The following is a 57,671-nucleotide window of genomic DNA, read 5'->3' on the forward strand; positions in this document are numbered from 1 at the left end:
AAGATTTAAACCGATGCTACGCGTTTCCGAGTTAGTTATCAACTACCCAGAAAGGTTTCCATAACTCAACACCGGGCAACGCCCGGTGGTTAAACCAAAACCAAAAAATGTCTAAATATCAATATCTTAAAGAACTGGTCTATGAGGCCAATATGGAGATACCAAAGGAAGAGCTTGCAATTGTTACTTTTGGAAATGTAAGTGGGATAGACCGTAATGCCGGTATAATAGCTATAAAGCCAAGCGGAGTTCCTTATCACAGGCTTCGTGTTGAGGATATTGTTATTGTTGATATGGATAACGTTCTGGTTGAAGGAAACATGCGGCCATCTTCTGATACCAAAACACATACGTTACTGTATAAAAACTTTCCTTTCATTGGTGGAGTTTGCCACACACATTCCACTTATGCAGTTGCCTGGGCACAAGCTATCCGGCCTATTCCCAATTTCGGTACCACACATGCTGATCATTTAACATCTTCAATACCCGTTACAGACGTCATGTCGGATGCTATGATTGAAGGGGACTATGAACTGGAAACGGGGAATCAGATATTGGATATTTTCAAGAAAAATTCTTTGAGTCCCGAAGAAGTAGAGATGGTTCTGGTTGCTTGCCATGGCCCTTTCACCTGGGGTTGTGATCCGGCTAAGGCAGTATATAATTCGGTAGTGTTAGAAGAAATTGCCAGAATGGCTTTCCTCACGTTACAAATCAACCCTGAAACCTCACCTATTAAGAACAGCCTTATAGCCAAGCACTACTTTCGTAAGCACGGAAAAGATGCATATTACGGACAGGGCTGCTAATCAGCTGTTTTTGACGCGTTTACTGGCGATGTTTCTCATTTGTTGTAAAGCCTCCTGACGTGACATTCGCGTCTCGTTAGACTTTGCTTCGCTGATAGCATCTTTGGAAAAACGTCCTTTCAAAAAACTAAATATTGCTAATATCATAATCTGATCAGGACAACGGTTTGTTATAATGAAGTCCTTTAAAAAACGAATGCTTTACTGAATTATTAGAGATCAGTAAAGCATCCGGTAAAAATTAAACTTGTTCACTTCGTTTTAACTTGGATCCGGGAATAAACTCATCCTTGATCCATCTCACAAAATTGTGGGAATTTGTCTTATAAATTTCGGCGGATAAAGGTTTAATGCCGCTGTCATCTACTTCTTTGACGTACTCAGCGTGCAATTTGAGAATTTCAGATAGGGTCCTGTTGTCAGTTTTCATTGGGCGTTGAGATATGGGTAGTTGGGATCGTACGTTTACATAATGTGTGCCTGATTAGTGTAATTAATAAACTAAGCTAAAAAAGTTATATTACTAATGCAAATTATTACAATAAATTCGAAAAAATTGTAAAAAATTTAAAAAAAATAATGTATGGCTAAATCGTAGTTATTGTAATTTGCCCCAAATTGGGAATCGCACTAGTTTTAGTATAGATACAAATTTGTCAGAGTACCAGCTTTTGTTTTAAAACATCAACTTCAAGTGGTTTTGGAAGCAGGTCTATAATATGCAGACTTGCTCTTGCTTTCTCAATATCTCTGGTATCAATGGTTGAGGAAAGCATAAAAATTTTGATCTTGTCTTTAATCTTTTCAGAGATATCGGCAAACTCATCAATAAATTCAAACCCGTTCATATCGGGCATTTGCAGGTCAAGCAAAATTACCGTTTCCGGCAGTGCATTGCCTTCACTGATAATATATTTTAATGCTTTCTGAGCAGAATTAAATGTTATGACGGTATTTGCTATCCCGCTTTTGATAAGTAGCTTTTCATATATAAATAAATCAAATGCGCTGTCATCAATTAAAATGATATCAATAAGTATCATAATTTTTTATTTATCGATAGAAGGAATGCTAATTTCAAAAATACTTCCTTCTCCGAATCGGGAAGATATTTTTATTTCTCCACCAAGCTTGGTAATGGCTTCATGCACAATATACAGGCCTATTCCCGAACCACTGTTTGTTGCTCCGGCACGATAGAACATTCTGAATATTTTATCCTGATCTATTTCCCTTATTCCCGTGCCATTATCTTCCACGGTGATGATGGCCCCGGTAGAAGATGCATCTACTTTTAAATTTATAAATGGATTTTCTTTCGATGTATCCTGAAACTTTACAGCATTGTTAATAAGATTGTTAAAAATGATTCTCAGTTTCATGGCATCAGATTGAAAAAATCCTGTCTGATTTATCTCAGTCGTGATTTTTAAATTACCATATTCTGGTAAATACTGTATTGTTGCCTGCACTTCGGTTATCAGTTCTTCAAAATCAATGTTGGATACGACTGAAACACCTCTTGCATTTTTATAATAATCAATAATATTAATTATAAATGTATCCAGTTTTTTTACAGATTTCCGTATCAGTTCAAGATATTCATTTTGAGATAGAATATCATCTTCCAGCAAGGCCAGGTTTACGATTCCAAGGATAGACATTAAGGGTGCCCGGAGATCATGTGACGCACTGTATACAAATTTATCCAGTTCTTCATTCGCCTTTTGAAGGTCGATATTACGCTGCTTTAAATCTTCTCTTGTCTGGTATATTTCATAAGCATGTGTAATTGCATTTTCCACATATTCGTAATCCCAGGGCTTATCAATAAACCTAAACACCTCCCCTTTGTTAATAGCATCGATAGCAGCACTGATATCTGTGTGTCCGGTTATTAATATTCTGATGACGTCAGGATATTGGTCTCTGATCTTCTCGAAAAACTGTACCCCGTCATCACGGGCATACGCTGATCTGCCAGCACAATATTGAAATCTTTGTTGTTCATAAGCTCCTCAGCTTCTGTTACCGAAGTAGTTGTTGTAATATCGTACTGCCTGCGGAAAGTTGCTTTGAAAGACTGAAGGTTATGATCTTCATCGTCTATGTAAAGGATACGTATCGGTTTATCACTCATGGAAAGTTAGATTCTTTTTTTAATATAGGAAGAGTAATTTCAAATTCTGTTCCTTCTCCCACTTCAGAATTTACTGCAATATGGCCATTGTGGGCTTCAATAATCTTAAAAACGATTGATAAACCTAAACCGGTCCCATCGCCAACCTGCTTTGTGGTGAAAAAAGGTTCGAAGATTTTAGCTTTGACCTCTGGTGTCATTCCCGAACCGTTGTCCTTAATAGAGATACAAATGTGGTCAGGATCTTTAAGCCAGGTCTTGACCCAGATAAAGGGTGGTTTACCTTCTTCGTTTTTTTGAGTAATGTATATAGAATTGGTAAGAATATTCATAAAAACCTGATTCAATTTACCACCAAAGCCTTCAATATTCGGAATATTCCCCAAATCCTTAAATAATTGGATTGAAGTACCCATCTGATAGTTCAAAATGACCAGGGTAGATTCAATTCCTTCATTAATATTGACCATGTTCAGGTCAGAATCGTCTACTCTGGCAAACATTTTTAATCCTTTTACTATTTCAACCGTCCGGTGTGCGCCATCTTCCATACCATTCAACAGCACGCCCAGCTCAGTTTTAATATAATCCAGATCCAGGTCATTTTTTAATTCTTCAATTTCCTTTAATTTGTTATCCAGCACTTCTCCCTGGTCAGTACTGTGCAGGTCACTGTACGAATCAAGGATTTGTATAAGGTCTGCAATATCCCTTCTTAAAGGACGGATATTAGAGCTCACAAAATTGATAGGATTATTGATTTCGTGTGCAATCCCGGCAGTTAGCTGTCCGAGTGAAGCCATTTTTTCGGCATCAATTAATTGTGTTTGCGTATCTTTTAGCTGGGTAAGAGTATCTGTCAGTTCAGTATTGGTCTGCCGTAATTCGCGTGTCCTTTCCAGCACATTCCTTTCCAAAACTACATTTTGTTCGGTTATTATTTTTTCATTTTCAAGAGATACACGAAGCGCCTGTTCCTGAGATATTTCTTTTTCCTTTTTAAGGACATTTATTTTATCAGCCAGGGCAAAAGACAGTAGTATCACCTCTATTGCAGTACCTGCCTGCATGGTATAATTGGTAAAAAAATTATAGGGCAATATGTCCAGATTCCGGAGTACAAACATGGCAAGCCCAACAAAGAATATTGACCAGGCAATCAGGAAGAATTTAGCAGGACGGTAATTCTGATAAGATAGTACAGCCGATACCGAAATGGCCATTACAATAGAGCCAACACCGGACAGGTTTGTGAGTGTATAACTTAATGATGCATTACCGTTCAGCTGAAAAACTAAGGCGAGCACATAAGTAACCAGGATCACATAAAGCCCTTTGTTAAATAGCGGCATTCTCTCTCTGGTATTGAGAAAGTTCATAAAGAAAACTATACCAAAAATACCCGAAAGGGTAGAGAACAGCGAAGTGGCTATGGAATTGAAATAGGGTTGGTTAGGCCATAATATTTTAAAGGAATAACCTGTTAGTGTAGTTTGTGCCAATCCGATAAAAAGGATGTACATCACGTAATATAAATAACTGTTTTCCCTGATAGAAAAGTAGAGAAACAGATTATATAAAAACATAACGGCAAGGATCCCTATATAAATGCCGATCAGTATTTCACCTGTGAGCGCCGATTTAAAAAAGCTATCCTGGTTTCTTATGATGAGAGGCAGTACTATTTGCGTGTTTTCCCTGATCCTGAGGAAGTAAGTCTTACTTTCACCTTTGGGTATAGTCAATTTAAAAACTACATTCTGGTGCTCGGTTTTTCTTTTGTAGAAAGAGTCATTTTCCAGGATTTTCTGATGTGTTACACCGGAAGGTTCCATAGTAAACAATTCGCCTGAATGAATCATCGGATAGCCAAGTTCAAGAAAAAGGTCTTTATCCGAAGTATAATTTTTGACTGTAAATTTAATCCACCATGACGAATTGCTTAGTCCGAAATTGGGAGTTTCATCCTTACTTCTTGTGAAATTTACATACTTTAACTTATCAATACTGTATGAACTGCTGGTATCTTCTGCAATTTCAATATACTTTCCAATGATGAGGTCTTTACCTTTAAATGGTATTTCTTCACCTTTTGAGTGAAAAGGAATGATAAGAAATAAAAACAGGATTACATTTCGGGTAAACGAGTCCGGCCACTTAAATTTTAGTATCATATATAATTTCAAGTTCGCCTTTTGGGCCCCTTTCAACTGCCATTTGATTGGGATTATGTCGTAAATTCAATATTCGTTCTCTTTCTTCCTGTGTTGCGTTGGGCAAATTTACAACGTCTGTGATAATTAATGCTGTTGCAATCAAACCTTCTTTGGGATAATAAAAAGTTCCGTTATTTCCCAGGTCCCTCAGAATTTCAAATCCTACTCTCAGGCTGTTTCTCAAAGTGGCCGGAGAACACAGTCCGAGCAGGTTCGTTACGCCTACATTGGCGGCGATGGCTATAGCTGATCCGTCCCAGAAAAATACTGCCGATACCATATCCTGCCACCTCTTTTGAATTAAATAAACCGCAAAATTCTGCTATCTGATGATCTCCGATAGCATCCATGTAGGAATAAATGTTTTTATCGATTTTTGCAATTGCATCTTCCATTGGCATTTTCAGATTTGCAGAGCGTATCTGGACTCTTGTGCCGCCAAAGATCCTGTCTCCGTCTTCGGATTCCACAATAACCACATAGGTGTTCTCGTCATGTAGCCAGTTGTGGTTCGCTGATGTAACTCTTTTGACGCCATAAGACTCTAGTACTTTTAAATGTCCATCAATGTATCGCAAACTTGTTTCAATATCATCGGGGGACTTATAAGCTCTGATTTTCGCTACCATTATATTTCGTTATTTACCATCAACAAAATTTCATTTAATGGCAGGCGTTTGGTTTGAATGGCAGTTTTTTCAGCTTTTGAAATTTTAAATAAAAAAGTTTTAGATAAATTTTCATCGAAGGTAGTAATACTTCTAAATTTTTCCTCCAAACCAATAAGTTTCTCTACTTCGTCTTCTTCCAGTCCTGTTGCTGAGTTCAGACGTGAAAATAAAAATATTGGAGAAAGTAATGGTTGCAAGCTCAGGCCTAATTGTTCTGCACGAAGCCATAGCCGCTGTATGGACCTTCCTGATAGAAAAAAGTTTTCCGGTGTTGACCCAGGCAAGGTTAAAATGCCAAGGCATGAAGCGCTGCCAACTGAGTGACCTGTGCTTTCTACCAGCATATTTCCACCTCCAATTTTCCGGAGTGCATCTGCAACTTTTTTATCCTTGATGAGAGATAATGCAGTAAGTTGAACGGGGACGTTACCGAGTGACTGAATACTAATTCCGTCATTAGAGTTTGCAATGTGTTCCGGTGTCCACCTTGTATTTCTTTCAAAGAAATCATGATGCCCCTGCGTATTCAGCATCATCATCAGGTCGCATTCGCCAATTATTCGTCCGGATTCAAGTATTTGATCCCGGTCTGTCATATAATGCAGTTTTGCCCCGTCAATACTTTCGGCAGCACTTTGTAATAAAGTATAATCTGAATCTTTAAGTAAAGTAGGCGGAGCTGTTGTGCGGTTGGTGGATCGGGAATTAATGAAGCCAGCCAGTTCCGGCGCAAATACGGTTTCGGCATCGCCGTTTTTTTCTTCTGTAAACTCGGTTACCACTAAAAGCCCAGATTCCAAACCTAACGGAAAAAACCGGCTATTAAGGCTAAATCCAAGTTCTTTACTTTTTAATACAACATTTTCATAAGCGGCACCTAGTGCAAGGTAAGCTGCCATATTGTTATAATTTGCAAAAGAGCGGGATCGGAAAGTATCGTGAAATAAATGAAGCCGGCCATTTTTGAAAAGCCACTTCCAGGGTTGGTCGTTTCCTGACGAAGGTGCACGGCTGCCGGCCTCTACAATTTGCCTGATGTATTCTTCCGATGGAGTAAAGGAAATTTTATGTGCAGGTAGTAACGAATTTGCTAATTGGATTGCCTCATTAAAATTGAAGGCTAAATCTATTGAAGAATCCGTTGATCCGTTTATGTCGGCGGGCTTGTTTTTTATAATTTCTTCCAGATCAACGTAATACCGGCCTGAGTCTGTAAACTGCTTAAGAAGTATCCTGCGGCAAACATCTGTAACCACACCTCCGCCCAATGTAACTGCACTTGCAAGTTGTGGCCATGTGCTTATTGTTTGTCCCACTTCGAGTAGTGATGTCCTGCCTCGCAACGAACCGTTCATAGCATCCACAATTTTCAGCGTAAGGGGAAGTCGATCCTGTGGTTGAATGTTTTTTAGCCTTTCTTGTGGAATACCATTTAAAAATCCGTGTAAAATGGGTCGATTGTTATCCAGATCAAACCTTTCAACATCCAGCATTCCGCGATCACTGGTTTCCATTACAACCGGAATGTGTAATTTTTTGGCCATTTCCCTACACGAAATCTTGACTTCCAGATCATCACATTCGTCAATAAGAATGTCCAGTTTACCACCTTCTGTCAGAAAACTTTCAATATTACTATCATTTATACCTTCCTGGAAGCACTCGATTTCCAGAAAAGGATCAATTTCAGCAATTTCTCTCGCTGTCACGATGGATTTATTTAAGCCTATCTGGTGCAAACCTGTTTTGAGGCGGTTCAGGTTACTAAGTTCAATGGTATCAAAATCAGCGAGTTTGAGTTTTCCGCAAATGCGCTCGGTTGCGATGCTGACGGCAACTGCATGCCCTACTGAAAGCCCGATAATTCCTATCGTTTTGCCTGATAAATTCTGTTGCTCCTGAGGGGAAATTTTATAATGATTTCTGCTGGTTCTGAGTTTGACAAATTCATTTTTGTCCAGTATATGCAGGAGCCGGTTTGACCACGGGTAATAAATCCAGGTTCCTTCTGTTTCCGGATCATGGTCTTTTCTCCAGTCATCAAATAATTGATCAAGATGTTCTGCGGAAAGCCGTGCTCTTGGGTTTTGAATTTTTAAATAATTCTTTTTTTGTGATGAAAACAAATCCAAAACAATAACATCCGGGTGATCGCTTATTATGTTTTTAAAATTTTGATTTTCAGCATTCTGCACTTTTTTTAATATGACTGGCAGAAATATGTTATCGGTCTTTTGGTTTTGGTACATTTTTAAGAATTTGTTGTGGGTATCTCATGTCCAATTAGTGCTATGATTAAAAAAATTTATCTTGTAACTTTACGTTTAACTAATTCCCTAAGGTAATAACATATTTTTCAGGGAAGGGAAGAAAGTAAGATAAATTTTGGATATAATTAGTATTTTATAAAGAAATCATAACTGATGTCCCATGAATTATCTGAAAATTATTACCGGATTTATCATAAATATTTTTTTATTCATTATCATTGAATTTTGTAGTCAATATTATTGTCTAAAAATAGATTCTAAATGAATGTCCGTGAATATATAGAATTATTTCTATACATTCTAAAAATAAATTGCCGTATTTTTATTAAAAGATTTATCTTAGAGCCCAAGCAAATACTAAATGGAACGCCTCGAAAAAATCAGTATATTATATGTGGATGACGAAATTAATAACCTGAACTCGTTTAAAGCAGCCTTTCGAAGAGATTTTAATGTTCTGCTGGCTACTTCCGGCAGAGAGGGACTTGAAATATTGGAAAACAACGTTATACACGTTATTATCACAGATCAGAGGATGCCTGAGATGACTGGTGTGGACTTTCTGATTGAAGTTTTAAAAAAATACACAGATCCGATACGGATTTTGTTAACCGGCTATACCGACATTAATGCAGTTATAGATGCTGTAAATAAAGGACATATCTATTACTACCTCAACAAGCCCTGGGATGAGCAGCAACTGAAGATCATTATTAAAAATGCTTTCGAAATTTTTACACTTCGGGAAGAGAATAAAATATTGCTGGAAAAACTGATAGATGCCAACGGACAGCTTGAATTTCTACTCAGGCAAAAACTTATTTCTTAATAATAAGGGAACAATTGTGATTTATTTTTAGGATAATTCCCTGTTTCGCCTTACCCTGCGAAACAACATTTCTTTTTGTGCAATAACACCGGTGTCAGACCTTTCATGACATAAAAAAACAGGGTAAATGTGGACGTAATGACGATGGCAAGCATTAGTATTGCTGCAAATAACAGATTTCCAATTGCCTTAAAGAAAATAATCAAGTCCATAATTCCCGTGTTTAACTAACCGTCATGTGTGATAGAACTTATTATATCTAAAATCATACCGGAGCTGGCTGAATTGTGGATTTTTTATATAACATGATCATTATTAATAAAATAACCACCTGAATATAATTCTAACTGGCACTGTAAAATTTTGGTTTAAATTGTATTCCACCAAAGATCAACCAAGGATATTTCGTATAGAGGGATTTTGATAGTTAAAATCTTGAAAAAATTATATTGTTACAGTTAATTTAAAGATAATAATTTTCATTCCTGTTTTGTAGTAACTTTAAAATCAGATAATTGAAAATATAAATCACATTTTCATTTCTGTTAATTTCTAAATTCAGTTGGGGATATTTGCCTCTTTCTCCTGTAACCTCATTCCCCACAATTCAACTTTCTTCCAACAATTTACAGGAAATGTTTTCCCGTTTTTTTTAGCCCGTTTCCGATGTACGTGAACGCTTTATAAGTATACTTGTTAAAGGATTTATTGATACTCTGATTCAAACCTTTGAGTACCAGGCAAGCTGCAATACCTAACAAATCGTTCAGCCTGACATTTAAAAGCTGAATTATTGTAATCAGCAGTGATATTATAAGTAAACAAGGCCTGGTACCGTATTTTAAAAATTATTGTAACATGGTTGTTCCGTTTGGTGTGACCCTAAAGCAGAAATCTCATTGGTATGGAAGAACTGATTGTGAAAAATGAAATTATAATAGATGCCCCGATCGCCAAGGTGTGGGAAGTATTAATTGCACCGAAATTTATCAGACAATGGGATTCTTTGCCCCAGGATTTTCCTGATTATTATTTGGAAACCGGGATGGAGATCAATTGGTCGGGTAATTCCAAAATAACGGTGGCCGAAATGCTGCCACATGAATATCTGAAGTTATCATTATTTGTGTATAATTGGGAACTTGGGCCATCGTCGTACAACATTGCTTATCATTACAGGTTAGTTTCTCACGATAATCACATCTTACTTTCAATTGAAATAGGGGATTTTGGGCAGCTTCCTGACGGTCAGGAATATTATGATGCATCGGTGGAATTTGCAGACAAAGCACTAAACAAAATAAAATTGCTGGCAGAAAACAGGTGGTGAATCTGGTCCTGATTTACCAATTACTGACTACATTTGTTTGTATAAGTTTAAAAATATGGAATCTAGCTCAAAGGCATATTACGACACCAATGAAGTGGCAGAAATTGTAGGTTGTGAAGCATCAGCTTTGCGGTTTTGGGAAAAAAAATTTCCACAATTAAGTCCTAAGAGAGACGCACGGAACCGAAGGCGTTACACGGAAAGGGATATTGAAATTATCCGGAAGATCATGCACCAAAAGGACAAACAAGGCCGGACTATTAAAGGAGCCAGGGAGCAACTTCGCAAAAAGGAAGAATCCCAGTTGCTAATACAACGATTGCTCCGCGTAAGGAAATTTTTGGAGGAAATCCACGAAAAACTGTAAAAGGCGTATTATCCTGAAATTTCCACGCGTAAAGTCTCAACTAACCTCCCCATGAAAAAAACACTGTTTTTATTTACTCTTTTTATATATTCTTTTTTCTTCTTTTTCTCAGGTTTTTAAAGCAGCTGAAATTAGAAAACACATTGAATTCCTTGCCTCCGATAATCTGGAAGGAAGAGGCACAGGTACGCAGGGAGAAATAAAAGCAGCAGATTATCTGGCAGATTTATTCAGGAAAACAGGGCTAAAACCGGCAGGAACAGACAGTACTTTCTTTCAGTCTTTTAAAGTAACCATTTCTTATGGTGGCAGCGTTCATCCGATGTCAACACGCAATGTAGCCGGTTTTCTTGATAATGGAGCAGAAAAAACGATTGTAATAGGCGGGCATTATGACCATCTGGGAAAGGGATTTCAAAGCGGGTCTCTGACTCCCGACAGCCAGAACCAGATACATAACGGAGCCGATGACAATGCCTCTGGTACTGCGGGTGTCATTGAGCTTGCCAGATACTTTGCGGCTAATAATATAAAAGAAAAACATAACTTTTTGTTTATCGCATTCTCGGGAGAGGAACTTGGGTTGTTGGGTTCTAAATATTTTATTGAAAATCCTGCTGTTCCGCTCAAATCTATTTCCTGTATGATTAATATGGATATGATCGGCAGGCTGGACGAAACAAAAGGGATCATAATTTCGGGTTGGGGAACCAGTCCTGTTTGGGGAAAAGTTATTCCGGATCTGGCCAAAACCCGGAAAATGAGATATACAATAGACTCTTCGGGCGTTGGTGCATCCGATCATACATCGTTTTATTTAAAAGATATTCCGGTTGTCCAGTTCTTTACGGGATCCCATGGCGATTACCATAAATTAACTGATGATACAGATAAGATTAACTTTGATGGTGAAGCTAAAATATTAAGCCTGATAGCACAAGTAGTAGAAGGAGTTGATAAAGAGGCCAATGAACCCGAATTTACTACTGCCGGCGACCCGCATGCAGGAAGAACGACTTCTAATTTTAAAGTTACCCTGGGTGTTATGCCCGATTATAGTTTTTCAGGAAAAGGCCTTAGAATTGATGCAGTTTCCAAAGCCCGGCCTGCCGCCAATGCGGGTATTGAGGCAGGAGACGTGATTATTAAACTGGCCGGAAAAGAAATCGGATCTATATACGATTATATGGACATACTCGGTGAACACGAAAAAGGCCAGACCGTCGAAGCAGAATTTTTAAGAAATAATGAGAAAAAAGTAGTGAAGGTTACTTTTTGAAGAGCTTATGAGTTTAGAGTTTATGAGTTTAAAGTTCATGAGTTAAGAGTTCATGAGTTCAGAGTTTATCGATTCAAAGTGGTCGTTCCATACTCTGTACTCCTAAACTTTAAACTTCCAAACTCCTAAACTTTAAACTCCTAAACTTTAAACTCCTTAACTCCTAATCTCCCTTTCAAACTTCAATGGCGCCGCGTTTTCCCAATTCTACTACTTCCATCTGGCTGATTACCCCGTCATGCAAATTGAAGCGTAACAGCGTACGCATCTTGTGGAAGCCTTCTTTGCCCGCTGCGCCTGGATTAATATAAAGCATATTAGATAAATCTTTGTCCCGGATCACACGCAAAATATGTGAATGTCCGCAAATGAAAATATCCGGCGTTTCAGATTTTAAGCGGGGTGTCACCATCGGATTATACCTCGGTGGTGCTCCTCCAATATGTGTCATCCAGATACGAAAACCTTCCAGTTCAAAAAAAAGATCTGCTTTTGTACGAAGCTGAATTTCCTTACTATCAATATTCCCATAAACAATCCGGACAGGCTTAAATGCTTCCAGCTGATCTACGATTTTTAACGAACCCAGATCTCCGGCATGCCATACCTCGTCGCAGTTTGAAAAATGATCAAACACGCGGGGATCAAGAAAGCCATGTGTATCCGATAGTAAACCTATTTTCTTCATTCGTGTGAAATTCGTAAATCTTGTCGCAATGTCCTGAATTGTATTTTAAGCTGGTAAGAAACAGGAATATATTTTTTTAATAATTAAAGTAAATTATATATAATGATTATTTATATTTAAGGAAAAATTTCCCTTAAAAAAAGTTAAATAGTTCTGATTTAAGTAATAATTTGATTTCAAACTAATTAATTAGTTGTAATTGTGTATTTGATTTTATATCATTGCATATAAGTAGTCTTTAGTTACAACCTTCTACTCATCTAACACCTTTCAGCCTTGAAAAAACGTTTAATGTTACTATTACTTCTGTCTGTAACGGCAGTTGCACAAGCTCAAACCGGAGGACGGTTTACAATGAAAGGTGTCATTGCTGATACCGCCGGCGTCGGTTTATCGGAAGCAACTGTAATGCTTCTGCTTCCGAAAGACTCTTCACTCGTTAATTTTGGAAGAACCAGTAAACAAGGGGCATTTGAATTTAAAAACCTCAAACGGATTCCGTATCTATTGAAAGTCTCTTACGTTGGATATCTCCCTTATCAGCAGCATGTTATTCCAAACGACGGAGATGTTACTGATGTAGGTAAGCTGGATATGAAATACCTGAACCATGAGCTTTACGAAGTAGTGATCAAAACGGCAAGAGCACCATTAAGTATCCACGGTGATACGGTTGAATACGATCCGCGAGCGTTTAAAGTGCCGCCCGGTGCAACAGTGGAGGACCTTTTACGACGGCTCCCGGGTATGCAGGTGGAGCAGGATGGAAGTATAAAAGCCCAGGGCGAAACGGTAAAACGCGTTACGGTGGATGGGAAAAGGTTTTTCGGGGATGATACCAAAGCAGCAACCAAAAATCTGCCTGCCGATGCAATCTCGAAAGTCCAGGTATTTAATGATAAAACCGAACAATCCAGGATTACGGGCGTGGACGACGGAAAGCATGAAAAAACATTAAATCTTGAATTAAAAGACAGTCATAAAAAAGGAGGATTTGGGAAAGCAACGGCCGGAGTGGGCACGGATAAGCGGCTCGAAGGGAAATTTAATTACAACCGTTTCAACGAAAAAAACCAGTTTTCAGTCATTGGGTTGGGCAATAATACCAATCAGGGCGGCATGTCATGGGACGATTACCAGGATTTTAAAGGAAGCCAGTCGTTTAACTGGGGCGACGATGGTGACTTTGGATTTGGAGGCGGCAGATACATTTCCTTTGGTGGAGACGATGATAATGAAAGCCTGACAATACAGGCTGGGAGTGGTTCACAAAACCGGGGGTTTAATAAAAACTGGGCAGGAGGCGCCAATTATAATTTTGATGAGAAAAAGACAAAATTTAACACCAGTTATTATTACAACCAAACAAGCCAGGATCTGGATGGAACTTCAAGGCAAACGAATTATCTTACCAATTCAGCTTTTACTAAACTGGATACGAACAGCCGTTTGAACTTCAATGCAAATCACAGGGGAAGCCTGCGGTTTGAGAAAACGCTGGATTCGTTAAATACGCTGATTGTGCTGACGAATATGCGAATTGGGAATGGAACATCCGATTATATCAGCCACCAGGAATTTTATCAGGGTGCACAGGCTGAGAACGGGCTTTCCAATATCAGTGATTTCAGTAATTATTCAGATTTTAACTCTTTTGCACTGGCCAATACGGCCATATTCCGGCATAAATTCAGGAAAAAAGGCCGGAATTTTGCTGTGAGTGCTGCTTATAATGTGAATAACTCAAATGGAAATAATATTCAAAAGTCTACGAACCAGTTTTTTAAATCTTCACAAACTACACCAGACAGTGTTTTGAACATCAATCAAACCAATGATACGAAGAGTTTACGAAACCAGGTAAAAGGAAGTTTACTTTATATTGAACCGCTTTCTAAAAAGTTTTTCTTAGAGACATTTTATAATTTCAGTCTTAAAAAGGACGATGTAGACCGTGACGTATTTGATATTGCGGAAGGGACATCCGAAAGAAATACTAACCTTAGCAGGTATTATACGAATAAATCGACTTACAATCGGGTTGGAACAACATTACGTTATACTAACAACGGTCTTAATCTGTCGGCAGGACTTGGTGCACAGGAAATTCATCTGAATGGTAATTTTGCCGTAAATCAGGATGATGTCACCAGAACCCGTATTAACCGTAAGTTTTTCAACTGGACGCCCAATATGTCCCTGAATTTTGATTTGAAAAACAACCGTTATTTGTATGGAGGATATAATGTTTCGGTTCAGGAACCTTCCATTCGCGATCTTCAGCCAATTGTCGACAACAGCAATCCTTTGTATATCCGTGTTGGAAATCCTAATCTGATCCCTTCCACTACCCATTCTGCTAATCTGGGTTACAATTATTTTAATCCGGGAAATTTCATCCAAATGTTTTTTGGCGCTTATTATAGTTACTTTGATGATCAGGTCATCTACAATCAAACCGTAGACGAAAACCTTGTGACTACTACCAGGGCCGACAATATCAGTGGAGGAAACAGCCTGAATTTTTATGGTAATTATGGCTTTCCGCTTGTCAAAACGAAAAGTAACCTAAGCGTGAATGTATCTTACGATGTTAGTAATAACCTGACAAATATTAATGGTGCGCTTAATAAAACCAAGTCTAATGGTTACAATGCCGGATTGAGGCTTGATTATACGCCAGGTGATAAGTTTACCATTTACACCAATGCAAACTGGAACATCCGTGATACGAAATATTCAATCAGTTCGGGCCAGAACCAGAAAATTGTAAATGGGACTTACAATGCCGAAATGAACATAAAACTGCCAAAGGAAATATATTTTAACACACGTTTTTCTTATAATACGTATGTGAACAAGCGCTTTGGTTTTGATCAGAATATGCCGATCATGAATCTCTCGGTTTATAAAACCATGCTTAAAAGCAAAAAGGGCGAAATACGTTTATCATCATTTGATTTGTTTAATAAGAACAGGGGCATTTCGCAATCAGCTTACCAGAATGTAGTTTCACAGGAACAAGTGCGTACATTAGCCAGGTATTTTATGTTGAGTTTTACTTATAATATGCGTGGCGTTTCACATTCAGTTCGTCGCAAAGGTTATGGGTTTTAAAATGATATATTTCAGTAAAATTTTAAATTATAAAATCTTAACATTCTATAAATGAAACAATTGATAATCATTATTATAATACTTACCAATTTCTGCCATGCAAGAGCGCAGGCAGTAGAGGGAGTTGTAACTTACGAAAGGGCACAATACTGGACCAAGATCATGGCACATTTAACTTTCCTGAGCCAGGAGGAAAAAGACAGGGCAAGACTTACCTGGGGTGTTCATGATGGCTGGAAACAAAAAATGAATCTCTATTTCAACGGTAAGGAAAGTAAATATGAAACGCTAAAAGAGCAATCGGAAGATGGATGGAGCGGGCGTGATGAAGATTTTATTATTTACCGGAATTTTGAAAAAGAACGTAAAATTGATTTTGAAACAATGGCTGGCAGAACCTATCTGGTAGATGACAGCCTGGTTGCACCGCAATGGAAAGTGATGAACAAGATCAAGGAAATAAAGGGTTATTTATGCATGATGGCAGTAAGTAAGGATACGATCAGGAACCAGACTATTACTGCCTGGTTTGCCAATGATATAGCGGTACCAGCCGGGCCGGAAAAATATTTTGGCCTGCCCGGACTGATCCTGGAACTGGACATTAATGATGGGGATGTGTTGATAACTGCCGACAAAATTGAATTGAAGCCGGTTGACAAGGAGTTGGTTTTACCAAAAAAAATGAAAGGGAAAAAAATTACAGAAGTTCAGTATAATGATATGCTGTCGGAACATATCCGGACCAGCATGAAAGGGCAACGAAACCCCTATTGGTCTGTACGTTATTGAAAAACCAGAAATTGATTTAAATAAAATTGAAGAATGAGATTGTCATTGGCAATCTTATTTTTTTATACCTTTGCGGTTCGAAAAGACTAACATAATAGGATCGTCTGGCTTGATTTTAGTGAAAGCTAAAATAATAATATCGTATTAACCAATTTTAACTTATACCCAATAACCCTTTTGTAATTATGAAAAATACGCTTATAGCTGTGGCTATGCTATTTGTACTCGGATCATGTGCAAGTAAAAAGAAGATGATGGCGGTGCAAACCAAGGCAAACGAAATTCAGATCCAGCTTGACAAAGCTAGAGCTGACCTAAACGATTGCGACAGCAGAACAGCAGGTTTGAACAATGACCTGAAAGCTAAAAATGACGAACTATCCAGTAAAACAGCTAAAATGAAAGAGCTGGAAGATCAGATTGAATTCCTTAAGAAAAATAATAATAACCTGCTGGATCGTATGTCCGATCTGTCGGTGATCAGTAAAGAAGGTTCAGAAAGCATCAAAAAATCACTTGCGATGATGGATGCACAGGGAAGCCAGATCCGTGATTTGAATTCAAGCATTCAGCGTAAGGATTCATTAAACATGGCGCTTGTATTAAACCTGAAACGTTCATTGGCAGATGTTAGCGATGAAGATGTGCAGATTGAAGTGAAAAAAGGCGTTGTATATGTGTCTCTTTCCGACAAAATGCTTTTCAAATCAGGAAGTTCTGTAATCAATACACAAGCTGAAACTGTATTAGGCAAAGTTGCTAAAATCCTGAATGACTACAAAGAAATCGAAATCCTGATTGAAGGACACACAGATAATGTACCTATCGCAACGGATAAAGTGGCTGACAACTGGGATTTAAGCGCATTGCGTGCTACCTCTGTTGCGCGTACTTTACAGAAAAAAATACGGTGTTGAACCACTTCGTATGATTGCTGGCGGCCGTGGAGAATATCTTCCGAAAGTTTCGAACGATACGCCTGCAAACCGCAGCATGAACCGTCGTACGGAAATTATCATTACACCAAAAATGGATCAGTTCTTTAACCTGTATACTCCAAACGCAGGTAAATAATTGCTAAAATATAATTGGAAAAAAGCCTGTCAGATTTCTGACAGGCTTTTTTGTTGAATCAGTTTTATGCTTTTTTAAGTATTTTGCGTTACAATGAACAGAACGGTTAAAATTGTATTTTAATTATAAAGTGTTTATCTTCAAAAACTCAGTAAATGATCGAAACTGCCCCAAATAAGGAAAAAATTCAGCAGGCGCATGAGCTTATTACTCCTTATATCCATCGCACGCCCATATTGACTTCTCTATTTCTGGATGACCTGGCGGGAGGCAAGCTGTATTTTAAATGTGAGAATTTTCAGAAGATCGGTGCGTTCAAGGCACGGGGAGGATTGAATGCAGTACTGTCACTTTCGGCAGAAGAACGCAGTTATGGCGTGGCAACGCATTCTTCGGGCAATCATGCACAGGCCATTGCTTATTCGGCCGCTATGCTAGGTATAAAGGCATATATTGTAATGCCTGATAATTCTCCACAGGTGAAGATCAAGGCAGTAGAAGGTTACGGCGCACAAATTACTTTCTGTAAAAATACACCGGAAGAAAGAGAAAGTACCGTTCAGAAAATCGTGGAAAAAACAGGTGCTACTTTCATCCATCCGTTTAATAATTACAATGTTATCACCGGTCAGGCAACAGCCGCAAAAGAACTGATTGAGGATGCTGATAGAAAACTGGATGTAATTATAGCACCCGTTGGAGGCGGAGGATTATTAAGTGGAACTGCTCTTTCTGCTCATTATTTTTCACCCGAAACCAAAGTGTATGCAGGAGAACCGGAGGGTGCAGCGGATGCTGTTCTTTCTTTCCGAAGCGGGAAAATTGAGCGTGCACCTTATATAAAAACGATTGCTGATGGGTTGCTTACCTATTTAGGAGATAAAACATTTCCAATCATCAGAGAATATGTAACAGATATCCTGACTGTATCCGACGAAGAAATCATTGGAGCAATGCAATATTTATGGGAAAGAATGAAAATCGTTGTAGAGCCGTCGGGTGCGGTTTCTTTGGCGGCTGTACTGAAAAATAAAGAACTTTTCAGAAGGGAAAAAATTGGGATCATCATTTCAGGCGGGAATGTTGATCTGGGTAAATTGCCTTTTTAAAATGGAAACCCGAACTTTTTTTTACGTATAATAATAAGAATTTTCTAATAATAATATAAACATATTGGCGTTATTTGCCACTGAAAAGAGAAATTTTTAACGTGAGTTCAATTATGGATTTTAAAACGATGTACATGAAAAGTAATCATACGAAAAAGCTTATTTTTTGCTTTCTTATTGTGTTAATGGGCGCTTGCAAAAAAGACGATGATAAAGTAGTACCGGAAGTGGATTTTACATCTGAATTTATTGGTAACTACAAAACTCAGACTGCCGATGCTGTTTACTCAGCTGATCACCTTTGGGAAGTTACGGCTGTGTCTAAAAACAAGCTTGGAATTGTGTATACCAGAAATGTTACTGCTACAATTTCCGGAATTCCTGTTAAAGTTTATCAAAAGTATGCTTTGGCAAATGTTACAACAACGGCAAAAGATTCTTTTACAATCAATGAAGAAGTAGACGTAGAGCAGACTGGTGGTGCGGCTTTGAAACAAAAAGTAACAGGGGTAGGAACCAAGGTTACGAATGCTTCGGGTGTGCAGCAAATTAACATTACTTTGAAAACTACCAATTCTTCTACCGGTGTTGCCGCAGAAGAATATCTGGAATTTAAGAAAAACTAGGAGCCTGAAATTATATTTGATGCAAGCCGCCGGAACTCAGCAATCCGGCGGCTTTTTTGTGTCAAAAATTAAAATTTTACTTTTTGAAAAAATAATTCCTTTAAGACTAAGGGTGCCGTCCTGAAAAAAGACTCGGTACATATAGAAAGGGAAATTTTTTATTTCCGGGGTTAACTGACCAGCCGATCGATCATATGGAAATGACCAAAGAATTAGTTCTTCTTTATTTTCGAAATAAAAGCACCTTTCAGGAAGACAGGATTGTAGAGGAATGGCTTAAAAGTTCTCCGGCCAACACGCAGCAGGCCATGAAATGGATGGACGAATTATCGGACGAGGAAGAGAAGCTTTTTTTAAAAGTTGTGTTGGATGGAGACGATGTATGGAAAAAAACCATTGAGGAAATAAACCTGCAATCTCCGGAAAACCAGGACCGTCAGCAAGATAGAACGAAGTCCTGGATTTGGACTACTTACCGGCACACCCACCGTTATGCAGCTGTACTGGTCAGTATCCTGATGCTTGCCTTCGCAATCTATGTTTACAGGATACATTCAACGGTAGAAGTAAGAACGGATTTTGGAAAAGTCACAGAAGTGATATTACCGGACGGATCAAGTGTGATACTGAACGGGAACAGCAGTTTGAAATATGCCTATTCCTGGAAAGAAGCACCAAGGGAAGTCTGGCTGGAAGGAGAAGCCTTTTTCCATGTAAAGCGAAAAGCAGACCGATCCAGGTTTAAAGTTTATTTGTCTGACAATAAAACGATAGAAGTGCTTGGAACTGAGTTCAATGTGTCTGAAAGAGCGCTTAAAAGTACTATTTTTCTAAAATCGGGTAAAATTATGCTTCATCTGGCTGACCAGACGCACCAGGAAAACATTGCTTTAAAACCGGGTGAACTGGTAGAACTGGAAGGAGATGATGTGAAATTAGTTGTTCCGAAAAAAGTTGTTAATCCGGAAAAATACTATGGCTGGACAAAAAATAAATGGATTCTTGACGGAACATCGCTGAGAGAAATGCTGGTAAAGCTTGAAGAAAATTATGATGTCCATGTTGACACAGAAAACGAAAATATGTTAGACAAACGGGTCTCCGGTTCTATTCCATTATCGTTGAACAATGCTGACACCCTTATAGCTGATATTGCAAATCTGTTTGAATTAAAGATTATCAGGGAAAACAGGAAAATTACGCTGGTTACAACAGAGTAACCGGATTTTATACATACATGGGATAAGCCTTTTTTCTGAGCCGCAAACAGAAACAGCTTACAAAAATCCCGATTTAATATTTACATCTGAATATCATTTTGGCGCAACCAAAAATGCGCTGCTGTGCAAGGCGTGTACTGTCAGCAGTACGCATATAATACGTATATATAACAACGTTCATACTTCTATTACCCACAAACTCCTATGAGAAAGTCTTTAAAAATTCTTTACTATCCTATGTTTTCAGTGCTCTGTTGCTCCATTCCCGCTCATGCGCAAATGGTAGCTTCCATTGAAAAACCGGGCAATGCAATGCAGGCCAGGCAAAGCCAGCCAACTCAGGTTTCTCTGAAAAATGTATTGAAAGAGCTCGAAACCAAATACAATGTTTCGATCGCTTATCAGACAGACCTGATCGAAAATGTAATGATAGACAGCCGGTTGGCGACGGCAGCCCAGGGCGATGTGAAAGTTGAAAACCGCTTAAACAAGGTTTTGAAAAACCTAAATATTGAATATAAAAAATCAAGAGAAGGATTTTATTTACTTTATAAAGAAGCGGCTAATGAAAAACCGCAGTCTGGCAACATAAAAGATCCTTCCGTTCAGATCCTTAAAGCAGACCTTGAAAATACTTATCAGAATAAAGCTTTCGGACTAAAAGGAAAAGTTACGGATAAAGTAAACGGAGCAGGAATTCCGGGTGTAAATATCCTATTAAAAGGAACTAATATTGGTACTTCCAGCCAGGCAGACGGATCTTACAGTCTTGAAATTCCATCAGCTGAAGGAACACTTGTATTTTCTTATATTGGTTTTAACACGCAGGAAATTGAGATTGCCAACCGCTCTTCCATTGATATTGTACTGGCTGAAAATGCACAGGATCTGAGTGAAGTAGTCGTTACTGCCCTGGGTTTTAAGGAAGTAGCGGATCGGCTGGGTTCTACAAGCAGTAAAGTTGATGGAGCAGCTATTACAAAATCAGGTGAAACCAGCATCATAAACGGATTAGCCGGAAAAGCCGCCGGTGTTCAGATATCACGTGCTGCCGGTGATCCGGGAGCAGCGGCATTTATCCAGATACGCGGACAAAATACATTGACCGGAAATACACAGCCATTGATCGTGGTGGATGGTATTCCTATCAGTAATACAACAGAAGGAGGTACGTCGGGTGGTGTTGTTCCGCAATCCCGTTTGAATGATATCAATCCGAATGACATTGCATCCATGCAAATCCTGAAAGGAGCATCGGCAGCAGCACTTTGGGGTTCAAGAGCAGCGAACGGAGTAATTTTGATAACAACTAAAAGAGGGTCAGAAGGTAATAAGATCAATATTTCTTTTAACTCAACTTTTTCTACGGATCATGTAAACAGCTTTCACCCATTCCAGAGCAAATTTGGCCAGGGATCGGCAGGAGTTTATAACCCGAACGGAGCAAATGCTTGGGGTGATAAAATCGAATCACGCTCTGGCGGTGCCGACGATGTCAACACTACCGGGGCATTTTTTGAAGCACAGGATGGTACCAAATATTACCCGATCATCAAGAAAAACTCTAAAGATGTTTATAATAAATCCAACTACGACCAGGTTTTCCGCAATGGTAGTTTTTGGGACAATTCTTTGAGTTTAAGCGGAGGCGATGCTAAAACAACTTTCTTTTTCAGTGTGGGAGATGTTCGTCAGAAAGGTGTGCAGCGTGGTAACAGTACATATAACCGGACTACATTGCGGTTCAACGCTGAAAGGAAATTTAATGATATTGTTCGTTTGTCTGTCAATGCAGCTTATACGAAAAGTTTTTCAGACAGAATTCAGAGAGGAAATAACCTTTCGGGTGCCATGGTAGGTTTGTTAAGAAACCCTGCCGATTTTGACATTTCTGATTATAAAGGAAGTTATTATTCAAGCCCGACTGCTTCCCCGATCCTGAACAGACAAAGAGGATACCGCAGTTATTTGGGTGCTGTGATTAATCCTGCCAATAATAACTCAGTTTGGGCATTGCATGAACAACAAAATTCCACCGACGTTGATCGTTTCATGAATAGTGCGGAACTCGGAATTAAGCCGGTTTCATGGCTTGACATTATTGCACGTGGAGGAATTGACACCTATACCGATGAGCAGATTAACTATTTTCCTATAAATGATATTACAGGTGCAGGAACTGGCCAGTATCAGGACCAGACTACGAAAGAAACACAGGTAAATGCCGATCTTCTTGCAAGAGCAACCAAAGATTTCGGTGCTAATTTTACTTCTTCTTACGTACTCGGTTTTAATATCAACGACCGGAAATATTACAATATGGGTGTTACCATTAACAATTTCCTGGTTGCCAATGCACCTATGAATTTTGCGAATGCAACTTCCTTAAATCGAACTCCGGTAAATTCCCGCAATGAAGTACGTACAACGCGCACTTACGCAACTGCCAATTTTGCTGCTTACGATGCCGTTTTCCTGAATCTTTCGGGTGCTGCTGAGTCTGCGTCATCTTTCGGTAGCTTGTCAGATAAAACGTTCTTTTATCCTTCTGCTGACGTAGCGTGGTTATTTACCAAGCTGAACTTCCTGCAAAATAACCCTGCACTTAGCTTTGGTAAATTAAGGGCATCTTATGGAGTTGTGGGTGTGCAGCCTCTTCCATACCGTTCAAACACGATATTTTCTTCTACTACTTATTCTGCCAATCCATGGGGAGATAACCTGGTTGGATCGCAGTTTGGAAATGGTGCATATACACAGGGAAGTTCAATGGGTGATCAGTATCTGAGGCCTGAACGCAAAACTGAGTATGAAATCGGGCTTGACCTTAGATTTATCCAGAACCGTTTACGCACCAGCCTGACCTATTATCAAAACAAAATTAAGGATGTACTGGTACCTGTAACCCTTGCACCAAGTACGGGTTTTGCAACAAAATATACCAACGCAGCTGAGCTTCAGAATAAAGGTTTTGAAATGGACCTGACTTTTGACGTGATCAAAAAAGGTGATCTGTTATGGACATTACGCGGAAACCTGACGCGTAACAGAAGTAAAGTGCTTGACCTTGCCGGAACACAATCTCTTTATCTGGTTGGTGGTATTGAAAATTTCCTTGATGCCCGTGCCGTGGTTGGACAGCCAATTGGTGTGTTCTGGAGTAGCCGTTATCTTTTGGATGATCAGGGTGGCCGTGTTTTCGATGCAAACGGTTTCCCTGTTGCCGATCCGACAACAGGCGTGGTTGGAAATCCTAATCCTGATTTTATTTCCGGATTCGGTACAAGTTTTTCATACAAGAAATTCTCTCTGGATGTATTATTTGAAACTTCGCAGGGCGGTGATTATTTCAGCGGAACAAGAGGTATTATGTACAATTTCGGAACGCATGCCGATACCGGTAACGAAGTGACACTGGCGGCTGATACTAAAAATTATGCGGGCAAAACCCTTGCAGCGGGTTCACTGGTGCGTGGTAATATGCATGACTTTGGTGCAGGGCCGGTATTGCTGGATGAAAGCTGGTACACTACATTGGGAAGTGGGTTTGGTTCTCTGAAACAACAATTCGTAGAGGACGGAAGCTGGACGCGCCTTCGTCAGGTATCACTGGGTTACCGTTTGGATGGTGAAAAATTCAGAAGTGCCACCAAATTGCAATCAGTTGATTTCTCGGTATCCGGACGTAATCTTTTACTATGGACGAAAGTGGTTGGAATTGATCCGGACACCAATATGTCTGGCGGGCCATCTGGGCGTAACATGGATTATTTCAATACTCCCGGAACAAGATCATTCCTTTTCAGCATCAAAATAAATTATTGATAATCACCGCAACTGACTGAATTTTTAAAAGATATAAAAATGAAAAAAGTTAAACTAATAAAATTATCAGCGTTAATTCTGCTGACTGGCCTGATCTCCTGTGAATCGCTGGTAGACGACATGAACACGGATTTGAATAACCCGACTGATGCCTCGGCAACACTGATATTGACAGGTGCAGAACTGGGAAATATTTCTGTTCAGGAAGGCCATTTGGCTCGTGTAGCTTCAATGTGGTCAGGTTATTTTACCGGAACTGACCGTCAGTATAAGGACATTTACAGCTACAACGTAACGGGTGCTTCGTTTAATGATGTATGGCAATTTGTTTATCAGGGTGTTGTGGAGCAAACCAAACTGGTAATCTCTAAATCTGAGGTGACCAACAATCGTCTGGTGCAGGGAATTGCAAAAATCATCAGGGCAAATGCATTGGCTACGGCTGCTGCAAGCTGGGGAGATATTCCTTATTCTGAAGCTGCCAATATTACTGCTTTCCCAAATCCGGCTTTTGAGCCGCAATTACAGGTTTACGGTAAATTACAAATCTTGCTGGACGAAGCTATAGCTGATCTGGAATCCGGGATCGGAACTTCACCGGGCGTTGCGGATATTCATTTTGCTGGTGATGCCACAAAATGGAAAGCTGCTGCTTATACTTTGAAATCGCGTTTGTACATGGAAACCAAAGAGTACGCTCTTGCTTATGCCGCAACTGCAAAAGGAATTGCAACGCCGGCAACATCATGGGTTGTAACACATGGTACAACACTGAATGTGAATGAAAATCTGATGTATGCTTTCATTGCAAGGAGCCGCGTAGGGGATATCAATTCTTCATTAGCATTGGCTCCCAAGTTGCTGAATCCGGCTGATGCCATGTACCACGGAAATGCAAAAACAGATGAAACTGCCCGGTTTAACCATCATTTTATTACTGTAAGTACTACAGGAACAGTTATCCCTGTTTCGCCAAATACGAATAGTATAGCTACGTCAAGAGGTTTGTTCGGTCAATCGGCTCCTTATTCGTTGGTAACTTATTCAGAAAATATGCTGACAGCCGCAGAATCGGCAGCAAGAACGCTTGGTTTTACAACAGGACTGGAAAAACTGAATGCATATCGTGCTTATCTGAATACAGGTGGTGATCTGGACGCAACGTATAAAACCGGAACTTATAGCTATAAATACGAACCTTATATTGCGGCTGACTTTGCTGCCGGTGGTATTGTCAATAAAGACGGATTATCCGCTGATCAGGCATTGTTAAAGGAAATCCTGATGGAGCGTTACCTTACTTTCAACGGCCAGATTCTGGGTTTCAATGATTTGAGAAGGACCAGAAATGAAACTTTTGGTGTAAAACTAACACCAAGTGCGGGTTCGGTACTTCCTGAACGGATGGTTTACAGTGAAGCGGAAGTCAATTCAAATACCAGTGCACCTAATCCGGTTCCGGGTGTATTTGTCCCGACACCTGTGAATATGAAATAATCCGAATTCAGGCAGTCCCGTCAAAAGCGGGGCTGCTTTTTCTTAACCCACAACGTTTCATAATAAAAATGATCATTCCTGAACCAGCTAAAATCCGTCCGACGGCTGAAAAAGCCGTCGGACCGGTAAATAAAAACAAGCACAAAAATTATTTATCAACAGGCTTAACCTCCCTATTTTTAGCCCTAAGCCTGACAGCAATCGCTTCGCCGCACAAAGCGGCAGAGGATTCGGTAAAAGTAATACTTACAGAAGGTACCAACATTGCCATTGCATTATCACCTGACAAGAATACGATTGTCATGGATTTGCAGGGAACGATTTATAAAATTCCGGCAAGCGGAGGAAAAGCCGTTGCGCTGACTGACGCGCTGGGAGATTGCCGACAGCCGGTCTGGTCTCCTGATGGTTCCAAAGTTGCTTTCCAGGCATTTTGGGATGGCAACTTTCATATCTGGACAGTGGGTAAAAACGGTGGAATTCCGGTACAAATCACATTCGGAACATTCGATGACCGCGAACCCGCCTATTCTCCTGATGGCAAAAGCATTGTATTCTCATCTGACCGGAGCGGGAATTATGATGTCTGGTCCATGGATCTGGCAACGGGTACAATGAAGCAGCTTACCACAGATCCGAACAACGATTATTTCCCTTCCTACTCGGCTGATGGTTCCAAAATCGCTTATGTTTCCGAACGCACTTCCGGCCCTGGTATTTACATCAAAGACCTGGCTGGTGAAGAAAAATTATTTTTAACCAGTAAAGGAAAACTTTCTTCTCCTGTCTGGCATCCGGCTCAGCCTAAAATCATTTTTAACAGTTTTATTGATGGCAAAAGCTTGCTGGATATGGCTCAGGTTGGAGGCGGTGAATGGCAAACTTTATCTGACGAAAAAGAAGATGTTTTCCCATTCAAAGTATCCTGGATTTCTGATACAGAATATTTGTATTCTGCTGATGGCCAGATAAAACGCGGCAAAATAGGTGATAAAAAAACAACTGCAATTCCTTTTCAGGTACAGATAAGCCTGGGACGCGGAAAATATCCGCAGAAGATTCATGATTTTAATAATATCAAAGAAGTTGCAGCAAAAGGAATCAGAGGCCCGGTGGTTTCTCCTGATGGAAATACCATTGCCTTTACGGCTTTGAGTGATTTGTATCTATTAAAAAAAGGAAGTGCAAAACCGGAAGCTTTAACCAATGACTCATTTATTGAAATTGATCCGGCATGGTCGGCTGATGGAAAACGGCTTGCGTATGTGACTGACCGTAAAGGTAATATGGATCTTTATGTGCGGGATATTGCAACGGGTAAAGAAACGCTGATACTGGACGCAGCCGATAATATTACTTATCCCGCATGGTCAGCCGACGGTACCAAAATCGCTTACTACCAGAAAGATCCTGCTGTATTTGGCCGTTACGCATTAAAAATGATCGAACTTTCTTCGTCGAAATCAACTACTTTGTACGAACCCTTATTTGACGGATCGCAGCCAAGCTGGTCTCCCGACGGAAAATATGTGGTGATTTCTGCCCTGGTTCCATATTCAAGCCGTTACCGGGAAGGGGTCAGTAAATTTCTGGTCATTTCAACAGAAGATAAAAGCAGCCGTTTTATCACACCGATTAATGAAAAAACACTTTCAACTCGTGGTAAAAATGGCCCATATTGGTCACCGGACGGAACAAAATTTGCATTCTCTATGGACGGGCTTTTGTGGACCGTTGCCGTAGACGCACAGGGCACATTGCTCAATGCGCCAAGAAGGCTGACTAACGAACTGGCTGAATATCCCAGCTGGACCGGTGATTCCAAAAGTATTGTTTACACTGCAACGGATGTTTTAAAAAAGGTATCAATCGTTGACGGAACCACAGAAACAATTCCCCTGCAATTAAACTATAAACCTGCAATGCCGACCGGGCAAATTGTAGTACATGCAGGTAAACTTTTCAATGGCCTTACCAAAGAATACCAGACAAATGTTGATGTCCTGATAGAAGGAAACCGTATCAAAAGTATTGAACCGCACAAAGCAGGACGAGCAGGAAAACTGATCGACGCTTCCAAAAAAGTAATTATTCCTGGTTTAATAGAGATGCATACGCACCAGACTGCGGCTGCCGGAGAGCAGCTGGGCAGGTTATGGCTGGGTTATGGAATTACAACAATCCGGGAACCGGGAGGCGATCCATATGATGTACTGGAAAGGAAAGAATCCTGGTTAAGCGGAAAAAGAAAAGGCCCGCGTAATTTTTATACAGGCGGGATTATGGATGGAAGCCGTATTTATTATGGCATGAATATCGGAAATGTAGCAGGAGCACAGCTTGATCTGGAACTTGAAAAGGCAAAAAGACTGGGTTTTGATATGATTAAAACTTACGTCAGAATGACGGATGCAATGCAGCAGCGGGTAACCAGTTTTGCACATGTTATGGGTGTGCCGGTTTCTTCTCATGAAATTTTTCCAGCCATGAAATATGGCGTTGATGCGGTGGAACACATGGGTGCAACAAGCCGCCGGGGTTATTCTCCCAAACTGACTTCACTTAATAATTCTTATCAGGACGTAACTGAACTGCTGATTAAATCAGGAATGAATATTACGCCAACTGCTTCCCTGCAAGGCGGATTGCCTATGCTGGTTCAAAAAGATCCTACATTTTTTGATAACAAACAGTTTAAAGCCTTTTACTCAGAAGAAGCCAAAACAGCCATACAGGTTTTGACCGCATCACGGATTAAAAATAATCCTTCATTTCTCACCTCGTTCGGGAATATCCAACGGACAGTTAAAACAATGGTTGAAGGAGGAGGCCACGTAACGCCCGGAACAGATTCACCAATTATCGCACCTGGGTTCAGTTATCACGCAGAACTCCAAAGCTGGGTTGATGGCGGTATCTCTAATTTCGAAACGTTGAGAGCGGCAACATTATGGTCAGCGGAATCACTGGGAGTGAGCAAGGATCTGGGAACACTGGAAAAAGGAAAACTGGCCGATCTGGTTATTCTGGACGGTGATCCGATGGTGAATATCAAAGACCTGTTAAATGTAGAAACCGTTATCAGAAACGGAGAAATATTTCTGATCGACGATTTATTAAAAAAATAATTACCCGTCGGGGCGGCCCTTGTGGCCGCCCTACTCTTGTTTAAATGGGCCGCCACGAGGGCCGCCCCGACGGGTTGTTCCAACGATTCAATGAAATTTATTTGATTTAAAATAATAAAAATGATTAAAAAATTCAGAACCAACCGAATTTCAAAATTAAGCGTGGCCTGTCTGGCTGGAATGTTATTTACTGCCAATGTGGTTGAGGCTACGATTTTTAAGGCCACAACCGTCGGATCATCAATTAATAAAGCCAGTGTTCTCGCAGCAGACTCCATAAAGGTTTCTTTAACCGAAGGAACCAACATGGCAATCGATTTATCTCCTGATAAAAAATCAATTGCACTGGATATTCAGGGTACAATATGGAGTATTCCTGTTGCCGGCGGAACAGCAAAAGCGCTTACTGACGGAATGGGAGATTGCCGCCAGCCGAAATGGTCACCTGATGGAAACAAGGTTGCTTTCTTTTCTTTCCGTGATGGTTACTACCACATCTGGTCTGTCAATAAAGACGGTTCCGGTTTAAAGCAAATCACTTTTGGCGTTTTTGATGAACGCGAACCGGATTGGTCACCTGACGGCAAATCCATTATTTTTTCCTCTGATCGTAAAGGGAATTATGATATCTGGAAAATGGATCTCGCCACAAAAGCTTTAACGCAGCTAACCAAAGATCCTGCGAATGATTATTTCCCAAAATATTCTGCTGACGGAAGTAAAATTGCCTTTGTATCCGAACGTACAAGCGCACCGGGTATTTATGTATTGAGCGGAGAAAGCAATGAAAGCCTGGCCGTAAAACATACAGCCAAGTTAACAGGGCCAACCTGGAACATGGATGCAACAGCTATTTATTTCAGTGCATTTTCAGGCGCCGCAAGTACTTTGGAAATGACGGACCTGAAAGGTGCAGAAAGCAAAACTGTTTCGGAAAAAGGAGAAGATGTATTTCCATTCCGTATCAGCTGGTTATCGGCTGACGAATATTTGTATAGTGCCAATGGAAAAATCAACCGTAAAAAAGTAGGTGGCACAAGTGCTTATCCCATTTCATTCAAAGCAGAAGTAACGGTTGTAAAGCCTTCGTATACCAGAAAGAAATACAATTTTGATAACAGCAGCAAGCCACATCCTGTAAAAGGAATCAAAGGCTTGAATGTTTCACCCGATGGAAAAAGTTTCGTCTTTTCGGCTCTTGGTGATATATGGTTGTTGCAAAAAGGAAATCCAAAACCCAAAGCACTTACGAATGACAATTTCATGGATTCCAATCCTGTCTGGTCTCCTGATGGTAATACAATTGCTTTTTTAACAGATCGTAGTGGCGCTATGAATCTTTGGATCCATGACGTAAAAACGGGCAAACAGGAAATTCTTGTAAAACTTGACTATGATCTTAATTATCCGGCATGGTCACCAGACGGAACCAAAATTGCTTATTATCAGGCCGATGGTAAAAACTCATGGGGGAGAGGAACATTACAAATTCTGGATGTAAAAACAGGAAAAACTGAAAAAGCGCATGAATCCGTTTTTGTGCCAAGTCAGCCAAGCTGGTCACCAGACGGTAAAACGATTGCATTATCTTCACTGGAAGTAAGTTCTTCAAGATTCCGTGAAGGAATTAATAAGATATTACTTGTATCACTGGACAAAAAACCAGACCGTTATGTCTCACCCGTTCCGGACAGGTCACTTGGAATGCGTGCGAAAAACGGTCCGAGCTGGTCACCGGATGGTAAAATAATGGCTTATGTGCAGGACGGATTATTGTGGACAATCGCAGTGGACGAAACCGGAAACCTGATCGGGCCGCCAAAACGCCTGACCAATGAATTATCCGAAGTGTTGAGCTGGACACAGAATTCGTCGGGAATCGCATACATGGCAACGGACACCATCAAACAAATCCGTATTGCTGACGGTGCAACCGAAGTAATTCCAATCGACTTTAATTGGGAATACAAACAGCCAAAAGAAACCGTAGTGATCCATGCAGGAAAACTTTTTGACGGCAGAAATAACAAATACCTTACCAATGTTGACGTCGTTGTAGTTGGAAACAGGATCAAGGAAATTGTACCTCACAAAGCGGGACGTACAGGTAAATTAATTGATGCTTCTACTCAAACAGTTATTCCGGGTTTGTTCGAAATGCATACGCACCAGCATGCTATGGCGGGTGAAAAATTGGGCCGTTTGTGGCTTTCTTATGGAATAACTTCTTTGCGTGAAACCGGTTCAGATCCTTACGACGCACTGGAAAGAAAGGAAGCCTGGGATGCTGGAAATCTGACAGGGCCACGTGAATTTTTTACAGGCGGACTTACCGACGGAACACGCATTTATTACGGGCTTGCTAACAGCGTTCAGTCTACAGCGCACCTCGATCTTGAGTTGGAACGTGCTTCGAGGCTTGGTTACGATATGATCAAAACCTACGTAAGAATGCCTGATATTCTTCAGGAAAAAATTACAAATTATGCGCATAAAATTGGCGTTCCGGTTTCGTCACACGAGATTTTTCCTGCTATGCATTATGGCGTTGATGCGGTAGAACATATTGGTGGCACGAGCCGTCGCGGTTACTCTCCCAAGATTTCGTTGATGAACCATACGTATCAGGATGTGATGGAACTTTTGGTAAAATCGCAAATGAATATCACGCCAACAGCATCATTGCAGGGTGGATTTTACGCTATGGCTGGAAAAGATCCTAATTTCTTTCAAAACAAACAGCTGAATGCATTTTATTCTGCACCGGCAATTAAGGAAATGCAGGACGCTGTGCCTATGATTGAAAAAATGCTTCCGGGATATATAGCGAATTTTGGTACGATCCAGAAAACAGTGAAAGATTTACTGGCCGCTGGTGCACGTGTCACAGCCGGAACCGACAGTCCGTTTATTCCTTATGCTATGAGCCTTCACACAGAACTGCAATGCTGGGTGGATGGCGGAATCACGCCTTTTGAAACTTTACGGTCGGCAACACTCTGGTCGGCAGAGGCAGTAGGTGTAAGTAAGGACCTGGGAACTTTGGAAGCGGGTAAACTGGCTGATCTGGTTATTGTGGACGGCGATCCGCTGGTTAAAATCCAGGATGCATGGAATGTGAAGCAGGTAATGAAAAACGGTATTCTGCATGATATTGATTCACTTTTGAAAAAACCATGATGATGAAGAAAATATTATTTATGCTGTTGCTGGCTGTTTCCGGTATTTCAGCAGAGGCCATTGCCCAGAACAAAACAAATAAAACGGATGTGCTGGTTGACAAGCAAATGCTTCCTGCACTGGAAGAATTAAAGGATTATGTAGCGATTCCAAACGATGCGCTGGTTGCCACGGATATAGATAAAAATATTACCTGGGCAGAAAAAGCATTTGCAAAACGTGGTTTTAAAACAACCGTTCTCCCAACAGATCGCCTGCCTTTGTTCCTGGCCGAGAAAACGTATCCGGGTGTTACAAAAACGGTATTGTACTACTTTCATTTGGATGGACAGGCTGTTCGCCCCAATGAGTGGTTCCAAAAAGATCCGTATATGACGGTTTTAAAAGAAAAATCGGGTGACGGTTCTTTCAAGGAAATTGAGTGGAATGTATTACAAAAAGCACCGGTCAATGATGAATTGCGGATTTTTGCACGTTCAACTTCCGATGATAAAGGCCCTATTGTGATGTTTTTGCACGCCATGGATATTTTGAAAGCTGAAAACAAAAATGCGCCTTACAATGTAAAAGTGATATTGGATGGCGAGGAGGAAAAAGGTTCGATGGGATTGAAAGGCGCTTTGGTTAAATACAAAGCAGAACTGAAAGCCGATTTCCTGATCGTGATGGACGGGCCGATGCATTCTTCCAATATTCCTACTTTAACTTTTGGATGCAGAGGCGGTACAGGTTTTTCGCTGACAACCTATGGTGCGATTACGCAGCAGCATAGCGGCCATTTTGGAAATTATTCTCCTGACCCGACTTTCATTTTATCAAAAATTATATCGTCCATGAAAGACGATGATGGAAGAGTTTTGATTGATGGTTTTTACGACGGGATTAAATTTGATGCCGAAGCAGTGAAAATGATGGCGGCCGTTCCGGATGTTACTAAGGATATTAACGAACGCCTGCAAATTGCCGAAGAGGAAAAAGTTGGTAAAAATTACCAGGAGTCAATGCAATACCCTTCTCTTAATGTTCGTGGATTAAAAGCCGCAGTGGTAGGGAAAGGCGGCGGTTCTATAATTCCGGAAATGGCAATAGCTGAATTCGGTATTCGTTTGGTTCCTGAAACCGAAGGAGGCAGAATGACAGACCTCGTGAAAAAACATATTCAGAAACTGGGCTATGAAGTGCTGGATCATGTTCCAACCAAAGAAGAAAGGCTGAAATACAAAAAGTTGGTTTTCTTTGACGGTGGCGGGGCCGGTTCTCCAGCATTCCGAACCGAAGTAAACTCACCTATCGGAAGCTGGCTGAAAAAATCAATAACAGGCAATTTTAACCAGGATCCGATTATCATCAGGATTATGGGCGGTTCGGTTCCGGTTGCTCCGTTTATTCAGACAATGGCCATTCCGGCGGTGATCGTTCCATTGGTGAATATGGACAATAATCAACACAGCCCGAACGAAAATTTACGACTTGGAAATCTAAGAACGGGCATCAAAACCTGCTATTCGCTTTTGACATCGTCGATATAATTTCATTTCAATTGCCAATCTTTTGATTCTATTTCAATTGCCGGGGGTTTATACCTCCGGCAATTTTATTTATACAATAAGTTCTACCTATAATTACAAAAAAGTGTACTTCTTGAAAAATATTACATTTAGATTAAAAATAAACTAAAATACTGTACTACTCATTATTAACAATTTATTATATTTATAAATATTAATAAGGCAGAATAATATTTTGAATGAAAATTTTGTAGCTCTTATAAAAAATATGAATAAATCAATATTTTCAGATCGGGAGTTGTTGAAGCAGCTTTGTAATGGTAGTACAGAAGCATTCAAATTATTATTTGATCAGTATTACCCTGTTCTGGTTCGTGTGCTGATGCGGTACTCAACAGACCAGGAAGAAATTAAAGACTGGATACAGGAAATCTATATAAGGTTATGGGAATCGCGTGAAGAAATCCAGGTAGATTCTATTGATAATTTTAAAGCGTATTTTATTGTAACGGCAAGAAATTTTGCAATAAAAGCATTGGCTAAAAAAAGGAAATTAAAAACTGAACAATTTCAGGATAAAGACCAGGAGGAAATTGCTGACAACAACGGATATAATGTACTGGAAGAAGTCGAATTGAGACAGGCATATCATGCTGTGATTTCCCGGCTTCCCGTCAAAACCAGGAAAGCCTACGTTTTGAACCGTGAAACCGGCCTGACTTATAAAGGAGTGGCAGAGGAATTGGGCATATCCATCAAAACAGTGGAAGCGCAGATATCCCGAGCTATTTCTTTGCTTCGTCAGGAACTGCATGTATTTCTTCAATAAAATTAATATCCTCCTCTTTTAACTTTTTAAATTTAAACCAGCTCTAATCATATCAGGCTGGTTTTTTATTATTTAAAAAAGGTTGGGCTTTTGTTGCTAATTGTTCAATTTCACCGGTACAGGAAAAGCAATTGTTTTTTGTTTAAATATTAAATTCTCCGGAAACTGTTATGTTATCAAAAGAAGAAGCAAAGAACATCATAGATAAAGTACTCGCATTTTCCAGGTCGGACGAAATAAGTGTCGGACTGTCGGGCGGCAAAACAGGTAATATCCGTTATGCAAGAAATTCAGTTTCAACCAGCGGTGAAACAACCGATATGTCACTTTCTGTAACTTCGGTTTATGGTAAAAAATCCGGGACTGCCACAATCAATGAATTCGATGAAGTTGCACTGGAAAAGACAGTAAGAAGGGCAGAAGAAATAGCAAAACTGGCTCCTGACAATCCTGAATACGTTCCTATGCTGGGGCCACAAACGTATCTGGAAATTGATTCGTTTGCAGAAAACACAGCGGCTATCAATCCGGATTACCGCGCACAGGCCGCTTTTGAAAGTATTGAACCCTGCAATAAAAAAAATCTGACAGCGGCCGGATATTTAGAAGATTCAGCTGGTTTCTCCGCAATGGGAAATCATAAAGGGCTTTTCGGATATAATAAGGCCACATCAGTTAATTTTTCCATAACCGTTCGCACCGAAGATGGGAAAGGCTCGGGATACGCAGCTCGGGATTATAATGATGCTTCAAAATTAAGTTCCGGATCTGCTACGGAAGTTGCCATGCAAAAGGCTCTGGCGTCATCCAATGCAAGGGCGCTTGAACCGGGGAAATACACCGTTATATTAGAACCAACCGCGAGTGTCGAACTGCTTGGAAATATGATGCGGAGTATGGACGCACGTAATGCTGACGAAGGCAGAAATTTTTTGGGCAAAAAAGGCGGAGGAACACGGTTAGGTGAAAAACTTTTTGATGAGCGTGTGAATATTTATTCCGATCCGCAAAACCTTGAAATTCCGGGATCTCCTTTTGGAGGTGGCGGGGGGCGTTTTGGCGGAGGTGGTTCGGACGGAAGGCCACAGGAAAAAGTGGTTTGGGTTGAGAACGGAGTGGTAAAAAATATGTTTTATTCCCGGTACTGGGCAGAAAAACAAGGCGTTAAAGCCATTCCGCAGCCATCAGGATTTACATTTCAGGGCGGGACAGAAACTTTGGCGGAAATGATCAAAGGAACTGAAAAGGGAATTTTGGTAACACGTCTCTGGTACATACGCGCTGTTGATCCGCAAACATTATTATATACTGGATTGACCCGCGATGGTACATTTTATATCGAAAACGGGCAGATCAAATATCCTGTGAAAAATTTCCGGTTCAATGAAAGTCCCGTTATTATGCTGAATAATCTGGAACTGGCCGGAAAACCGGTGCGTGCAGGAGGAAACCTGATTCCACCATTAAAGATCAGGGACTTTACATTTACCAGTTTATCAGACGCAGTTTAAATGGCAGGCGGCAGTCAGCTATCGGCTATCGGCTGAACGCTCATACATTTCAGATGAATGCAATAGTTGAAATCCTGAACGCAAGCCGACAGCCGAAAATCGATCGCCGAAGTATGACAGCCGATTGCCGATATCTGACGGCCGACTGCCATTTAAATAGTTATCATTCCTTATATATAAAGTGCGTTGGTTCTGTTTTGTTTTTTACCTATACTTAACAGCACAGGACTATTTGATCCAAAGTCATATTATTGAAACTTAGCAAACACCTTTTACTTTGAAACGTAGAGATTTTATAGAATTGGCTGGACTTGGAACCGGAGCGTTCATGTTACCCGGCTTTGCAATGGGAAGAAGTGTGTCTCCGGAAGCACTTATGGAACCCGGAGTTGATATTGCTATTAAGAAAAGACTGGCGGATGCAGCACTTAATGCTGCCAAATCCAAAGGTGCAACTTATGCTGATGTCAGGATTGGCCGTTATCTTAACCAATATGTTATTACGCGTGAAGATAAGGTACAGAACATCGTCAATACGGAATCTTACGGCGTTGGCGTGCGTGTTATTGCCAATGGCTGCTGGGGATTTGCTGCTGTTGTAGATGCAAAAAATGAATCTCAAATGGCGAAAGCGGCAGAAGATGCCGTGGCTATTGCCAAAGCAAATGCCAAACTAATGAAAGAACCTGTTCAGCTCGCTCCTCAAAAAGGGTTTGGAGAAGTAAGCTGGAAAGCACCCATCAAGAAAAATGCATTTGAGGTGCCAATAAAGGAAAAGGTGGACCTGCTGCTTTCTGTTAATAATGCAGCCATGACCAACGGGGCCAATTACATGAATTCGGTTTTGTTCACTGTAAACGAACAAAAATATTTTGCATCAACTGATGGATCTTATATTGATCAGGATGTGCACCGGATCTGGCCTATTTTTACGGTAACAGCAATTGATCCGAAATCGGGGAAATTTGAAACCAGGCAATCCTTAAGTGCACCAATGGGCATGGGTTATGATTATCTGCAATCCAATCCTGCCGACAAAGTAACAGGCATTACAACCAGATATAACAAAGGTTATGATATGTTGGAAGACGCAACGGCGGCTGCCAAACAGGCAAAAGATAAATTAACAGCAAAATCTGTTGAAGCAGGGAAATATGACCTGATCCTTGACCCGTCCCATCTCTGGCTGACGATTCACGAATCGGTTGGCCATCCGCTTGAACTCGACAGGGTTTTGGGATATGAAGCCAACTTTGCAGGCACTTCTTTTGCCACACTGGATAAATGGCAATCTAAAAACTTCCAGTATGGCAGCAAAGAAGTGAATCTTATCGCTGACAAATTACAGGTAGGTTCGCTTGGAGCAGTGGGCTGGGATGATGAAGGCGTGAATACGAAAAAATGGGATTTGGTAAAAGATGGCGTACTGGTAAATTATCAGGCAATCCGTGATCAGGTTCATATTTTGGGAGAAAAAGAATCTCAGGGATGCTGTTATGCAGATAGCTGGAGTTCAGTACAGTTCCAGCGTATGCCTAATGTTTCGCTGGCTTCCGGAAAAACGCCATTGTCGGTCGAGGATATGATCAAAGATGTGAAAAAGGGGATTTATATTATCGGTGACGGATCATTCTCCATTGATCAGCAGCGTTATAATTTCCAGTTTGGCGGCCAGTTGTTCTACGAAATCAAAGATGGCAAAATTGTTGGTATGCTGAAAGATGTTGCGTATCAGTCCAATACCCAGGAATTCTGGAACTCCTGTGCACAGGTTTGTGATGAGCGTGATTACCGTTTAGGCGGATCGTTCTTTGACGGAAAAGGCCAGCCTTCTCAATCCAGTGCGGTCTCGCATGGTAGTTCGACAACCCGTTTCAACGGAGTGAATGTTATCAATACAGCCAGAAAAATCTAAATATTTCAGCTATGTCAGTTATATTAACGGAAGCAGAAGCAAAAGCATTATTACAAAAAGTACTGAGTTATTCCAAAGCAGATGAATGCGAAATTAATTTGCTGGGCGAGCAGCGTGGTAATCTGCGGTATGCAAGAAATGAAGTCTCAACAAGCGGGCAACTGATCAACCAGAACTTATCCGTTCAATCATCTTTTGGCAAGAAAGTCGGTATTGCAACCATTGATGAATTCAGTGATGAAGCTTTTGAAAAAGTAGTCAGAAGATCGGAAGAACTTGCCAGGCTTGCTCCTGAAAACCCTGAATTTGTAAGTGTTCTGGAACCTCAGAAATATCTGACTTCCAACGGATTTTTTGATACAACTGCCGCAGCAAATCCCGATTCCCGTGCAACAGCAGTAATGAAAAGCCTGGAATTGACCCGTTCCCAGAACCTGACAGCAGCCGGATTTCTGGAAAATCAGATGGGTTATACTGCCATGATGAACTCCAAAGGTTTATTTGCCTATTATCCAAGTACGGGAGTCAATTTTTCCCTGACTGTCAGAACACCGGACGGGACCGGTTCGGGTTATGTAGCTAAGGGATACAGTGATATCAGCAAACTGGATACCGCTGCGGCAACACGGATCGCCATTCAAAAATCAATGGGCTCGGTTGGTGCAAAAGCATTGGAACCCGGAAAATATACGGTCATTCTGGAACCGACTGCCGCTGCTGTTTTACTTGAAAATATCTTCTTCAATCTGGACGCAAGAAGCGCAGATGAAGGCCGTTCGTTTTTGAGTAAAGCAGGAGGAAAGTCTAAATTGAATGAGAAAATCGTGGATGAACGCGTAAATATCTATTCAGACCCGACTAATCCTGATCTGCCATCTTCGCCCTGGTCGGGTGATGGTTTGCCTCAGGAAAAATTAAACTGGATTGAAAAAGGAGTGGTGAAAAACCTGTATTATTCGAGATACTGGGCACAAAAAAACAATGTGAAGCCTGTCGCTTTTCCTGGGAATATGATCATGGAAGGAGGAAACGCTACTCTGGATGAAATGATCAAATCGACCAAACAGGGTATATTGGTAACAAAACTCTGGTACATACGTGAGGTAGATCCACAAACCTTGTTACTCACCGGATTAACCCGGGACGGTACGTTTTATATTGAGAATGGTAAAATAAAACATCCTGTCAAAAATTTCCGCTTTAACGAAAGCCCGGTCATTATGCTTAATAATCTTGAAACATTAGGCAAGCCGGAACGCGTTGTAAGTACTGAGTCTGACAGGAATTATATGATTCCTCCCATGAAAATCAGGGAGTTTACTTTTTCGTCACTATCCGACGCTGTTTAGTATTCTGGTAGGGGACACAGAGCTGCACAGGGTTAAAAAGAGAGCCACAGAGAAATATTATTTTTGATACAAAAAAAGCGAACAGGAATTTTTCTTTAATCTCTGTGTCCCTCTTTTTTTGCCTCTGTGGCTCTCTGTGTAATGTAACACAAATGAAGCCATTTTTTTTACACGCATTCAATATACATCCGGCAATTGGGATACTGACCAGCGCATGCCGTCTAATATTCTGCATTCACTGGTAGAATATACGACCATACCCATTGATGAAAAGGAAAAAGTGGTGCAGCTCAACAGTAACGAAATTTTCAAAAGTCCTTTCTGCTATTTGAGCGGACACAAACTGGTGGAGTTCTCAGCTCAGGAGCGGGATCATTTCAAAAGATATGTTCAAAACGGCGGATTTGTACTGGTTGACGATTGCAACCATGACATCGACGGGCTTTTTGCCAAATCTTTTGAACAGGAAATGGAAAGGACTTTCGGGCCTAAGGCATTGCAAAAAATTCCCAATAATCATCCTATATATAATTGTTTCTTCAAATTTGAAGACGGGCCACCGACAACTTCTTTTGAACTGAATGGCTGGGGAGATGATCTTGTTCATGATTATCTCAAAGCTATCATTATCAACGGAAGAATCGGTGTTTTGTACAGTAATAAAGATTATGGCTGCGAATGGGATTACGATTTTCGTAACAAAAGATTTCTGGCGGTGGATAACACCAGATTCGGAGTAAACATAGTCATGTATGCATTAACTGCTTGATTGTAGTGTAGGTTACACAGAGGTGTACTGAGTTAGGAGGAGGGCCACAGAGAAAATTTTAAAAAATAAATTTTAAACAAATGAAATTTTCTTTGTTATAAAAACCTCTGTGACCCTCTCCAAAACTCAATGTATGTATATGTAACCTTTCCATAAACCATAACTAAATATTGGAAACACAGGAATTAACCTATTACAAAACGCTGGTAGCCAAGCTGCCGTTTCTTAAAAAAGAAATAGCCAAAGTGATCGTCGGTCAGCAGGAAGCTATTGACGAAATATTGATTTCCCTGCTTGCGGGCGGACATTGCCTGCTTGAAGGCGTACCGGGACTAGCCAAAACGCTGATGGTAAAAACCATGTCGGAAGCTTTGCACATGAGCTTTAAACGGATACAATTCACACCTGATCTGATGCCGGGAGATATTGTGGGAACAGAAATCCTGGAAGAAGATCATGAAACGGGGAAGAAGTTTTTTAAATTTAACCAGGGGCCAATATTTGCAAATGTGGTTCTGGCAGATGAAATAAACCGGACACCACCAAAAACTCAGGCTGCCTTATTGGAAGCCATGCAGGAAAAAAGTGTGACTTACGGCGGAACCAATTACGAACTGCCCGGCCCGTTTTTAATTATTGCCACGCAAAACCCAATTGAACAAGCCGGTACTTATCCACTACCGGAAGCACAGCTGGACAGGTTTTTATTGTATATCAAACTGAATTATCCTAACGAACAGGAGGAACTGGATGTGCTGAAAGCGACAACCGGGACATTCCGCCCGACAATAAACCGGATACTGACAGACGAGGAAATTGTTGATCTGCAAAAACTGACCAGACAGGTTCACATCAGTGAAGAGTTAATCAGCTGGATCAACAAATTGGTACGAGCCACACGGCCCGATGGAAGTCCGTCCGAATACGTAAAGGAATGGTGTGACTGGGGAGCCGGGCCGCGAGCAGGACAGGCATTGGTGTTATGTGCGAAAGCAAGAGCCGTTTTAAATGAAAGATTTGCAGTGATTCCGGAAGATATCCAGCATCTCGCATTTCCTATTCTTCGTCATCGTATTGCCATGAATTTCAGGGCAGAAGCAGAAGGTATTACGACGGATCAGGTGATTGGCGATTTGTTGAAAATGTTAAAAACAAGGTAGGAATGGTTTCAGCACTAAACGTGCTTATGTAACAAAATATATCAGGATGGTAAAAACCAACGGATTACTGGCATCAAACTTAATCAAACTCAAAAACCTCCAATTGACCGGCAGGCTTGTGAGTGAGGAGCTGATGTTGGGAATTCATTCCAGTAAGCGGTCGGGGATCGGTGTTGAATTTGAGCAATATCGTCATTATCAGCCAGGAGATGACCCTAAACGCATTGACTGGAAACTATTTGGCCGGACAGATAAACACCTGGTCAGGGAATCTTCCACGGAAAGTGACCGGCAGATCCGTTTTGTTCTCGATCTTTCCGGTTCAATGAATTATGCTGAAAATGGAGTAAGCCGGTTACAATATGCACAGGTCCTGCTGGCTTCGCTGGCCTATTTGTGTTATATCCAAAATGATCAGATGAGTTTGTACACTTTGCAAAATGATTCGATTCAAACTATTACTGCCACCGGCGCATCTTCATCAGGCAAACAGGCGTTTCAGAAAATACTGGTCGGACTGGAAAAAACAGTGGCCGATGGCGAATGGAAAACGGGTTTAAATGAAGAAATTAAATTTCCGGAATTTCAGCAGAAAGGAAAAGAACAATTTATTTTCGTAACTGACTTTTTACAGGTAGGAGAGGAGTGGCTCAAAATGATTAAATCACTTGCAAATCCGCGTCGTGAGATTGTTGTTTTTCAAATACTTGGAGACCAGGAAATTGATTTTAATCTTAAAGGATTTTACCGGTTTAAGGATCTCGAAACAGGAAAAGAAATTGAGCTGGATGCAGAATCAGTCAGAGATAAATTCAGGGAATCTGCAGGTTTGTATTTTGAAAAATTAAAAGCAGAACTGCAAATACCGAATGTACATCTGGTTCGTGCAAAATTGAGCGATCCGATCGGGATGGTTTTGAAAATATTTTTAACCAAACGCAAAGGATAAATGGAGTTTTTGCAACCAGCTTTGCTTTGGGGCTTTTTGGCGGTAACAATTCCGGTTGTGATCCATTTCTGGTATCAGAAAAAAGGAAAAACAATCGCCTGGGCAGCTTCACAATGGCTTATTGATAAAACAAGTTTACAGAACCGGGGTTTACGCCTGGATGAAATTCCGTTGCTTTTAATCCGTTGTTTGCTTGTTATCCTGCTTGTATTGTTATTGAGCAAACCTATTGTAAACTGGTTTAGGTCAAGTCCGTTAACTGAAAAAATTCACTTGGTCGAACCTGATAATCTGCTTGTCAGCAATTTTCGTTTTGAACTGGAAAATGCAATAAAGAAAGGTGAAAAAATTTACTGGATCGGGGCAGAAAAGCAGGAAGCAAAAGATATTTCGGTAGTGCCAAAACAAAAAGATGTTGAATTGTATTTGCAAAAAAGTATCAGCAGAGTAAGTGAAACGGGAAAAGAACTGAACCTGTATATCAGTTATAACCAAAAACTGGCCGGGTTGCCTAAAATATACGTACCGGGTTCTTTTAAACTTTTTTCCATTATTGATTCAACCCTTAAAGCCGCTATATCTTATCTGGATCTTGGCAACGGGAAAAAGCTTTTTGCAGATCGGAATCCGAACGGAGTTGTACAACTGAAAGTTACAGGTGTGACGGATAATATTCCTGCAAGCCAATTTGCTTCTGAACCGGTTCATAAAGGAAAAATCCAGGTATTAATTGATTATAAAAATCCGGCTGAACAACAAACTGTTCAGGCGGCTATGCTTGCATTGGGTGAAGTTTATAGCATTCCATTTGTCATTGATCTTGCTAAAAAAACGGATATTAAGTACGAATGGATTTTTACAGATCAAAAAATGATGGAAACTAATCCTGGAACATTATATTTCATTCGAAACGATAATGCGCGTCAGAATTTATCAGAAAATATCATTCCAATTCAGGATTCATTACGTCTTTCAACTTCTGAGCTGGTTCAGAACGGAGCAGTGCCCGAATGGGTTGGAAATATTTTGGTTGCACATTACAAGTTAAACGAAGATATCATTCCATTAAGTCAGCAACAGCTCAATGCGCGGTTTATAAGCGTAAAACCTGTTGCAAACCAAAATGCCAACAAGATTTATCAATGGCTTTTGCTATTTTTTGTGATCACGCTGATTGTTGAACGTTGGATTGCTTTAAGAAAAAATACCAGTCAGACTTATGCATGAATTAAAAAAACTGGTCCGTTCCGTTACCGGCCATCTTAATGCTGATGCGGTTATCAAATTATTGCTTTTGACTATATCAGTCAATATACTCGTTTCAGCTTTTTCGGGTTCTGAATTTATAGCATCTGCTTTGGCTGCTATTGTCACATGGACTTTGGGCGCTAAGGTGACCGGTATTTTTCAAAACAAAAAACCCAAAGCAATTTCGCTCATCCATGAATATGTTGGTGAAACAGAATACAGCCTTCATTTACTGGAAAAAAATGAACTGAACCTGGCTGAGCAATTACAGTTGGAAAGACTTCAGTTTAACTCAAATGATGTAAAATTTCCATTTTCCAAATTATATTCCGGGATGGGTTTTTATATCGGGCTGCTATTGTTTTCTGTGGCTTTTTCGTATGTTTTTCCCAAAATCAATTTTGGTTCAAAAGACAGCAAAACAGTCGAAAAAATGGAAGGTAAAAAGAAGAAACCTAACCTGCTTGTTGCTCCTGCTTTCGAATCTGTAAAGGTTTCAGTGAATCCTCCGGCTTACACAAAATTGCCAAAAAGACAATCTTCGGATTTGAATGTTACTGCAATTGCCGGTTCAGTTATTCAATGGAATGTTTCTTTCAGCCACGATCAGAATTTATCTGTTCATCTTGTCAATAATCGTGGAGAAGAGGTTTTGTTTAAAAATGCAAACAGTTCTTTCACTTACAGTGACCGTCTGACCGGCTCCGGGCTCTATTCAATTAAGGCATATTGGAAAGATTCTGTCGTGTATCAATCTGATTTTTACAGGCTGGAAGCAACCCCAGACCTTGCTCCTAAAATAGAACCGGAATCCAAAGAATTGTATAAATACCATTTACTGAAAGATAGTAAATCATTCAGGATCGCAGCTAAAATTTCTGATGATTTTCGGGTTAAACAGGCATTTATTGTAGCTACTGTGGCGCGTGGTTCAGGCGAAAATGTGAAGTTCAGGGAAATGAAATTTCCGTTGGCTCCCTCCGATTTTAAGGAAGCCAATTTACAGAAAACCATAAATCTGAATGAGTTGAATTTCACTCCTGGCGATGAATTATATTATTACTGGGCTGCAATTGACAATAGACAACCCGATGCAAATTTCAGTAAATCAGATACTTATTTTTTAGTTTATAAAGATACAGCGCAGATTGAAGAATCGGAACTGGCTACCATGGCAGTGAATATTATACCTGAATATTTTCGCAGTCAGCGGCAGATCATTATTGACACCGAAAAACTAATTGCAAAACGAAAGAAGTTGCAGAAGAAGGAGTTTAATTCTGTATCCAATGAAATCGGATTTGATCAGAAAGTATTACGGATGCGTTATGGACAATATCTGGGTGAGGAAACAGAAACAAGTATCGGCGGACAGGGAGGTCCTCCTTCCGGTGATAGCCACGCCACCGGAAATATTCTGGACGCCTTTACGCATAAGTCTGATGGTGAGGGAGAAGCCGCAGAGCGAAGGGCTTCGGAGCCTGTTCACAAGGAGGAGCATGATGACCACGCTCATGGACAGGACGGTGACTCCAAAGATCCTGTGGCGGCATTGATGGAGCAATATGTACATGCACATGATGATGCCGAAACCAATACTTTTTATGAACAATCTACACGAAGCCTGTTGAAAATGGCATTGGAACAGATGTGGCAGTCGGAATTGCATTTACGTATGTATGAGCCGGAAAAAGCCATTCCTTTTGAGCATAAAGCGCTGGAATTTCTCAAATCTGCTCAGCATAAAGCACGCGCATTTGTAAAGAAAAGCGGCTATGATCCGCCTCCCATCAAGGAAAAAGAAAAACGCCTGAGCGGGGAATTGACCGACATTAATACGAGCCTGAATTCTGAAAAAATATTTGATCAGGTTCGTACAGAACAACTTTCAGCAGAAGTGCTGGGTTACCTGGAATATCCCAAACTGAATAAATCACAGCAAACTAAGCTACAGCAGGCAGGTTCGTTATTATCAGAAAGACTTATGAAAGGCAGTCTGCAAAACTGGCCGGTGATTGGTTCTCTGCAAAAACTGGTGAGTGGGAAAATACTTTCTTTAAAAGAAAAGCAGCAATTGAAAACTGAACTTTATAAACGTACTGATCATACGGAACAAAGCAAACAGAGTTATTCCAGTGAGAAAAAACTGGAAGATGCTTTCTGGAAAAAAATCAGGTGACCGACTTTACAAGGCTGGGCGTCCCCATTGAAAACCTGGAAAGTCTGATACTGGTAAAATTTATCTTGAATAATTAATACATGATCCAATTTGATTTTGACTGGTCGGAGCCGGTAAACCTAATCTTACTTGCACTTTTAATTGTACTTCTTTTCGTGCAATTGTGGCTGCTTGTATTCAGGGGCCGGCAAGTATTTACAGGAAGATCAGCAGTTCGCCTGGGACTAAATTTACTGCTTTGGATTGCTATTGCAGCCTTTATATTTCAGCCATATTTTAAAAAGGATTCTGTATCTGTGCATGCACTTATTGTTGGAAAAGACGTTCCTTCTGATTTTGCAGCGAAATTAAAAGATAGCCTGAAAACAGCGGAAGGTTTGGATTTCCCTAGTTTTAGACAGGGACGCCCAGCCATGGAAAATCTTCGTCGCAGTAACATTGATACACTATTTCTCGCCGGACAAGACTTTGAACCAGCCCTTTTCCAGGCCTTAACACAAACGGAAGAACCTCCAATTATCAAATGGATTTATTATTCCGCAGTGGATCAGTTGGGAAACCTGAAATGGAAAGCCATTTTACGAAAAGGAGAAATACAGAGTATACAAGGAAATATAGAATCGCTAAAAAAGCAGGTTTTAAAATTGCGTTATGGGAGCCAGATTTTAGATAGTACTTCACTATTTATTGGGCATAACAAATTCAAATTATCGTTCCCGGTTTTCGGTCAGGGAAGAATGTCAGCGAATTTGGTTCTGGATAATAAAACAATAGATACAATACGTTTTTTTGCCCGTCCAAATGAACCGCTGACATTTCATGTTATAATGGATAATCCTGATTTTGAAAGTCGAAACCTTGCGAACTGGCTTGGTAAAAACGGGCATTCAGTGGTTTATACAACTACGCTTTCAAAAGATATTAAGAGTAAACTGACGATCAACAAAGCGAAAGATCCGGATGTCATTATTACCGGCCCGGATAATGTTTCCAATGCACAGGTAAAAAAACAACTTGCAAATGGCAAGAGCGTATTATTTATTAATCTATCGAACCCGGTTTCTGAAATTGCTGCCGTCAATGCTGCATTGGGAACCAAGTTGCAAATCCGTAAAATTTCCAACGAAACCGCCATTACAATTTCGCCAGAACTAACCGCTTTGCCTTACCAGTTTGTAACGTCGAATCATTATTTACCTGTTGCCAAATATCCTATAGCTATTGAAAAAATGAGTGGAAAAATTGGTGTGAGTTTACTAAATGAAACTTTTCCCCTGATATTAAACGGCGATAGTGTTACTTATCAAAAAGTTTGGAATTCCATTCTGGCATCATTACACCCTGCAACCCAATCGAATGTAGATATGAAGGCTCCGATATATCAAAATCTTAATACAGCAGTTAACATAAACAACTTTACAAGCTTTCCAAAATTTCTGAAAATGGGTAACGACACGCTTTTTCTTACTTATTCTCCACTGAATAACCGATCAGCTAACGGATGTTTTACACCCACAGAATCAGGGTGGAACATATCACCGGATTCATCAGGAATTGAATATTTTGTTGAAAATGAAAATGATTTGAATTTAGATTTCAACACGGAAAAAATGAAGGATTTTGTCCGAACTTATACTTCTTTACAGGCGAAATTAGCTACTGCCACAATTGGAACCGATTTTGTGGCAGATAAAGGAATTAAAAAGAAATTTTCCGATTGGGCCTGGTTTGCAATTGTAATTGGTTGTATTGTAGGGGCTTGGGTGGAGGGTAAGTTGTAGAAGGGGAGGGATAATAAGAATTTATAATATAATTCAAATCAATAATTTTAACCTTTCAGGTGCGGAAGAAATGAATTTTTTACTTCCCACAATGCCACTGTCAATGACATCTTCGACAAGAAGACGAGGATATGGTTTAGACATACATTATTTCCGATTCTATTGCCTGGAAATATTTTTGTTTGATTCCTTTTCTTGAAACAAGGTCAACGTTTTTTCTGATTTTATTTTCAATAAAATTTGCCAGATCCACGAATTCAATACCAACTGGCTCACTGAAATCAACAATAATATCTACATCACTGGCATTTGTAAAATCATTCCGGACTATCGAGCCAAACAAACCAATAGAACTAACATGATATTTTTCAATCAGTTCTGGCTTTAACTGAGCAAGAATGTGCTTTATGGTTGTTGAGTCGGTCATGAAATGTTTCGTTTAGAAACCCTTAATTCTCAAAGCTAAGTATTTTGATTGAAAATTGTAATTTGCAGATTCACAACTCATCTTTTATGAAAATCGCCACGTTCAGTACGCAGCATTACGATCAGGAATATCTCAATCAATTCAATACCGGACATGAGATCACTTATTTCAAAGTACCATTGAATGAACAGACGGTGGTTCTTACCAAAGGATTTGATGCCGTTTGTATTTTTGTAAACGATCTGGCGAATGAAGATGTATTGAAAGTTTTAGCTGAAAATGGAATTAAACTCGTTGTGTTGCGTTGTGCCGGATTTAACAATGTGGACATTGAAGCAGCTAATCAGTTGGAAATTCCTGTCGTTCGGGTGCCGGCTTATTCGCCGGAGGCTGTGGCTGAACATGCCATTGCGCTGATCCTGACACTTAACCGCAAAACGCACAAAGCATATAACCGTATCCGCGAAGGTAATTTTTCATTGGAAAAACTGATGGGTTTTAACCTTCATAACCGAAAAGTAGCCGTTATTGGAACCGGTGCAATTGGCAAAGCTTTTTGCAGGATTCTGAAAGGGTTTGGTTGTAAAATTGCAGCTTATGATATTTATCCTGATCCGGCTTTGCTGGAAGCCGGTATAATTTATGGCACACTGGAAAAAACACTCGCTGATGCGGATATCGTTTCCCTGCACTGTCCGCTTACTGAAACTACCCATCATTTGATCAATGAAAATTCACTCAAACTTTTCAAGCATGGCGCTATGCTGATCAATACCAGTCGCGGCGGATTGATACATACTGCTGATGTGATAGAAGCCTTGAAAACCGGACAGCTTGGTTACCTTGGGTTGGATGTTTATGAACAGGAAGGCAATTTGTTTTTCCGGGATTTTTCTGAGGATATTATTCAGGATGATCTTATAGCCAGGCTTATTTCATTTCCAAATGTTCTGATCACATCGCATCAGGGCTTTTTTACAAAGGAAGCCATGGAGCAGATCGCAGTAACAAGTTTTTTAAATATTGATGCTTTTGTGAATGGGGAAGAGTTGGTGAATCAAATTAGGTGATTAAGAGACTTGAAATAAAAACAAAATAATGTTAATCAAATTGTTTAATTTTGTTTATTAAAATTAATGTTTTTGTTATCTAAATACTGGATATATGTTGCAAATTGTTGAAAGCTATATTGAGCTTAAAAAGAATATGGCAAATTTGATTAATAAGTCCGGCTATAAAAATTCATTTTTAGCTGAACAAATAGGAATTCCGGCTCCAACTTTCAGTGTGAAAAAGCAGCGGGGAAATTGGACAGAAGTTGAAATCAAACAAATCCTGTCAATAATTGAAAATGATAAATTGGAAGATTATTTTATGATCGAACTAATGGAGTCTGCAAAAGATGAACCCAGTTATCCTGTTTCGCAATTAAAAGCGGAAATGGGATGGAAGTAAGGTATAAGTCAAGATTTAAAAAGGCCTTATTGTCTACACCTAAACATATTCAGGAAGCAGTTTTTGAAGTCATAACGAAACTGGAAGTTGCTGACACTATTGACAGTGCTCATGTGGATTATAAACGAATGGAAGGCCAAAAAAAGAGCACTAATTATTTTCGAATTCGAATTGGCCAATACAGGTTAGGTTTGGAATATATCAAGCCCAATATTATGCTTATAACAATTATGATTCGTGGTGATATTTACAAATCTTTTCCTCCTAAATGAAAACTGCTAAATTTTTGATGGTTGATAACGGTGCAACCAAGAACGCATAGGCCTCAAGAAATGGATCCGTCTTTGATCATTGCCTGAATCCCTTCCAAAACTGCCAAAAATGGAAGAAATAAGCCCATCACAATACAGGTAATCGCAAATGCCATAAGACAAACTAAACCGAAGATAAATTTTACCAGGAAGACCATATAATTACTGCTTTTTTTATCAAAGAGCAGTTTTACAGGTTTTTGGTTGCAATGATGGATTGTTAATTTTTGTTAAGGATTTTAGGAGTTAAATTATAATATTACCTGCCGCAAATTCCTGTAAAATCACAATAAGTACAGGTACTACGGTCATCCGTTTTACGGAACGGGATAGCAGGATCCAGCATGTCATTGAGAATGTCTGTAAGCATTTCCTCCGATTTCGAAATGAACTCCGCTGGGTTTGGTGCAACGGTTAATTCGAGCGGATTGGCAATTAAATTTTTAGGATCACGGAAAGAGTAAAAGCCGGATTTGACAGGATAGTTGCCAAATTCATAAGTATGATCCTGTAAAATCAGGCCGTTTTCATCCTGCATTTTGCGGTACATCAGGTATTCATACATCCAGAGCTGACGCACATATCCCATTTTTCTGTCCGGATCAGTTTTTAAAATAACTTCTCTGAGGTCTGGATCTGCCAGTTTCTGTTTTGCGAAAATATCCACGCTGCCGGTTTTGTAATCCATTACCAATAATGCCCCTTCTTCGTCGAGCTCAATGCGGTCAATTTTCCCGCCGATGTTAACCGGAGTGATATCTCCCTGCAAAACAAGTTCGATTTTTGTGCGTAAAGGTTGCTCGGCAGCCAGGATTTTTCTTCTGGGTTGCCGCTCCATCTGATGTTTCAAAAACGTCAGCATTTGCTGTTCACCGATCTGATAATAAATCCGGTTCAGGCCAAGATCTGTTACATAACCACGGAATAAAGTGTCAAACTCTTCTTTCAAAACTGTTTTAATTTCGTCAACCGAAGGATCAGTGGCTTTTAGGAAATAATCCTGGTCGAGGCGTTCCAGGCAACTATGCAGCCAGGTTCCTATTTTGTCCATTCCCAGTTCTTCTTCCACGTCTTCTTTTTCCTGCACACCCACAATGTGTTTCAGGTAAAACTGCATGGAACAGCGAATGTATTCATTCAGATGAGTTGGATAAATGCCCTTTCCTGCCAGATATGATCGGATTGCAGCTATCATACCTTCATCTTTTTTTATCCATTCGTCCAGTTCTTCACGGCGGTTCGTTTCCAGCACAACTGTTTTATTCTCAATATTAATATTGGGATTGTATTGTGACAGCTCATATTCTACCTGCTGAATAAACCGGCTTTTTTCCCCACCGCCAAACGCATCATTTGTACTTGTATAAAGTATATGTACTTCCGAAGCACGTTGGAGCAAGTGATAAAAGTGATAGGACATGACCGCTTCCTGATGCTGGTGCGTGGGTAAACCTACGGCTTGTGCGGCATCAAATGGTATCAGCGAATTTTGCCGCTTCGCTTGCGGAAGAACGCCTTCGTTGACTGATAAAATAATCACTCTTTCAAAATCCAGCGCACGGGTTTCAAGCATTCCCAAAATCTGTAAATCACTGACCGGCTCACCACTGAAAGGGATCTTGGTTTGCCTGATCAGTTCAAACATAAATGAACGCAACGTTTTCAGTGTGATCACTTCTGTTTGTTCGTCCAGAGTTTGTTCAAATTGCTTTAACAGTGTGTAAAAAAGATATAAATATTCAGTTTCGAGCGCGTTTTTATAATCTTTATATACTTCCCGAAGCAGGTCAATCAGCTCATAAAATGCATGTAAAACTACTTTTGCATTGTTTTTTGGCCAATGTGTAAACAATATTTTAAATAACGGATGTCCGTCGCTCAAATCTATCAGGTCATCGGAACTCAGAAAAACACGGTTGTTCCCGGTTATATCCCACAACGTTTTTTGAATGATCGTCTGCCCATCCGCTTTTGGCTTCAAAACCACATATTCATAATGCCGGATAAACGGATGGTTCAGGATTTTAGAAATGGATTTATGGCTGAATTTTGGAATACGGATTGTTTTTCCACTTTTGTTCTTGAACTCAATCACATTTTGCTGTAATTCGAAAATGCTGTCTATCAATGTATATAACAACGAACCACGAAGCGACAATCCCATTGTAATATTAAAATCCGTAATACCTTCATCCAGGGAATAAAGCATGGGAAGCAACAGATTTTCGTCAGCCAGCACGATGGCCGTAAGAACGGGTTCTCCGGGTTCGTCGAGCAACCGCATGGATTGGTAAAGCTGTCCGGCTACTTTCGTTTGCAATGTCGCATTAGGGACACCGTAAAAAGTAATGTTCTTGTGTGAGGTCAGTAAATGATCCGTCGTCCAGTTCCATGAAGAGCCAAAGCGTTTATCATTCTGATATTCCCTCAGGCTTTTACCAGCTTCTACACCAGTGTTTTCATGCATGTAATATTTGTCAGAATCCCATAGCGATTCCGCTTTTCCGGCTTTTACAAGAGTTGTAATAATTTTCTTTTCAGACTCTGTCAGGGCGTTGAATCCGGCAAAATATATTTTTTCGTAATCTGTTCCGGAGATCAGCAACGTGTCTACATTTTCAGCAAGCTGGCGGTAAGCCATGCCGCGGTAAGCTTTGTTTTTTTGTAAAAGCCGTTCTCGGAAATTGGCATAAACTTTTTTTATATTTTCAAATAAAGAAAAATACTGTTTGGTACCACCGCCTTCCGTTAGTGTTTTACCAGACGATAAATTTTCCTGCCACCGGGAAATCGCTCTTGCTTCGGAAAGGTAGTCGAACAAATAATTTGTATTGACGAGATACTGGTCAATTTTTTCAAGATCGCTCAATAATACAGAGGCCCATCCCATAAAGCGGTCAAACTGTAAATCATGATCAATTTCTTTGAATGTTTCATACAATTCAAAAAGCAAATGAACCGAATCTTCAATTTCCAGCGTACAAATTCCTTCCACAAAATCATCTACTGCAAAAACCGCCGGGCTCATTGTAGGCTGGGAAGCAGCATTGGCCAGTTCCTGCATTACAAAAAAAGCTGCACGTCGTGTAGGAACCACGATACAGATCTTGCTCAGATCAATCGGGTGATCTTTTAAAATATGTGCTGCTACAAGTTGAAGGAATGTTTGCATTCAGTGTTGGTTTAAACGCGGAGTCAGGAAGTGCGGTCCGCCGCGCGGTATTGCGCTGAGTTTCGCAGGGGTTTGATGCAGTTGCAATTCTGGGATTCAATGCATCCGGTCTCCTCTTGGTTTGAGTGTTTTTATAATTTCTGCTTCGGCTTGAAGCAATTCTTTCCAGCGTGTCCTAACGTTTTCATGCGGTAAATATTCTTCCGCCAGTTCGATAAATATGCGGTAATGGCCTGCTTCCGAAATCATTAATTCGCGATAGAATTTTTGTAGCGATTCATCTTCCAATGATTCTGATAACAATTTAAACCGTTCACAGCTTCGGGCCTCGATCAGTGCACAAATTAATAATTTATCCAAAAACGATTCTTCGTAATCACCTTTATTTCGAACCAGTTGCAGCAGTTTTCCTACATATTCGTCCTTCCGCTGACGTCCGAGAGGAATATTTCTTTTCTTCAATTCTTTAAGTACGCGTTGAAAATGTCCCCATTCTTCACTCACGATCGGCGTGAGCGTTTCCACCATTTTGGCTTTCTCCGGATAATGGACGATGAGTGTGATACAGCTGGAAGCTGCTTTTTGCTCACAATATGCATGATCTACCAGAATGTCGCCAATCTGCATAGCCGCAATATCGACCCAGCGCGGATCTGTGGGGAGTTCAAGGCCAAGTGTGGTGAGTGACATATTTAACAGGAATCAAAAGTTAATCAAATAATGGCCAGGTAATGCCAAATGAAAAGGCGCGCGCCTGTCCGAGGTAATTGGGTGTAATGTAATAGCCCTCAGGGAACAATTTATACTTCCCGCCCATATTCAGGTAAGACATCTGGAAAAACAACCTGACTCTTTTGATACGGATATTGGCAAAAGCATCTGTTACAACTCTCCCCGCAACCGGAGAACTGTTTTGGCGATGGAATTGCTGGGTTACAGGCATATATGCATCAGCATAATAGGTAGAGCGGTATCTTGCAGCCAATCCGAGCTGAATATATAAAACCTTGGCATAAACGAAATCGAAGGTGACCTCCCCGCTGCCAAAATAACTGGGTATTTTGATCACATTGCTATTGTCTGTCCATGAGCAATAGCCCATTCCTGCAAAATTCCATCTCTTCAAATGAGTAGACATAGTTGCGCCGATACGGTAAATCCCAAACCTTGGATCATATTGTGTTGGCGCAGCAAGCGTGTCATAATAAATATAATCTACCAGCTGATGTATCTGGGCATCAGGAACGAAGTCAATCCGTTTCGTTTTGAGTGGCAATGACGCATAAAGTGTCAGCACTTTTGTAGGGTCGAAATTATTGTTCCAGTCAAAATTATTGCCGGAATATCTTTGAGCCAGCAAGTCCGGTGCGGTTTGAATAACTTGCATACCTGCTTTTCCCCAACGTGTATTCAGTTCTGCTTTGAGGTTGTATTCCACATTGAGCGACAAGTTCAGCTCTGCTTCGGCTGTCAGGTATTGTGCCGAATCTTTAAGGTAATAACCTACCCAGGCCCCAACAATATTATCAAATTTCAAACCTGTCCGGTAAGTAAGAGAGGGGAGTCCGGTCGTATTGGCAGCCTGACCGAGGCCTTTCATTCCATACAAGCGCTGACGAACATAAGCACGGTAATTGAATTCAGAAAACTGACCTTTTATACCAAATTTATTATCGAATAATTTATAATATATGTCTTGACGGGTTTCAATAGAATCAAATCTGACAGTCCGGTAAATGCCTTTTTCTATTCCTCTGGTAATAGACTTGTCTGTATATCGGTTGATAACGTTTTGATAATCAGCCTGCTGAAAGAGTTGAAAACCATTTGCCAGTTTATATTGCTGATAAATATGAAAAACCTTCCGGCGTTCCCAGGAATTGGCATCGTCACTGATCCGTGCCAGTCCGTCATAGGTATAAGGATTGATCACACCGTCGTCGCCAGCCTCAGGAATAACACCTCCCTGTTCCCTTACTTTCTGGTTCAGATGCCGGAAATGTGCAAGAAGCAGGTATTTTTTATTTTTTGAAAAAAAGCTTGTATGTAATAAAACAGTCCAGTTTTGTCCTAAAAAGGCGGCTGAACTCAATGCGCTGTAAGTACCATATTGTTTGTTGGATGTAAGCCGTTGTGCATTTAGGCCAAAATTAAAACGGGAATGTACGTTCTGGGAATAACCGAAACGGCCCATGGAAGTTTTTTTGCCGCCATTGACAAAAGTAATGTAGGTGTACGGTGACTTGGTGTCAATATACTGAACCTCATCCTGTTTGATCGCATAAGTATCATAAGCCCTGAACCCAAGCTGTGCACCAATATCCTGACGCGGCTGGTAAAATATATTTCGCGAAGCCGTAGCTACATTGCCCAGATCCACCAGTTTACCCCAGAACTGGTCAACAGGCGACCAGCGGTGAAAATTGGTAAGTGCCGTATCGACCCGGTAACGAACAGAATCGCGGTTGTTCAGAATATCATTTTCATAATAATGCTGTGTGGTTTTAGGTCCATAAATGGCTTTTGTACTGTCGTCCAGAACTGCACCGCCTTTTCCACCACCACCTCCGCCGCTTGGCATTTTGACGCCGCCCGGTAACTGAACTTGTGCCAAAACCCTGAACTGGATAAAGATAAAGATGCAAAAAATCCAGAATTTTAAACTTAAAGCAATTCTCATAAACGAAATTGTAATGCTGCCGGTTTTAAGGAAGGTCATTGAATTTGCTGTACGATCCACTGATCAAATTCCTCTGTATCATTCCCGAAATCAACTGCAATCGGCACATATGCAAAATGACGGGAAACACCTGATTTTTCTGTAAGCGGTTTTAGCTTAACCATATCCTTTTCGGTCGTAACCACAAAAGTATCGTTTTTTAAGTACTTAATAAGGCGTTCCAGATCTTCGGCTGTGTAATTGTAGTGATCAGGATAAATTATTTCTTCTATAACGTTGGATCGCTGTTTCATATATGCAACGAAAGTATCGGGATTTGCTATACCAGCCACCAGTTTAACATTCTTTAACTGAACAGGATTTTCTGCATAACTGACGGGTTCTGCATATTTAATAGCCGAAAAATAAACAGGTATTTCCTGTCGGCTATACTTATGAATGTTAAGTATAATTTCTTCCTTTTCCTGCGTTGTCAGACCAGCCGGGCATTTTGTAACAATTACCGCATCCGCCCGCGAAGCCCCATCCCTCGTTTCCCGTAAACGGCCGGCAGGAAATGGCAGATCTTTGTAAAACGGACGACTGAAATCGCTGAGAAGTAGTTTGACGTCCTGGATGATAGCCCGGTGCTGAAAGGCGTCGTCGAGTAGGAGCAGGTTATTCCCGGGATGATGAAAATGGATGTTTTCCGCTCCTTTCACCCGGTTCTCACAAACGGCAACAGTTATTTTTTTATTGAATTTGTTAAAATACTGTAAAGGTTCATCACCTATTTCAGCAGCTGTCGAAAAACTGTCTGCGAGTAAAAACCCTTTGGTTTTCCGGCCATATCCACGACTTAGAATTGCCAGGTTGAAAGTTGGGCTCAATAAGCGTACAAGATACTCTGTAAGAGGAGTTTTTCCCGTTCCGCCAACCGTTATATTACCGACTGAAATGGTGAATTGAGCAGGTTTTTCTGAAGACAATATACGTTTGTCGTACAATAAGTTACGTATACTTGTAATCAAACCGTACAGCCACGAAAGTGGAGTTAATATTACTTTTATCCAATTTTGTTCTCTCATTCTATCTGCATAATTACGTAATTTTTGGCTAATATTGTACCCCTAAAAAATCTGACACCATAAATTATGCCTTTACAAATTGTGTTTAAACCCCATTTACTTCAGTTTAAAACGGAAGCGGGTACTTCTCGTGGGGTTCTGACACAAAAAACTTCCTGGATTCTAAAAATAACTGATTCCGAGCAGCCTGGAGTAGTAGGTTACGGAGAATGTGGCCCGCTCCCGGGCCTGAGTATTGACGATATTCCGGATTTTAAAGAACAGCTTACATCAGTTTGTGAATTATTCAATAGTCTCGATCTGGAAGTTTATCCTTTCAATTTAGCCATTATTCTGGAACAGCTTGTGCCCGAACATTTACCTTCTGTCAGATTTGGTATAGAAATGGCGCTGCTTGATTTTATGAGTGGAGGAAGACGGGTTTTATATAAAAATCCATTTTCATGTGCAGAAAAGGGCATATTAATGAACGGGCTTATCTGGATGGGATCATATGAAAATATGCTGGAACAGGTAGAGCATAAACTGGCCCAGGGGTTTTCGACATTAAAAATGAAAGTTGGGGCCATTGATTTTGAAAAGGAGCTCAGGATTCTGGAATCAATCCGAGAGCGCTTTCCGGCAAAAGATATTACTTTAAGAGTTGATGCAAACGGCGCATTTCATGCTGATGAAGCGGATGAGAAGTTAAAAAGTTTAGCCGTATACGACCTGCATTCAATCGAACAACCCGTGAAAGCTGGCCAGCATGAGCTGATGTCGCAACTTTGCGCTACGTCTCCAGTGCCTGTTGCTTTGGATGAAGAATTGATCGGGATTTTCGACTACCGCAAGAAATTTGCTTTGCTTAAAAAAATTCAGCCACCCTTCATAATATTGAAACCTACATTGCTCGGAGGTTTTCAACATACAATGGAATGGATAGAGATTGCCAATCGTTTGAAAATCAGTTGGTGGATTACTTCTGCACTCGAATCCAATATCGGTTTGAACGCCATTGCACAGTTTACTGCGAATTATAACAATCCGCTTCCGCAAGGTTTAGGGACAGGCCAGCTTTATACGAATAATTTCACTTCCCCAATGGCCATTGTTGATGGAGAGCTGATTTACGGGCAGGCGGGAGAATGGGGAATTAATTATTAAATTTATAATGATTAAGTGTTAATTATAGATTGTTATTGAAGATAG

At 40.3% G+C, this 57,671-nt stretch carries 43 protein-coding genes; 31 read left to right on the plus strand and 12 right to left on the minus strand.

Going from position 1 to position 57,671, the window contains the following annotated elements; genetic code table 11:
* Positions 1–107: 107 nt before the first annotated feature.
* Positions 108–812 carry an L-ribulose-5-phosphate 4-epimerase gene (locus tag KZC02_RS23700; RefSeq protein WP_221390939.1) on the plus strand — a complete coding sequence of 235 codons (705 nt, stop codon included), beginning with the start codon at positions 108–110 and terminating at the stop codon, positions 810–812.
* A 656-nt stretch (positions 813–1,468) separates the two neighbouring features.
* Here KZC02_RS23700 and KZC02_RS23705 read toward each other — a convergent pair.
* The 6 genes from KZC02_RS23705 to KZC02_RS23725 all read right to left on the minus strand — a co-directional run bounded on the left by KZC02_RS23705 (position 1,469) and on the right by KZC02_RS23725 (position 8,088).
* Positions 1,469–1,855 carry a response regulator gene (locus tag KZC02_RS23705; protein WP_229253754.1) on the minus strand — a complete coding sequence of 129 codons (387 nt, stop codon included), beginning with the start codon at positions 1,853–1,855 and terminating at the stop codon, positions 1,469–1,471.
* 6 nt (positions 1,856–1,861) lie between these two features.
* Positions 1,862–2,656, minus strand: coding sequence for a sensor histidine kinase KdpD (locus KZC02_RS23710; protein WP_229253755.1), 795 nt, complete (start codon positions 2,654–2,656; stop codon positions 1,862–1,864).
* 53 nt (positions 2,657–2,709) lie between these two features.
* Positions 2,710–2,952 carry a response regulator gene (locus tag KZC02_RS32090; protein WP_229253756.1) on the minus strand — a complete coding sequence of 81 codons (243 nt, stop codon included), beginning with the start codon at positions 2,950–2,952 and terminating at the stop codon, positions 2,710–2,712.
* Positions 2,949–5,126 carry a 7TM diverse intracellular signaling domain-containing protein gene (locus tag KZC02_RS23715; protein WP_221390940.1) on the minus strand — a complete coding sequence of 726 codons (2,178 nt, stop codon included), beginning with the start codon at positions 5,124–5,126 and terminating at the stop codon, positions 2,949–2,951. The genes KZC02_RS32090 and KZC02_RS23715 overlap by 4 nt, the downstream gene beginning before the upstream one ends.
* Complete coding sequence (locus tag KZC02_RS32095; RefSeq protein ID WP_229253757.1) at positions 5,110–5,448, minus strand: hypothetical protein; 339 nt, start codon at positions 5,446–5,448, stop codon at positions 5,110–5,112. The genes KZC02_RS23715 and KZC02_RS32095 overlap by 17 nt, the downstream gene beginning before the upstream one ends.
* Before the next feature lie 348 nt (positions 5,449–5,796).
* Positions 5,797–8,088 carry an Rv1355c family protein gene (locus KZC02_RS23725; protein ID WP_221390941.1) on the minus strand — a complete coding sequence of 764 codons (2,292 nt, stop codon included), beginning with the start codon at positions 8,086–8,088 and terminating at the stop codon, positions 5,797–5,799.
* A 382-nt stretch (positions 8,089–8,470) separates the two neighbouring features.
* Here KZC02_RS23725 and KZC02_RS23730 point away from each other — a divergent pair, with 382 nt between their 5' ends.
* The 4 genes from KZC02_RS23730 to KZC02_RS23745 all read left to right on the plus strand — a co-directional run bounded on the left by KZC02_RS23730 (position 8,471) and on the right by KZC02_RS23745 (position 11,914).
* Complete coding sequence (locus KZC02_RS23730; protein ID WP_221390942.1) at positions 8,471–8,938, plus strand: response regulator; 468 nt, start codon at positions 8,471–8,473, stop codon at positions 8,936–8,938.
* Between the two features lie 904 nt (positions 8,939–9,842).
* The gene (locus KZC02_RS23735) at positions 9,843–10,268 is read left to right on the plus strand and encodes an SRPBCC domain-containing protein (RefSeq protein ID WP_221390943.1); all 426 of its coding nucleotides are present in this window, start codon (positions 9,843–9,845) and stop codon (positions 10,266–10,268) included.
* A gap of 55 nt (positions 10,269–10,323) precedes the next feature.
* Positions 10,324–10,635 (plus strand): MerR family transcriptional regulator, encoded by a 312-nt coding sequence (locus KZC02_RS23740; protein WP_221390944.1) that lies wholly within the window; start codon positions 10,324–10,326, stop codon positions 10,633–10,635.
* A 322-nt stretch (positions 10,636–10,957) separates the two neighbouring features.
* On the plus strand, positions 10,958–11,914 hold the full coding sequence (locus KZC02_RS23745) for a M20/M25/M40 family metallo-hydrolase (RefSeq protein WP_229253758.1): 957 nt from the start codon (positions 10,958–10,960) through the stop codon (positions 11,912–11,914).
* Between the two features lie 175 nt (positions 11,915–12,089).
* On the opposite strand, the gene KZC02_RS23750 is transcribed toward KZC02_RS23745, so the two are convergent.
* Positions 12,090–12,602, minus strand: coding sequence for a metallophosphoesterase (locus KZC02_RS23750; RefSeq protein WP_221390945.1), 513 nt, complete (start codon positions 12,600–12,602; stop codon positions 12,090–12,092).
* Between the two features lie 276 nt (positions 12,603–12,878).
* On the opposite strand from KZC02_RS23750, the gene KZC02_RS23755 reads away from it, so the two are divergent.
* The 22 genes from KZC02_RS23755 (at position 12,879) to KZC02_RS23855 (ending at position 47,368) form a co-directional block, all read left to right on the plus strand.
* Positions 12,879–15,719, plus strand: a complete 2,841-nt coding sequence (locus KZC02_RS23755) for an outer membrane beta-barrel family protein (protein WP_310590370.1) — start codon at positions 12,879–12,881, stop codon at positions 15,717–15,719.
* 51 nt (positions 15,720–15,770) lie between these two features.
* Positions 15,771–16,511: a GLPGLI family protein gene (locus tag KZC02_RS23760; protein ID WP_221390946.1), complete on the plus strand. Its 741-nt coding sequence runs from the start codon at positions 15,771–15,773 to the stop codon at positions 16,509–16,511.
* A 185-nt stretch (positions 16,512–16,696) separates the two neighbouring features.
* Complete coding sequence (locus KZC02_RS23765; RefSeq protein WP_229253759.1) at positions 16,697–17,428, plus strand: OmpA family protein; 732 nt, start codon at positions 16,697–16,699, stop codon at positions 17,426–17,428.
* 10 nt (positions 17,429–17,438) lie between these two features.
* Positions 17,439–17,585 (plus strand): hypothetical protein, encoded by a 147-nt coding sequence (locus tag KZC02_RS32100; RefSeq protein WP_229253760.1) that lies wholly within the window; start codon positions 17,439–17,441, stop codon positions 17,583–17,585.
* A gap of 155 nt (positions 17,586–17,740) precedes the next feature.
* Positions 17,741–18,694 carry a threonine/serine dehydratase gene (locus KZC02_RS23770; RefSeq protein WP_221390947.1) on the plus strand — a complete coding sequence of 318 codons (954 nt, stop codon included), beginning with the start codon at positions 17,741–17,743 and terminating at the stop codon, positions 18,692–18,694.
* Between the two features lie 134 nt (positions 18,695–18,828).
* On the plus strand, positions 18,829–19,320 hold the full coding sequence (locus KZC02_RS23775; protein WP_221390948.1) for a hypothetical protein: 492 nt from the start codon (positions 18,829–18,831) through the stop codon (positions 19,318–19,320).
* 200 nt (positions 19,321–19,520) lie between these two features.
* Complete coding sequence (locus KZC02_RS23780) at positions 19,521–20,540, plus strand: FecR family protein (RefSeq protein ID WP_221390949.1); 1,020 nt, start codon at positions 19,521–19,523, stop codon at positions 20,538–20,540.
* Positions 20,541–20,744: 204 nt separating this feature from the next.
* Positions 20,745–24,365, plus strand: a complete 3,621-nt coding sequence (locus tag KZC02_RS23785; RefSeq protein ID WP_229253761.1) for a SusC/RagA family TonB-linked outer membrane protein — start codon at positions 20,745–20,747, stop codon at positions 24,363–24,365.
* A 39-nt stretch (positions 24,366–24,404) separates the two neighbouring features.
* Positions 24,405–25,862, plus strand: coding sequence for a SusD/RagB family nutrient-binding outer membrane lipoprotein (locus KZC02_RS23790; protein WP_221390950.1), 1,458 nt, complete (start codon positions 24,405–24,407; stop codon positions 25,860–25,862).
* A 68-nt stretch (positions 25,863–25,930) separates the two neighbouring features.
* Positions 25,931–28,990, plus strand: a complete 3,060-nt coding sequence (locus KZC02_RS23795) for an amidohydrolase family protein (RefSeq protein ID WP_221390951.1) — start codon at positions 25,931–25,933, stop codon at positions 28,988–28,990.
* 120 nt (positions 28,991–29,110) lie between these two features.
* A complete protein-coding gene (locus KZC02_RS23800) occupies positions 29,111–32,170 on the plus strand; it encodes a DPP IV N-terminal domain-containing protein (RefSeq protein WP_229253762.1) in 3,060 nt (1,019 codons plus the stop codon).
* 2 nt (positions 32,171–32,172) lie between these two features.
* The gene (locus KZC02_RS23805) at positions 32,173–33,699 is read left to right on the plus strand and encodes a M20/M25/M40 family metallo-hydrolase (protein ID WP_229253763.1); all 1,527 of its coding nucleotides are present in this window, start codon (positions 32,173–32,175) and stop codon (positions 33,697–33,699) included.
* Between the two features lie 247 nt (positions 33,700–33,946).
* Positions 33,947–34,507 (plus strand): sigma-70 family RNA polymerase sigma factor, encoded by a 561-nt coding sequence (locus KZC02_RS23810; protein ID WP_221390952.1) that lies wholly within the window; start codon positions 33,947–33,949, stop codon positions 34,505–34,507.
* Between the two features lie 170 nt (positions 34,508–34,677).
* Positions 34,678–36,018, plus strand: coding sequence for a TldD/PmbA family protein (locus KZC02_RS23815; RefSeq protein ID WP_221390953.1), 1,341 nt, complete (start codon positions 34,678–34,680; stop codon positions 36,016–36,018).
* A 277-nt stretch (positions 36,019–36,295) separates the two neighbouring features.
* Complete coding sequence (locus KZC02_RS23820; protein WP_221390954.1) at positions 36,296–37,933, plus strand: TldD/PmbA family protein; 1,638 nt, start codon at positions 36,296–36,298, stop codon at positions 37,931–37,933.
* An 11-nt stretch (positions 37,934–37,944) separates the two neighbouring features.
* Entirely contained in the window at positions 37,945–39,282 is a 1,338-nt protein-coding gene (locus tag KZC02_RS23825; protein WP_221390955.1) for a TldD/PmbA family protein, read from the plus strand.
* A 214-nt stretch (positions 39,283–39,496) separates the two neighbouring features.
* Complete coding sequence (locus KZC02_RS23830) at positions 39,497–40,051, plus strand: DUF4159 domain-containing protein (RefSeq protein ID WP_229253764.1); 555 nt, start codon at positions 39,497–39,499, stop codon at positions 40,049–40,051.
* Positions 40,052–40,221: 170 nt separating this feature from the next.
* Complete coding sequence (locus KZC02_RS23835; protein ID WP_221390956.1) at positions 40,222–41,211, plus strand: MoxR family ATPase; 990 nt, start codon at positions 40,222–40,224, stop codon at positions 41,209–41,211.
* Between the two features lie 46 nt (positions 41,212–41,257).
* The gene (locus KZC02_RS23840; RefSeq protein WP_221390957.1) at positions 41,258–42,160 is read left to right on the plus strand and encodes a DUF58 domain-containing protein; all 903 of its coding nucleotides are present in this window, start codon (positions 41,258–41,260) and stop codon (positions 42,158–42,160) included.
* Positions 42,161–43,387 carry a BatA domain-containing protein gene (locus tag KZC02_RS23845; protein WP_221390958.1) on the plus strand — a complete coding sequence of 409 codons (1,227 nt, stop codon included), beginning with the start codon at positions 42,161–42,163 and terminating at the stop codon, positions 43,385–43,387.
* Complete coding sequence (locus tag KZC02_RS23850; protein ID WP_221390959.1) at positions 43,380–45,587, plus strand: hypothetical protein; 2,208 nt, start codon at positions 43,380–43,382, stop codon at positions 45,585–45,587. Before KZC02_RS23845 ends, KZC02_RS23850 begins: the two co-directional genes overlap by 8 nt.
* 80 nt (positions 45,588–45,667) lie before the next feature.
* Positions 45,668–47,368 carry a hypothetical protein gene (locus KZC02_RS23855; protein ID WP_221390960.1) on the plus strand — a complete coding sequence of 567 codons (1,701 nt, stop codon included), beginning with the start codon at positions 45,668–45,670 and terminating at the stop codon, positions 47,366–47,368.
* Between the two features lie 136 nt (positions 47,369–47,504).
* On the opposite strand, the gene KZC02_RS23860 is transcribed toward KZC02_RS23855, so the two are convergent.
* On the minus strand, positions 47,505–47,795 hold the full coding sequence (locus tag KZC02_RS23860; protein ID WP_221390961.1) for a nucleotidyltransferase family protein: 291 nt from the start codon (positions 47,793–47,795) through the stop codon (positions 47,505–47,507).
* An 86-nt stretch (positions 47,796–47,881) separates the two neighbouring features.
* Here KZC02_RS23860 and KZC02_RS23865 point away from each other — a divergent pair, with 86 nt between their 5' ends.
* From KZC02_RS23865 to KZC02_RS23875, 3 genes are all read left to right on the plus strand, one after another.
* On the plus strand, positions 47,882–48,865 hold the full coding sequence (locus KZC02_RS23865; RefSeq protein WP_221390962.1) for a 2-hydroxyacid dehydrogenase: 984 nt from the start codon (positions 47,882–47,884) through the stop codon (positions 48,863–48,865).
* A gap of 94 nt (positions 48,866–48,959) precedes the next feature.
* On the plus strand, positions 48,960–49,250 hold the full coding sequence (locus KZC02_RS23870) for a hypothetical protein (RefSeq protein ID WP_221390963.1): 291 nt from the start codon (positions 48,960–48,962) through the stop codon (positions 49,248–49,250).
* 29 nt (positions 49,251–49,279) lie between these two features.
* Positions 49,280–49,522, plus strand: coding sequence for a type II toxin-antitoxin system RelE/ParE family toxin (locus tag KZC02_RS23875; RefSeq protein WP_221390964.1), 243 nt, complete (start codon positions 49,280–49,282; stop codon positions 49,520–49,522).
* 298 nt (positions 49,523–49,820) lie between these two features.
* Here KZC02_RS23875 and KZC02_RS23880 read toward each other — a convergent pair whose 3' ends face one another.
* From KZC02_RS23880 to lpxK, 4 genes are all read right to left on the minus strand, one after another.
* On the minus strand, positions 49,821–52,733 hold the full coding sequence (locus tag KZC02_RS23880) for a PD-(D/E)XK nuclease family protein (RefSeq protein ID WP_221390965.1): 2,913 nt from the start codon (positions 52,731–52,733) through the stop codon (positions 49,821–49,823).
* Between the two features lie 96 nt (positions 52,734–52,829).
* A complete protein-coding gene (locus KZC02_RS23885) occupies positions 52,830–53,423 on the minus strand; it encodes a tRNA-(ms[2]io[6]A)-hydroxylase (protein ID WP_221390966.1) in 594 nt (197 codons plus the stop codon).
* A 19-nt stretch (positions 53,424–53,442) separates the two neighbouring features.
* Entirely contained in the window at positions 53,443–55,413 is a 1,971-nt protein-coding gene (locus KZC02_RS23890; RefSeq protein WP_221390967.1) for a putative porin, read from the minus strand.
* Between the two features lie 35 nt (positions 55,414–55,448).
* Positions 55,449–56,480, minus strand: a complete 1,032-nt coding sequence (lpxK, locus tag KZC02_RS23895; RefSeq protein ID WP_221390968.1) for a tetraacyldisaccharide 4'-kinase — start codon at positions 56,478–56,480, stop codon at positions 55,449–55,451.
* Positions 56,481–56,546: 66 nt separating this feature from the next.
* Here lpxK and menC point away from each other — a divergent pair, with 66 nt between their 5' ends.
* Positions 56,547–57,626, plus strand: a complete 1,080-nt coding sequence (gene menC / locus KZC02_RS23900) for an o-succinylbenzoate synthase (protein ID WP_221390969.1) — start codon at positions 56,547–56,549, stop codon at positions 57,624–57,626.
* Positions 57,627–57,671 lie beyond the last annotated feature (45 nt).

Origin of the sequence: Dyadobacter sp. NIV53, assembly GCF_019711195.1 — a bacterium.
GTDB lineage: Bacteria > Bacteroidota > Bacteroidia > Cytophagales > Spirosomataceae > Dyadobacter.

Excerpts from the sequence above, each read along its gene's own strand:
- KZC02_RS23700 (WP_221390939.1), top strand. The coding sequence starts at position 108 with ATGTCTAAATATCAATATCTTAAAGAACTGGTCTATGAGGCCAATATG.
- KZC02_RS23705 (WP_229253754.1), bottom strand. The coding sequence starts at position 1,855 with ATGATACTTATTGATATCATTTTAATTGATGACAGCGCATTTGATTTA.
- KZC02_RS32090 (WP_229253756.1), bottom strand. The coding sequence starts at position 2,952 with ATGAGTGATAAACCGATACGTATCCTTTACATAGACGATGAAGATCAT.
- KZC02_RS23715 (WP_221390940.1), bottom strand. The coding sequence starts at position 5,126 with ATGATACTAAAATTTAAGTGGCCGGACTCGTTTACCCGAAATGTAATC.
- KZC02_RS32095 (WP_229253757.1), bottom strand. The coding sequence starts at position 5,448 with ATGGTATCGGCAGTATTTTTCTGGGACGGATCAGCTATAGCCATCGCC.
- KZC02_RS23725 (WP_221390941.1), bottom strand. The coding sequence starts at position 8,088 with ATGTACCAAAACCAAAAGACCGATAACATATTTCTGCCAGTCATATTA.
- KZC02_RS23730 (WP_221390942.1), top strand. The coding sequence starts at position 8,471 with ATGGAACGCCTCGAAAAAATCAGTATATTATATGTGGATGACGAAATT.
- KZC02_RS23735 (WP_221390943.1), top strand. The coding sequence starts at position 9,843 with ATGGAAGAACTGATTGTGAAAAATGAAATTATAATAGATGCCCCGATC.
- KZC02_RS23740 (WP_221390944.1), top strand. The coding sequence starts at position 10,324 with ATGGAATCTAGCTCAAAGGCATATTACGACACCAATGAAGTGGCAGAA.
- KZC02_RS23745 (WP_229253758.1), top strand. The coding sequence starts at position 10,958 with ATGTCAACACGCAATGTAGCCGGTTTTCTTGATAATGGAGCAGAAAAA.
- KZC02_RS23750 (WP_221390945.1), bottom strand. The coding sequence starts at position 12,602 with ATGAAGAAAATAGGTTTACTATCGGATACACATGGCTTTCTTGATCCC.
- KZC02_RS23760 (WP_221390946.1), top strand. The coding sequence starts at position 15,771 with ATGAAACAATTGATAATCATTATTATAATACTTACCAATTTCTGCCAT.
- KZC02_RS23765 (WP_229253759.1), top strand. The coding sequence starts at position 16,697 with ATGAAAAATACGCTTATAGCTGTGGCTATGCTATTTGTACTCGGATCA.
- KZC02_RS32100 (WP_229253760.1), top strand. The coding sequence starts at position 17,439 with ATGATTGCTGGCGGCCGTGGAGAATATCTTCCGAAAGTTTCGAACGAT.
- KZC02_RS23770 (WP_221390947.1), top strand. The coding sequence starts at position 17,741 with ATGATCGAAACTGCCCCAAATAAGGAAAAAATTCAGCAGGCGCATGAG.
- KZC02_RS23775 (WP_221390948.1), top strand. The coding sequence starts at position 18,829 with ATGAAAAGTAATCATACGAAAAAGCTTATTTTTTGCTTTCTTATTGTG.
- KZC02_RS23780 (WP_221390949.1), top strand. The coding sequence starts at position 19,521 with ATGACCAAAGAATTAGTTCTTCTTTATTTTCGAAATAAAAGCACCTTT.
- KZC02_RS23785 (WP_229253761.1), top strand. The coding sequence starts at position 20,745 with ATGAGAAAGTCTTTAAAAATTCTTTACTATCCTATGTTTTCAGTGCTC.
- KZC02_RS23790 (WP_221390950.1), top strand. The coding sequence starts at position 24,405 with ATGAAAAAAGTTAAACTAATAAAATTATCAGCGTTAATTCTGCTGACT.
- KZC02_RS23795 (WP_221390951.1), top strand. The coding sequence starts at position 25,931 with ATGATCATTCCTGAACCAGCTAAAATCCGTCCGACGGCTGAAAAAGCC.
- KZC02_RS23800 (WP_229253762.1), top strand. The coding sequence starts at position 29,111 with ATGATTAAAAAATTCAGAACCAACCGAATTTCAAAATTAAGCGTGGCC.
- KZC02_RS23805 (WP_229253763.1), top strand. The coding sequence starts at position 32,173 with ATGAAGAAAATATTATTTATGCTGTTGCTGGCTGTTTCCGGTATTTCA.
- KZC02_RS23810 (WP_221390952.1), top strand. The coding sequence starts at position 33,947 with ATGAATAAATCAATATTTTCAGATCGGGAGTTGTTGAAGCAGCTTTGT.
- KZC02_RS23815 (WP_221390953.1), top strand. The coding sequence starts at position 34,678 with ATGTTATCAAAAGAAGAAGCAAAGAACATCATAGATAAAGTACTCGCA.
- KZC02_RS23825 (WP_221390955.1), top strand. The coding sequence starts at position 37,945 with ATGTCAGTTATATTAACGGAAGCAGAAGCAAAAGCATTATTACAAAAA.
- KZC02_RS23830 (WP_229253764.1), top strand. The coding sequence starts at position 39,497 with ATGCCGTCTAATATTCTGCATTCACTGGTAGAATATACGACCATACCC.
- KZC02_RS23840 (WP_221390957.1), top strand. The coding sequence starts at position 41,258 with ATGGTAAAAACCAACGGATTACTGGCATCAAACTTAATCAAACTCAAA.
- KZC02_RS23845 (WP_221390958.1), top strand. The coding sequence starts at position 42,161 with ATGGAGTTTTTGCAACCAGCTTTGCTTTGGGGCTTTTTGGCGGTAACA.
- KZC02_RS23850 (WP_221390959.1), top strand. The coding sequence starts at position 43,380 with ATGCATGAATTAAAAAAACTGGTCCGTTCCGTTACCGGCCATCTTAAT.
- KZC02_RS23855 (WP_221390960.1), top strand. The coding sequence starts at position 45,668 with ATGATCCAATTTGATTTTGACTGGTCGGAGCCGGTAAACCTAATCTTA.
- KZC02_RS23860 (WP_221390961.1), bottom strand. The coding sequence starts at position 47,795 with ATGACCGACTCAACAACCATAAAGCACATTCTTGCTCAGTTAAAGCCA.
- KZC02_RS23865 (WP_221390962.1), top strand. The coding sequence starts at position 47,882 with ATGAAAATCGCCACGTTCAGTACGCAGCATTACGATCAGGAATATCTC.
- KZC02_RS23870 (WP_221390963.1), top strand. The coding sequence starts at position 48,960 with ATGTTGCAAATTGTTGAAAGCTATATTGAGCTTAAAAAGAATATGGCA.
- KZC02_RS23880 (WP_221390965.1), bottom strand. The coding sequence starts at position 52,733 with ATGCAAACATTCCTTCAACTTGTAGCAGCACATATTTTAAAAGATCAC.
- KZC02_RS23885 (WP_221390966.1), bottom strand. The coding sequence starts at position 53,423 with ATGTCACTCACCACACTTGGCCTTGAACTCCCCACAGATCCGCGCTGG.
- KZC02_RS23890 (WP_221390967.1), bottom strand. The coding sequence starts at position 55,413 with ATGAGAATTGCTTTAAGTTTAAAATTCTGGATTTTTTGCATCTTTATC.
- lpxK (WP_221390968.1), bottom strand. The coding sequence starts at position 56,480 with ATGAGAGAACAAAATTGGATAAAAGTAATATTAACTCCACTTTCGTGG.
- menC (WP_221390969.1), top strand. The coding sequence starts at position 56,547 with ATGCCTTTACAAATTGTGTTTAAACCCCATTTACTTCAGTTTAAAACG.